We start from the raw sequence: 57203 nt of genomic DNA on the forward strand, positions 1-57203 counted from the left end.
TTCGGATCACGCTCGTCCGCGAGCTGCTCGCGGACGCGCTCAACTGAAAGATCGGGAATCTTGTTCCCGTCCTTGGACATACTCAAACGATGAGCTTCTGTGTCTCAAAACTTTCGACGTTAAGTATAGTACGCGTGTTCTTGATGCGCTTGAGGATACAGAGACACCGTTGACACGTGTCGTGAGTGTCCCTCGACCGCATGGGGCTGATGCCGGTGAACAATCGCTGGAACAGCATCTCGTGCAGCATCCAAAGGCGGTCGATTACGTGGTGTTGATGGATGCTCACGGCCGCCGTTCGATCCGTCGAAAGATTCAGAACCGCGACCTCGAGGCGCGTGTAGTGCCACCGACTTTTCTCTTCTACATTCTCTACGATAACGATCTCATCTCGCGAACAGCGTTTTGTGAAACGTGTGCTGAACTTCTCAAAAGCGAAGGGTGGACAGGCTATCACGCCGTCGATGCTGCGTGGGAGGGGATTCCAGTCGACTGCTCAGACGTCATTGACTCGGATCTCCTTCCACCTTCATGATTATAAGGCTCTGATGGGATGAAAGCCTGCTAAGTCCCCAGGGTGCGTAAATAGGTACTGGGGTGGTCAAAGGCCGATGATTCAACAGCGTCTCAGAACGCGTGGCTCTGATTGGCCTACGTGCCAAGGAAGCACCATCATGGGAGGCCGCCCGGATGCCGCCCCCGAAACTCGGTCGCAATCCATCGATACCGGCATCGTTCCATGCGTGTGCCCAGCGACTGCTGTTGGCTTGTGAAACCCCGACGCGTCTGGCTGCTTCTTCCAGTACATCGCCCGCGTAGAGGTTCTTCACGAAACACAGACGGCGGACGAGCCGAGCCTCGTCCGCCTTCTGGGCTTCGTTAATCGCTCTATCGAGGGCCTCCTCAGAGAGATGCTCCGTCACGTCGAACCGGCGAGTTCCTATCATACACTCTATAAGTTCTGTGAGTATCCATACTTTGCGCAGACCACTCCGACGCGAACCTCTTCGACGATCTTCCCAGCCTCATCCATTACTGCCACCTGTGCGTACCGTTTGTGGACGTCGATTCCGAGGTACATGGTTGGTTCACCCGGGACGCCAGTGCGTGAAGCAGAGATTCACCTATTCGGGCTTTCCCGGATGCCGCGGGTCGCGGCATCCGGGCTGTAACGCCCATGACTCGGCTTCTTTCGCACACGGACCAGTCAACAAAACGTACTCTGTGGCACGAAATCCAGGTCGGTCTCTTGCGCCCCATATCTTGTTTCACGCTCTGCTAGGGTAGCAGCGTTTCCATCGAGTCAACAGAGCCAACATTGTGTGATTTTACAGCTTGACACCAATAGTCTCAGATTGGGAGAGGGGAACGATATCCTCGCTTAGAGGTCGCTATTCAACACGGCAGTCGTTACTGTGATCCGATTGGCCAGCAGCATTCCATAGGTGAATCCTCTCAAAGACAGATATGAAACTACTTCGGTTCCTCATCTTTTTTTCCGCATATATTCCTCAAATCCGGGATCGTAGGGCACCGGATCATAGACTTCCTCAACGAACTCAATGCCGTCTTCCATCAAACGGCGAGTTCGTAGAAAGTCAGCATACACCTCGCCCATCTCGAACACATCCAGTAGGTACCGTACTCGCTCACCTCGTGTTGTCAATGCGTATCGAACTGCATTCCCGTGGTCAGACGGATGCGTAGTTTCTCTCAATACGTCCAAGTCTGTCGCTTCCTCAAGCCGATTTGAGAGTGTATTCCGGGTGACGTGGACTTGAGCAGCCAAGTCAGAAAACGTATTCCCGTGTTCTTCGTCGATTTTGACCAGAATTCCGATTCCACCTTCACGGCGTAGAAACTCACAGACGGCCTCGACCACGTCATCCATTATGTGGTGATGTCCCAGCAATGTCAGTATAGAACCCGTTTCGGTGCAAATTCTACCAAAATAGAGTCCTTGTCGAGTCACCCTCGCTGAAATCAGTGTAAACTCCATTTAAATTGAGTTTGCGTATACTCTGAAACCCGACTGAAATATCAGGTTAATCACCTTCGCGAGACAAGCGATGATCGGATATCAGAAATTTCCCCCACGATGTTGGGTTGAAATCAACTAATAATCCTGATAACACATGCTCGCAATCCATCCAACATCTACGGCGCTCACCAACACCGCCATCACACCTGGCGTTGCGTGGTGGATCTTGAACAGGTTGCTGTGGGGGTGGAGCCGATGACGGAGGAAACCGACTCTAATTTTGGTCCAATAACAAGTCTTGGAACCCAAGCAGACAATATTATTGACGAGAACACGGAGTGGGTGGATCTGGTTGAGAAGCTTGACATCTATCGGTTTGAACGACGGGATGAATACCCGGATTGGCACGATTCGATACCATTCCGCCGCATGTTTCTCGCATACGTGTGGGCGAAAGCGGAAGATATCTCTCTGACGACGATTCCAAGCCAGCTTGAAGCAAATCCAGAGTTGGCCACTGCGATCGGCTTTGACCTTGACGATCTCCCCTCAGAGAGTACGTGTAAGCCAACGCGATTAGAGGAGGGGCGATTCGAAGAACTTCAGCCAACTGTTGAGCGTGGGGTCACAGAAATTCGGAGGATTGCGGCTGAACGAGGATCGCCGATCGGGAATGACCTCCTCTCGTACTACAACGACGACAGTAGCGACGGGCGCTCAGAGCCGACAAAACGGACGAAAAATCGGCTCCTCAGAGGGAAGATGAATGAGGTGCTTGAAGAGATCAATACCGTCATTTTGCCCTCAATGTGGCTTCTACGCCCTGAAGAGCCAGTATACGAGGAGGATGAACTCTTGACTCACGAAGCGGTCGCCGCGATTGGACAGATGGCTGCGAATGGGGCTGGTGAGGTTATGGGGGATAAAAAGAACCCAGAGGGTAATCCGGATGATCCATTCGATGCTGACGGCCCAACAGGGGAAACGCTCCTTGAAGCAATCAAGGAGATGTCTGTCGATGAGACTACGACGATGATCAATTTCGCTCTGCGGAAATCCTACACGCGAGCGAAGCCAAAGCTCCGAGAGTTACACAATGCAAGTGACGAGCGAGGACGATTCGGGATCCACTCGATGGTCGCGATAGATATCACCTATGTCGTCTATCGTGGAGAGCGAGAGGGGCTTGAATGGCTCCAAGGCGCTCCTGACCACAAGGATTACCAGTGGTGTCACAAGTTCGCAACAGCAACAGTTGTCGGCGAGAACATCCATTTTGTCCTAGCAGTCTGCCCGCTGGGCAGTACAGACTACGCAGCGAACAAGGCGTATCCAGGTGACGACGATCAATCGTACTTCATCGGGGATGTCGCTCGCCGTTTGCTTTCGCAGGCGGACCAATACGTGAGTATCAAGCGGGTGTTCGCTGATCGAGAGTTCGCTGCCGCCGACGTAATCACCGCACTCGAGGAGCGAAACCTCCAATACGTGATGCCGATCTCGCGAAATGACCGTATCAAGCGCAAATGTAACCAGTTCGACCAGCTCAAACGAGGCTATACGGAGATAGAGGATGACCGAGAGTTGTACGTCGAGAAAGACTATCCACTCCGAGGGCAGGTAAAGAACTCAAGGTCGAATACGAGAGTAACGGCGAATTTGGTGATTCTTCCGCCCGACGAAGATGATCCGACTCGTGGCCATTCGCCACAGCCGTTCATCACTAACGAAGAGGCGAATGACGAGATTGCGCTGGATCGTCGACGGACGACAGAGCGTATCGAGCGGTACAATAACCGAGCGACGATCGAGAACAGCTACGCGTCGATTAAGGAGTGTGCGGCGTGGAGAACATCGAAGGAGTTCGAGGTCCGCTGGTTCCACTTTGCATTCGGGTGTGTCGTATACAACCTGTGGTTGTTGACTGATTTTCTTGTGAAGGACCGAATCGGCGTAATTGAGACAACCCTAGAGCCAGAGATCACACTGAAACGGTTTTTGAGTCGAGCTGACGATCTGCTCGTGAAGCTCATATAGCCTCTTCAGTTCTGTGTTTGCCTTGGGTGAGAGCTATCAGTAGCCGTTCTTTTTGATTTCACCCATCTATGCCAGAATATCTATTTATATCTGATTTTTTAGAATAAATTACCTTCTTATCAGCAGTATTTCGCCAATAGATCGCCAAAATCCTTCTTAATCCGTGAACCCATTTGGGGCCATTCGCAGCGACACACCTATAGATTCTATATATCGATATAAGATTTATCAGACAAGTAGTGAGGCTCGATCGTATGAAAATAAGCTTCAGAAGAGCTCATACGCTATTATAGCTAATACCCGCACCTACTTTGGATTAGTGTAGTAGTCACAAGTAGATTTTTGAGGATGCCCGCTGTCGGTGAAGCTAAATCGATGGTACAGCCAACTGACGGCCCTCAACCCGGGGACACGACTAGTGGAACACCACTCGACGAGCCCCTGACCGATTTTCTCGACGCCAAGGCGAAGACACTTGGCGAGTCCGAGGACGGAACGACGCAGCGATCCGGCAATTACGTTCAAGCGCTCGAACGCGTCGTCCCGGACTGGATCGAATGGATGAATGGCCAAGGCGTGGCTACCGTAGAAGCGGTCGACAGTCGTCACCTCGCCCGGTATGCCGGTCACCTCGCCCGACGGGTGAATGTCCGTCGAGCCAGCAATGACACGGACGGGATCACAGCAGCCACTGCGTGGAACTACTACTCGCTCGTCTCCGCATACCTCCGTTACTGCCAGCAGTGGGAGTACATCCCAGAGAACCCCGCGGATACCGACCGCGCAAAAGACGAAATGCCTGACCGGCCCGCAACCGACTCTAGCAAACAGCAGTTCTGGTCGACCCAGCAGCGCGAGACAATCGTCTCGTACGTCGACGAGCGAGCGTATGCGGCGATTGATGCGGATCCGCAGAGCCGAGAAGCACTCACAGCTGCCCGTGACCGGGCGCTCGTCTACGTCATCGGATTCTCTGGCGTCCGCGGTGCCGAGGTCCTCGCCTCTAGTCGCGATGACCGGCGGACGGGAATCACATGGGAGGATATCGATACTGACCAGGAGGTATTGACAGTTCTCGGCAAAAGCCAGCAAATCGAGAAGGCACCGCTGACAGATCGTCCCGTTAGTGCCCTCAACCGCTGGCAGACGCTCCTCGACCCGCCCACCGATGTGTGGCCCGTGTTCCCTTCGTTCCACCTCGCATCCCTGCGGGATGCTGCGCGAAGTCAACTTCAGGAGCGTGACGCCGATCCAGAGACTATTGATACGGTTACGAGTCTCGGCACCGCAGACCTCGTTGATGCCTTTCGTGAACGGGACCTCACCCCGCCGGCTCTAACTACGGAAGGCGGCCGATACACGCTCAAAAAGCACTCTCAGGCAGCCGCTGTGGACTGTTCAGACGACTCGAAAGCGTATCTCACCCTCCACGGCGCTCGCCGTGGCGTTGGTGAGGCGTACTACGATGCAGCGGGGTTCAGTGACGCGCAACGGGTCCTCCGACACGAGGATCCATCAACGACATCGAAGATGTATGCCCACAAGGAGGCGGGTGAACTCTCTGACGTGGGCAGCGACATTTTCTCAGCGGATGAGTAGCTATCGTCGGCCGGCTGTCCGTGAATGCTGACTGTCTAATAAACCATATACTGCGATATCATTCGAGCGCGTATCCCCACCCTTCGAGCACGTCGACAACATCATCCGTGTGTTGAAGTCCAACCAGCAGCGCTGCCTCACGGAGATCCGCTTTCCGCACGCTTTCTCCGAGTCGGCTCTCAATAATCGACTTCTGTGTCCGCTGGACGTTCAGCGTGTCTTCTTGGAGGTGGAGCTGGACCGTTTGTTCTCGCCCGTCTGTGATGCTGTTTCGGCGTAATATCCACGGAATGTCACTCCTTGCTGTGTCGCGTCCGCTATTGTCGGCGCTGCTGCTCGCTCCAGTCTCTATCTCCACCTCAGTTGTCTCTGCCTGGTCGCTTTTCGAGTCCATGTCGGACGAGGAAGCGGGTTCGACCTCCGGCTCATCGTCGTCCTCTTCCTCGTCCTCCCACCCATTCACAGTGCCCTCTTTGAATCCCCCCATCAGACGGTCACCTCCTCAGGATCGTCCAACGCGCCTGGCTCAGGCGGCGAAGGCGCCACAATGCCGCCCTGCGTCTCAAGCGAGCGAGCAATTCGATCGAACTTTGCCAGCGTCTCAACCTCGTAGTCGCGGCGTCGGCTCCGGTGCGTTCGCACAAATTCAAACGCACTACACTGGTGTCGCCAACAGCCCTCCATCATCGATGTTCGGTCGCCGATCACCTCCGGAACCTCGAAGGGCACGTCCTCGATGATCTCGTTTTGATCTCTCGTCCCCTTGAACTCGATTGGGACGGCTCCAAGCACCCCAACTTCGATATTCAATTCATCCGCGAAGTTCGTCGCAAGCTCCTCTAAGCCCTCAACGGACGCTTCTCCCTTTGCGGACGGCTCAAACGGAATGAGGAGGTTCCTCGTCGCATAGATCGCATTATAGAGATGATCTGACTCCGTTGCTGGAGGATCACAGATAAGAACATCATACCGGTCCGGCACATCGTTCTCAACGAGGACACGCCGGAGTTGCGCGTAGATGTTGTACGCATCGCCGAAGTCTTCGGCCCGACTTTTCTCTCGTGCTAAGTGGTCTGAGAGATCTGAAAGGGTGTTGTGTTCCGGAATAATATCAATACCCTCTGCCGTCCGAATCAGATCGTCGAAGTTGCCACCCGGGTTATCGACAAGGTGTCGCACGAGACTGTCTGCTGCTGAATCACTCCGGTCGTCGTCGACGTCGAACAGCCGACTCAGGTTCCCGTCCTGTGGATCGAGCGGAAGCACCAACACATCAAGCCCCGCTCGGGCGTGCGCACAGGCGATATTCGCGGTTAGCGACGTCTTCCCGACGCCGCCAGCCTCGCTGTAAACCGTGTACGAGAGCATACAGCATTATTAGAGACATACCACATAAATATACGTCAGACATTCATCTATGACTCTTATCTATCTTAGACCTCTAAGTAAGATCTCTAAATAAGACTACTGAGTAAGGTTTCATACTCAGATATGTAAGAAAGGCGTCTTTCCTAGATTTCTCAGATAGAGGGATAAGGCATCTAACACATATTTGTATGTGATATGCTCAAGGCCCAAACCCGATCTGTGATAGCTCCCCCACGACTACGGTAGTTGATCTTTTATTAGAAAAAATATAAATTTATACCGCCACCCTCAGCTGGGAATTGGCTTGGACTCAACATTTCGTTTACATGATCTTGGTAACATAACCTGTATTGTGTGGCGCAGTGACTGCCTCCCTCAGTATTGCTCTACTCAGTATTTTTGACGTCCTCCACTGACGTTCTAGGGGCCCAAGTTGATACGGGTCACTCTAATTGTGTATATTTATATAGACAGATATCGCCGCCAGAACTAACTATTTGACACACTTCGTAGCCAAATTAGCAAACAAACGGCTGGAATTTCATGCGAAAGATACTGTTGCCCAAGTCTTATTAGCAGGTGATGAGGTAGTGTGTCTGTTCACGATGACTGACAACCTCTACGTTGACCCGAATGCGCTTCCGCCACTTGACTCATTCTCACGACGATCCAGAGACGAATCAGTCTTATTTACTACTCCGACGCATTTCTCCGTCGACTACGAGATTAATCCGTACATGGTGTCCGGCGTGGACAGTTCCACTGCGAACCAACAGTGGCACGATCTCGTATCCAGATATGAGGATCTGGCCGACGTTTCGATCATGGATGTCGACGCGGTTTGGGACGATCTTAGCGAGGTCGAAGTTGCCCCGCCTGGGGAACTCCCAGATATTACCTTCTGCTCGAATCATGCCCTTTCGCTTCCAGATCGCGACGGGTTCCTGCTCGCGCAGATGGCAACTGAAGAACGACATGATGAGCCTGCTTACTTCAAGCAGTGGTGTACCAACCGGGATATTCCAACTGAGCAGCTTCGTACGGATGTTCCGTTCGAGGGGTGCGGCGATGCCCGCTGGCATCCGGGGCGTCGCCTCCTCTGGGGTGGTTACGGGCCACGAACTGACCTCGAGGCATACCGGGAAATAGCAGACCGCTACGATGTCGGCGTCGTTCCGCTTGAACTCACTGACGACTCATACTACCATCTCGATGTTTGCTTTTCAGCTATCGACGAACAGACGGCCGTTGTGTGTCCTGACGCATTTACTGACGCAGGCCGGAAAAAACTTGACACGTTATTTGAAACATTGATAGAAGTCTCACCAGAGGCAGCACAGGATCACTTCGCGTGTAACTGCCACTCGCTGTCAGGTGACGTCGTTGTCATCGAAGAGTCAAACCACCAAACTATCCACGCGCTCGAGTCACACGGGTATGAGACTCTCCATGTATCAACAGATGAATTTATGAAAGCAGGCGGCTCGGTGGCGTGTATGGCGTTTCCGTACTAAGCGGAAACGCGCCAGTATCGTCTGCGCTGTCGACAATAGCGATGAGTGACTCTGTTGAAATCCTTATCGAGTGATATATTTCGGCTCGGTCGAGGTCAATTCACAGATATTAAACAATGAAGAGAGAACGTTCAGATATGTATGAGACTCCGTTGTATTTGATGCTAATCGGGCTATCTCTCATACTCGTTTTTTCCGGGCCCTCAAATGGTGCCCTTCCAGCTGTCCTCCAAGCTACCGGTGGATTAATCGCCATCAGTAGCGGTGGAGTGCTTCTCAGAGATGTGTTCAGTCACTCGACAAATAACGGGTAAGCACCCTTCAGCGACCAGCTGTTTCAGACGATAATATATCTGAAGGACAGGATTTCAACAGAGCCCGATGAGTAAAAAAGAGCTCCCAGCAGCGTGGTATTTATGGAGAATCGAGGAGAGCGGCTCGCGCTTTAGCGCGGGGAGGGTGTCAAGACTGTGCGTCAGTATCGATATCGACGCCAGTGTACCGGCTCAGAGCCCCTAGCTCGCCAAACTCGGGCATGTCCACCCAGTCGTACGAGAACCGTTCTGCGGCCGGGTACGCGTAGTTGATCATCGCGCAATCTTCCCAGTTGGCCTCCTCCATCTGGATGAGCGCCTCCTCCCAGCGCTCCCTGGCGGCGTCGTCGCGGGTCGAGTTCTCTTGCATCGTGTTCCACGAGTCGCGAGCGGTCTGTGAGGCCTCGGTGTCGACCCAATTGAGCGCGACGAGCGGGTTTCCGCTGACCCCCTCGTTGTCCGTCGAGCGGGTGTTCGGCGGATACAGCAGCGCGAGGACGTTGAGCGGATCCGCCCACGACATCCCCCACTCGCCGAGCCCGGCCGGTCGGTTGCCAGCAAACTCGCGGTCAAGCAGCGTCGAGAACGGAGCCGTGCTGATGGAGACCTCGATGTGCGCAGCCGAGAGGCGGTCCCGGAGGTCATTGGAGATCTGCTCGTAGGTGGTGTCCTCGACGTTGAGAATCTCGAACTCGTACGGGTCGTCGTCGCTGTAGCCGGCCTCCTCCATGATCAGGCGGGCCTCCTCGATGTTCGACTCGTTGTATCCGTACGGGTAGTTCTCGCGGGCGTGTTCCTCCGCCGCTTCCGGGCCGCCCGGGAAGAGGGTCGCAGGCGTCATGTGATACCCCGGCTCGACTCGGCCCTTGTACGCGCTGTTGGCGATTTCTTCGTGATCCATCACCCACGCAACGGCCTTCCGAGCTGGCTCGATCACTTGGTCGTTGTTGAACAACATGAACTGCGTGCTCAACCCGGAAATCCGGAGGTAATCGACCATATCACCGTTCTGTACCGGCCCGTACTCACCAACTTGAAGGCCGTTGTCTTGCGTCTCGTTGACCGTCGCCAGCTCAGGATCATATTGGGCGGTCGGGATCGAGAACGCGTCGACGTTCCGGTTCATCGCGTAGTTGTACTGGGCGTTGGTGTCTTCGATCACCTGCCAGTGGACGCGGTCGACCATTGGCGCCTCGCCGTGGTACTCGTCGAAGGCAGTCACTGCCATCTCCTCGCCAGACGTCCACGTGTCAAACTCGAAGGGGCCGGTTCCAACCGGCGACGTAGTGAACTCGTCGTACTCCATTTCACCGTCATACCCCTCGATGTCACCGACGATTCCCTCTGGAAGGACGGCAAACGTCGCGTCTGACATGATATCGAGCGCCGCGTAGTATGGTGATGACAGCGTCACCTCGACCGTCCTGTCGTCAACAGCCTCCACGGCCATCGATCCGGGGACGTACTCTCCCTCTTCGTTTGTCTCGTGTTCGATCCCAAGGTCTGAGAGCAACAGGAACGCCGACGAGGAATCTGGAGACGCTGCGACGCGTTCCCAAGAGTATACAACGTCGGCAGCTCCGACCGAACTCCCGTTGTGAGCAACTACGTCTTCAGTGAGTGTGAAGGTGTACGTCAGCCCGTCATCGGAAATTTCGTACTCAGTCGCGAGCTGGTTAACAACGCCTGACTTTCCTTCCGGCTTCCCAACAAGCCCGTCGAAAACTTGGAAGATGACCTCATTGGCAGATGAAAGGACATTTGCTGGCGGGTCGAACGTGTTGATCGACGCGTTCAACAGGCGCAGCGTTTTCTCGCCATCGCTGGTTGTCTCAGCGCTCTCATCGTTGTCTTCACCATCAGTCGCGTTTCCACCGTCGTCCAACTCGTCTGGGACCTCTTCGTCGCTTCCTCCCGAACACCCAGCAACGGCCGTCATTGCTGCGAGCGCGCCAGTCGACTGTAAGAACCTTCTTCTTGTGCGGTCCGAATCGGAATTCGGCATGACTATGACAAATATGGTAGGAATTTAAATCCTGATGTGATTAGCCCTTTTTGGTGTAAGGACAAGTATTATTACATGATAAGATTATACGATGTCCTAGCAAATGGGACGATGGGAGTATTTTCTCAAGCGCGTGCTTTTGATGGTGCCGATTGTCTTTCTCGGCACGACTGTAACGTTTCTCATCCTTCGGGTGGGACCAATTGACCCCGCGGCCGCGATCATCGGGCCAAGCGGCGACACGGAGGCGTATGCCGCTATCAGGGATAGCCTTGGACTCGATCAACCGCTCTGGATTCAGTACGCGGAGTTCATGCGCGACCTCCTGACGCTCCAGCTGGGAGAATCGTGGGTCGTTGTCCGCGGCCAGTCAGTGTGGGAACTCGTCGGGGTTTATGGCCCTCGAACCCTGTGGCTTGGGTTCTGGTCTATCCTCATCCCGATATTTGTCGGGCTCCCGCTCGGGTTCTATGCTGGGCTCAACCCGAATACGCTCGCTGACTACATCGCCTCTTTTGGCGGGATAGTCTGGCGAGCAATGCCAAACTTCTGGTTAGCCGTGATATTCGTCAGTGTCCTCACGCAATCGGACGCGTTGTTCGGATTCAGTTGGGGGGACTGGCTTGTTGAAACACAGATCGTTACCCCGCCCGACCTTTCGGGGCTGTGGGAACCGACACAGTTTCTTGGTGCGTTGAAAGCGATCCTTCCAGCAGCCCTGGTCCTCGGCTCTGCGTCCATGGGCAATGAGATGCGAATCGGGCGTACGGCGGTGCTTGAAACAAAAAACGCAAATTATGTTGAGATGGCGAAAGCGAAGGGAGTGCCCGGGAGACTCGTCGTTTGGAAGCACATGTTCCGGAACGCACTCATCCCGCTCGTTCCTGTCATTACTGGAGAGGCGTTCCTCCTTCTCGGTGGATCCGTGCTCGTCGAAACTGTGTTCGCAATTAACGGGCTCGGCTACCTCTTTTTCCAAGCAACGATTAATGGAGATGTCCCGCTTGTCGGGTCGTTGATGTTTTTGTTCATTCTGCTCTCGGTCGGGATCAACATTCTCCAGGACTTCCTGTACACCGTGATTGACCCACGTGTTGGATACGACGGAGGCGCATAATGGGAGCTGACACTGACGTCGGGTCGGGCTCGACTCGCACTGGTGAGTTCCGAGAAGAGGTTAGTCGTCCTGAGGGCGATCGCGACCTACCGCTGTCTGAACGGATTACGCGAAATCCAGGTCCCGCAGCGACGTGGGCCGCCGTTGTTGCCGTCCTCATCGCAGTCGAGTTTGGTGCGATCGTCAGCGGGTTGCTGTCGGTGCCCCCGTGGGGGTGGGTCGGCGGGCTGGTCCCAGGAGTCGTCGAACCGGTTGCGGCACTCCTCGCCACAGTCGCCGAGCGGGGAGCCGAGCTGCCGACAATCACCTCTCGCTCTGTCATCGACAATACCGGATACCAAACGCCGAGTGGCTGGGAAGGCACAACGCTCGGCCTTTCACCAGCGGTAGCGTGGGCCCTCCGGGTGGCTGTAATTTACACGTACTCATTCACCTGGCTGCTCGTCGGGTGGTGGGGGTACACGCGGTACCGGCGTCATTACCGGATTCCTGACTGGACGCCGCGTGACGACGTTGTGAACCGATTCCGCCGACACTCGTGGGGGCTATTTGGTCTCACAATCGTGTTCGCGTTTGTCGTCATGGCGCTGTTTGCGCCGGTGCTGGGTCCGACAACTGTCGATCAGAACATCGAGAATCCATACGAGAACCGCATTGATTATTACAACGATGAGACGGGACAAGTCGAATCGATTTTCGTCGGCGAAGCCAACGGTGATACACAGTCTCGCGGACAGGGCGACAACAACGTTGGACCGCTTGAATACGATCAGTACGACCGGTTCCACCCGTTCGGAACACTCCCAGACGGCAAAGACTTGTTCACCTTCATGGCGTCGGGAGCTCGGGTGTCATTGCTTGTTGGGCTCACCAGCCTCGGCATTGCCGGTGGGTTTGCGATGGTATTTGCGATGCTGACGGCATACTACAAGGGACTTGTTGACCTTGGAGTTGTGATTGCTGGTGACTCAATCCAAGCGATGCCCCAACTGTTGTTTATCATTCTCGCGTCGTTCGTCCTTTCCGACACATGGATCGCAGAGGTGTATAACGGCGGGCTCGTCCTCGCGATACTGTTCGGTATCACCGGCTGGCCGGCGCTATGGCGAGCCGTCCGTGGCCCGGCACTCCAAGTGTCGGAGCGTGAGTGGATCGACGCTGCGAAATCGTACGGGCAGCGCCCGCGAGTGACGATGCAAAAGCACATGCTACCGTACGTCGTTGGCTACTTCCTCATTTACGCCTCCCTCTCACTCGGCGGCGTTATTATCGGCATTGCGGGGCTCTCATTCCTTGGCCTCGGAATCGAAGCACCGGTACCTGAGTGGGGCCGAGCGGTGAGCGCGGGACAGCCGTATGTCGCCACGCAGTCATGGCACATCTCGCTCATTCCGGGCATTCTCGTCGTGATCATCGTAACCGGATTCAACGCGCTTGGCGATGGGGTCCGAGATGCGATCGACCCAGAGAGTGACATCGGTGACGGTGGCAACGAGAACGTCGCTGCTGGGGGTGGTGCCTGATGAGCCGACACGCACGCGATGACAACGTGCCATTGAACGCTGATGCGACATCGAGCCGTGACCTAGCGCTCGAGGTGGAAAATCTACGTACCGTTTTCCACACTGAACACGAACAGATCCACGCAGTCGACGGTATTTCATTCAATATTCGACGCGGTGAAACCGTCGGACTCGTCGGCGAGTCTGGCAGTGGAAAATCCGTGACTGCGCGGTCAATACTCGGACTCATTGAATCGCCGGGTGAGATCGATCCAGCATCCGCAATTCGATTTGAGGGAGATAACATCACGGAGTACACTGAGTCAGAGTACGAGTCGATTCGCGGCGACGGGATCGCGATGGTGTTCCAAGACCCCCTTTCGACGCTGAATCCGGTATACACCGTTGGAAACCAAATTAAGGAGGCTCTGTCGCTTCATCAAGACCTTCGTGGTACTGCGGCGACAGAACGCGCAATCGAACTGCTCGAGGAGGTCGGGATTCCGGATGCGGCCCGCCGGGTCACTGAGTACCCGCACCAGTTCTCCGGAGGCATGCGCCAGCGAGCTGTGATCGCGATGGCGCTCGCCTGTGCGCCGGAGGTCTTGATTTGTGACGAGCCTACCACTGCGCTTGACGTCACGATTCAAGCACAGATTATTGACCTCCTCATGGACATCCAGGCAGAACGCGACCTCAGCATTTTGTTTATCACGCACGACATGGGTGTCATCGCCGAGGTAGCAGACCGTGTCAATGTCATGTACGCCGGAGAGATAGTCGAATCAGCGCCGGTTGAACCGCTATTTGCGGAGCCAAAGCATCCGTACACGCGAGGACTACTGCGAAGTATCCCCAGCACTCAAACTAGTGGCGACCGCCTCGAGACGATTAAAGGCGAGGTGCCAACACCGAATGAACCCGCAAGCAGCTGTCGGTTCGCTCCACGATGCCCAAAGTCATTCGAGGAGTGTTCGGAGGTCGCACCAATCCCGACCGCTGTGGGTGACGACCCGGATCATGACGCGGCGTGTCTGCTCTATCCCGAGTCAATGACGACCGACGAGGCAGTAGCTCATCACCGGCCAGCTGATGATGGGGGCGAGCAATGAGCGGCGAGAGTTCTGGAGGTAGCGAGACCAGCCCCGAGATGCGCAATATTTCAGACAGCAACAGCACAGCTAATGACGATGTACTGCTGTCGGTCCGTGATCTAAAGACACATTATGAGGAACGCTCGTTGTTCGGCGGCGACCCGGTCCGAGCCGTGGACGGTGTTAGTTTCGATGTGAGGCGGGGCGAGACGCTCGGTCTCGTTGGTGAGTCTGGCTGTGGAAAGACGACGCTCGGGCGGACGCTCGTCCGGCTTGAGGAAGCAACCGATGGCAACATCGTCATCGACGGTGACGACATCACTACGCTGTCGGGTGATGCCCTCCAACGCTGGAGACGCGACGCACAAATCGTATTCCAAGACCCAGAATCGAGTCTTAATGACCGCCTGACGGTAGGCGAAATCATTCGAGAACCCCTGAATGTCCACAACTGGAAGACGCCCGCCGAGCGCCGACAACGCGTCAGAAATCTCCTCGAGCGCGTCGGCCTCCGTGAGGAGCACTACTACCGGTATCCGCACCAGTTCTCCGGTGGCCAACGGCAGCGCGTCGGGATCGCTCGGGCACTCGCCGTCGAGCCTGATTTCGTCGTCCTCGACGAGCCGGTTAGTGCGCTCGACGTGAGCGTCCAAGCGCAGATTCTCAACCTCTTGATGGACCTCCAAGAGGAGCTTGATCTCACGTACTTGTTCATCGCCCACGATCTTTCCGTCGTCCGCCACATCTGTGATCGCGTCGCCGTCATGTACCTCGGAAAAATAATGGAGTTCGGACCGACAGAGCAGCTGTTCCAAAAGCCCGAGAACCCATATACCCGGTCACTACTATCGGCTGTTCCAACCCCAGACCCGACGGTCAAACGCGATCGGACGACCCTTCGCGGGACACCCCCGAGTCCCCGTGATCCGCCTAATGGGTGTGTGTTCTCGACCCGCTGCCCAGCGAAGATTCGACCCGACGGCTTCGAAGAGCTATCCGAACATGACTGGGATGCGATCGAAGTGTTCCGCGAGGTGCTCCGCGAGCGCTCACGAACAGATCCATCTCTCTCCGAACGAGCCCGTGAGCTACTGGGACTTGAGACCCGGCTCCCGGATGTCGAGGAAGCCGCTGGGGAACTGTTTGCCAGCCGGTCGTTCCCTTCTGATGTACAAGAGCCAATTCAACAGTCCATCGAGGCCGCCAACGACGGGAATGAGGAGCACGCGAGAGAGATCATTACAGCAGCACTCGGTAGTGTCTGCGATCGTGAAGCCCCCTCGCTGCTGGCGACTGGCCGGACTGACAGCGGCCGATCCAGTCGCTGCCATCGCCACAAAGAGGAGTACGCTGACCCAGACGCTAGCGGATCGGATAGTCCCCAGTCGTGAGCTCAGTAGATCGATCTGATGAATGGGTCTCGGAGTTGAGCTGGGCTGAGGTAATCGCCCGGCGGGTGCTTGACGCAACGGTGTACGCACTCGTCGTAACAGCCATAGCACTCGTTGTCGGTGGTGTGATTCAGACAATTACTGGAACAGTGGCGGACGTGGTGTTGTTTACTTTCATACTCGGGATCGTTGTTCTGGGGTACGCGACGTACTGTCTGCTTCCTGGAAGGCCGTGGCATGTTGAGCACACTGAATCGGGCATGGAGCTGACTCGGCATGATCGAACGCAAACTATCGGTAGCCGTGAGGTGACTCGCTTTCAAGCCGTCGTACAGTCAGTTCCGCCGCTCAGATGGTACATGCTCCCACCGGAAGAGCGGTATTCGCCGGCGCTAAAGCTGTTTGCCGCTGGAATCTGTATCCTGTTGACATCGATCGGAATTGAAGCGCTTTTTGTTTGGTAGCTGCTAGCGGACGCGGCCCCGATGTGGAACAGACTTTTGGAAGGTGCCCACGCCCGTAGGGACATGACACGTGACGAATCAGCAGGCGTTGATACGCAAGCCCGAGAGGCCTGGAAGCGGACACTTACAGATGCCGCCGACCTTGCCGAACGTCGCGAGACAGCAGGGTGGACTGTTCTGTATACGCAGTCGAGTGAGACGACGGTCGTGACTAACCCTGATGAAAAGGAGTACGCCTTCCGCCATCTCGTACCCGATGAGGATGCCGACCAGATTAGTGACTGGGTCGCAGACGGAGACTTTCCGCAGTACGATGTCCATAGGGCCACAAAAGTTGGAACCGTCTTTCTCGTCATCGAAATCTTGGACCCCGAACAGGAGCGGTGTCTCCTCATCGCCGCCGCATATCCACTTACTGCGATTGGTGGCGTTAGCGAAACAATTGGTGACCATCCCGTTCAGACACGGATCCGGCAGCTTGACGGCACCGTCGTCGCATCATTCGAACACACTGATAGCGAGAAGTTCCTTCCGTCCGACGCAGGGGGGTTGACTGGCCGTCAAAACTGAACATCACCGGGATCGAACCCAATCGCACTCGTTTGGCTGACCGTGATCGAAGAATCGATGTCCTGGCGTAGCCTAACAAGGACTATCGCCCGTTTTTGAGTGGGTCTCCTCAAGCACGCGGCCGCCTTCGCCGGTCGTGACAATTACTATATCACCGTTGTCCCTCCGGATAGGTGACCTCGGCCTCCAGTACAGTTCACTGTCAGTAGGGATGGAACTACTAATGTACTATGTCACCGTCATTCGTCTTTAGCTAAGCGAAGAACCGCGTGACAGCAGCGGCTTATCGAGGCTACTTTTTGAGAGGAATGAGGAGGCGGCAAGTGTGCACCAAGACGCCTCCTCATCAAGAATCATGCGTCGGCTTACTACACTGTTTCCCTCTGAGTTCCTCGAAGAGCACGCCGAGGAACTCGGCGTGGTCGAGCGTGAGGGCAAACTTCAGGTTCCCGTCCTCGTATGGGCGCTCGTGTTCGGCTTCGCCGCAGGCGAGAGCCGAACACTCGCTGGGTTCAGACGTAGCTACAACTCCACAGCCGATGAGACGATCTCTCCTGGTGGCTTCTATCACCGGTTGACGCCGTCACTTACAGAGTATCTCCGCGACCTCGTCGAGCGTGGTCTCGACGAGGTCGCTGTTCCCGACGCTATTGACGCTGATATCGACCGATTTAGGGACGTGATGATCGCTGATGGAACGGTGTTGCGGTTACACGAGTTCCTTTCCGATGAGTTCCAAGCTCGCCACGAGGAGCAGGCTGGAGCGAAGCTCCACCTGCTCCACAATGCCACCGATCAGACGATTGAACGGATTGACGTGACCGATGAAAAAGCGCACGACAGCACGTTGTTCAAGACGGGATCGTGGCTGCATGGACGGCTAGTTTTGTTCGACCTAGCGTACTTCAAGTACCGCCGCTTTGCGCTGATCGACGAGAACGACGGCTACTTTGTGAGCCGGTTGAAGCAGAACGCGAACCCGGTGATAACAGAGGAGTTACGGGAATGGCGCGGGCGCGCCATTCCCTTAGAAGGGGAGAAGATCCACGACGTGGTCGGTGATCTCTCGCGGGAGTACATTGACGTAGAGGTCGAAGCGGAGTTCAAGCGGGGTCAGTACGAGGGAACACGGTCGCTAGACACGAAGCGGTTCCGCGTCGTCGGCGTCCGAGACGAGGACGCCGACGACTACCATCTGTACATCACAAATCTACCGAGAGAAGAGTTTCTCCCGGCAGATCTAGGGACGCTGTATCGGTGTCGATGGGAGGTAGAAACGCTATTTCGTGAGTTGAAGACGCAATACGAACTAGATGAGTTCGACACGAGCAACCCTGTTGTGGTGGAGATTTTGCTGTATGCGGCGTTGCTGTCGCTGCTAGTGAGCCGTGAGTTGTTGGATCTGGTCTCCGAGCAGGCTGACGACGAGATCGTGTTTCCACCGGAACGCTGGGCGGCGACCTTCCGGTCGCACGCCCAGCTCATTCTTCACGAACTCGGTGAGTTCCTCGACTACTCACCACCGCCGCTGTTGGAGCGGCTGATCGAAGACGCACAGAAGATCCACCAGCAACGACCGATCTTACAAGAGACGCTCGCTACCGCTACTCAACCAAGGTGTGAGGCTTAGCTAAAGACGAATGCCTTCAGGGCCTACCGCTCTCTCCCGTGGACAACCCCTTTTTATCAAAGACAGTAGCGAGGGCGGAACCGTCATCAACCCTGATCGACGCCTCTCGATATGGCCGCAGCCACACAGAACGATCACCTCCAAGACGGAAATACAGAACCAAACAACGACTTCTGGCGGCACACCTTCGAGCAGTTCATCGCAGACCTTCCTGAAGCGGCGTTTGTCGTCGACGACGCCGGCGACATCACCCAGTGGAATACAGCAACAGCTGACCTCCTCGGCCTCCCCGCAAGCGAAGCCGTCGGGATGAACGCATACGACGTGTTCGGCACCGAGGGCGAAGATGAGACTCTCGCGGAAGAGGTCGTCCGCACGGGAACACCCATCCGCGAAGAGAAGTTCCGATCTGCCGAACGACCAGACGGCACGAAAGCACACGCCCGCGCGATCGGGACCCCGATCCAGACACCCACTGGCGAGGTCGTTGGGGCTGTCGAGCTGCTCTTCGATGTCACCACCGTCGTCGAACAGCGGGAGACGCTCACTGACCTCCAGGAAGAACTCTCGAACAACGTCGAGACCTCGATGGAACAGCTGGGCGAGTCAACCACCGAGGTCGCGAACCGCTCAAATGAGATCACCCAGCTCGTCGACGAGCAAGCAGCCAAACTCGAAAATACCCAAGGCGACGTTTCCGGATTCAGCGCCACCGTCGAGGAGATCGCTTCCAGCGCCGAGGAAGTGAGCAACCAGAGCGCCGAATCGAGAGCACTCGCCGAAGAGTCCGTCGACACCGCAGGCGAGGTCATCGACCAAGTGGACGACACAGCCGAGAAGTCAGCTACTGTCGCCGGCGACGTCGCGGACCTCAAAGACGAAATCGAAGAGGTCGAAGAACTCGTCGGCGTGATCAACGATATCGCCGAGCAGACGAATATGCTCGCGTTGAACGCCAACATCGAGGCGGCACGCAGCAACAGCGACGGCTTCGCGGTCGTCGCCGACGAGGTGAAGAACCTCGCGAACCGCTCCCAGAAGCAAGCTGATGAAATCGAAGATATCGTCGCGAGGATCAAGGAGAAGGCTTCCAAAACCACCGCCGAAGTGGACGCAGCCAACGACGAGATCCAGTCTGCGAGAGACGACATCCAAGGCGTCCTCGAAAACCAGAAGCAAATTCTCACCGCAGTTGAGCAGACCGAGAGTGGGATCAGCGAGATTGCCGCTGCGACAGACGAACAGGCGAGCGTGGCCGAAGAGATATCGAGTGCCGTCGACGACGTCTCCGAGCGGGCCACCGTCGTGAGCGAGGAAATCGCAGAGATCGCGGCAGAAAACGAGAGCCAGACAGAGATGGTCTCCCGACTGACCCGGCAGGTCGAACAGATTGACCGGGAGCTCGCAGAGGCAATGAGCACGTCTGTTTGAGAAGCTCCCACTCTACAGACGGACGAGTACACCCCACCCCAGGTTTCCGCTCCAAATCCCCAGAATATCGATAGTTCAAGCCATCTCCCGCAGTCGTCTCTTCAGAGTCCACACACAGGGACCCCTAGTTTGGAGTGAGTTCCCCAGAAGACAAGGGACGACCTAACCACGGTCAGAAGCCCGAGAGACTGGCGAGTCAAAGCACGATGTATATAAAGAAGCTATAACGCTAACTTCTTGTTAGGTCTAATAGACAATTACAGTAGCTTATTCTCTACTTTTGTTGTTTGTTTATTGCCTTTACCATTACTTATATATTATAGTATAGTAGTAGTAGTGTAGAATATCTCGAGACGAACCGGTGGTTAGATTCTAGATCCTTTTAGTCTGTCTCTCCGTGGAAAAGGCAGTTTGAGACAACCTAGACAAGGCAGGAAGCGGAAGGTAACCCCAAATCGAACCCACGCCACAGACTGCTTCGTCTGGAATTTCTCGGTTCCATTGCGCCACCAATCCTCTTGACACACTCACTCCAAACCGGGGGTCCCCCCCCCTGTGTCAATTTCTTGACACACTCACTCCAAACCAGGGGTCCCCTGTACCAGATCTCCAAGGGACTCACTCAAAACTGGGGGTGGGGTGAGACACTTCTCACTCAAAACTGGGGGTGTAGACCAAATTCTCATCCACGGCAAAACCCGAGCAGAAACCCATACACTCGACAAACTCACTCCAAATCAGGGGCAGCAGATTTATCATCCCCGCGCACAAGCCCAAACCATGGGCGACACAGGCGAAAGCGGGTTCTCGGTCGACCAGGTGATCGGGAACTCACCACGAATCTTCCAAAACAAGTCCCTCGTCTCGGTCGGTACTGTCCCCGACGAAGGCCGAATCGTCGGGCGGCAAGAGGAGATCACGAACGTCGCACTCAGCCTCGAGGATATCATCTATAACGACGTGCCAGACAATATCCAAATCTACGGGAAGACGGGCACCGGGAAGAGCCTCGTCTCACGGCACGTCTCCTCTAAAATCGCCGAACGCGCCGAAGAAAACGGCGTCCACGCGACCAACGTCTACGTCGACTGCAACGCGAACAACACGATCACCCGCGCTTCACGAACACTGTATTTCTCGGTTTTCGACGAGCTAGACGAAAAATACGGGATCAAAGCCCAACCTAGCATCTCTCCTCCACCGAAGCGTGGCGTAGGCTGGAAAACATACACCGAGGAACTCTGGGATATTGTCGACGACTACTACGACGGGCTCGTTATCATCCTCGACGAGATCGATCTGCTTGAAGACTTCAACAACCTGCTCCATGCTCTCTCGCGCGCCCGTGAAAACGACGAGATAGAGACCTACATCTCTATCGTGCTCATCAGCAACAAGACGACACAGTTCCGAAACAAGGTCAACCAGCGCGTCAAAAGCTCGATGGGCGGGTCTGAATTCGTGTTCTCGGCGTACAACGCTGACCAGCTGGAGGATATCCTCGAGAATCGTCGCGATGCCTTCGAGGAAGGCGTCCTCGGTGACAACACGATCGGAAGAGCAGCAGAGCTCGCAGCCGACGAACACGGCGACGCCCGAAAGGCGATCGAGTTGCTGAACAAGGCTGGGATGATGGCGCGGCGAAATATGGACGAGACCGTCACAGAAGACCACGTCACCGAGGCAAGAGACCTCGTTGAAGCGGATCTCCTCTCGAAAAGCATCAGCACACTCCCAGACCAGGCGAAACTCGTCTTGTATACGCTGACGAAGCGGCTTAACGGAAGAGGTGACACCGTCTCAACGTCGCAAGTTTATGACCGCTACCAGACTGTCGCGAAAGACGTCGAGTCGAACGTCCTCGGGTACCAGCGTGTCTCTGACCTCCTCGATGAATTGGAATTCCTCGGCGTAACAATGAGCGAACGAAAGGGCCGCGGCGACAGACGTGGAATCAAAAAGGATCACGAGCTGAACCATCGCCCCGCGATCGTGCTGGCGGCGACACTGGCAGAAGACCCACGGCTCCAAGATTTGGAAAGTGTCTCCTCCCCGGAAGACATCCTCCAGTGAGATTCTGAGACTCAACCGCGCAGGGTTCGAGAAATCACTGTAATTTTTGGATGATATATATACAAACATATATAAAATATAATACTATATTTGGGTGGACTGGTGTCGAGAACTGAGCTCATTAATACCCGGCTCTATTGGTAGATCGCGATGTGACCGGCTCGCTTCTCGGCAACCGCCGAAGCTAGAGAATTAGAGTTTTCTCGCTCAAAATTAACCAGCCAACATATGTGATTCTACGTCTAGGTAGTCAGATCGATAATATCAGCTGTCTCGAATCGCTCCTATAGTAGACGTTAGAAATAGTTGCTCACTTTTGGGATAGAGATTTGGTCAAGAGCACTGTCGATCGCTGTTGTCAGCTCGTCGAGTGAGTCGAAGAAACGGTTGCTGAGCGCTGCTTGAAGTTGTCTCCAGCATTCCTCAACTGGGTTCAGCTCCGGTGAATACGATGGGAGCGTCACAAACGCGAGGTCGTCACGGGCCGCGAGGTCCGTGACGGCCGATGCCTGAAAATACGGTGCGCCATCGAGGACAACAATTAGATCGTCTTCAAATTCTTCACATAGTGCTAAAATGAAATGTTTTGCGTGATCGGCGGTGATGTACTCTGTAAGTCGAGAGAAAAAGCGATCGCCGTCCTCGGTGATCGCGCCTAACAAGCACGTCCAGTCCCGTTGACCGGATAATTCGACCGAGGGCCGCGTGCCGCGCGGAAACCACGCGGCACGCGGCTCGACTTGGACGGATTTCTTGGTTTGATCGATACAGACTACTGTGGCGTCCATCTCTCGCCGCTTTTTTTGATCTCGTCGTGAAACGCTTCTTGCTCGTCTTCGTCGGATTCAGCGGCTGAACGGCGTGGTTTTTGATAACTCAATCCCGCTTCTTTCAACAACCGCCGACAGCTTGGGATTGAGTAGTCGACGCCGTACGTTTCTTCAAGATATTCTTGTGCGAGCGCCGGCGTCCACGCCGGCGCGTTAACGCCGATCTCTTCGGGTGATTCGTGGACTGTTTGTTCAAACTCTTGTTGCTGTGTTTCTGAGAGTTTTCGTCTTCGACCAGATCGGTGAGCATCTGTAACAGCTTGTTCAAGCGGTTCGTCGGTATCGAGTCGGTTGAGCCAGTTATAGATCGTTTTTCGCTCTGTGTCGTACCACTCGGCAAGTTCGGTTTGCGTGACGCCGTTTTTATACGCGATCGCAGCTAACAGCCGTTGAGTCGGCTTGTTTCCATCAACATTGTTAAGCGCCTCTTGGAGCTCTTCGACGGAGATCTTGTTGAGGTGATCCATTACAGACAATATATTTCTTTGAGTAAAAAGTTCTATCGACTACTATAGGAGACACCCAGTCGGCGGAGTAGCACGCGCCAGGAGATGTCTCGTGCCCGCTATTCACCCATTGAGTCGTGATTTCGAAGCGTCCACTCGTCGATCACATCATCAACTGTACGGGCTGTTGTGACCAATTTGCCTACTTCGCGCTCAATGGAGTCTTCAACTGTGTAGACGACAAAAAAGTAGAGATAGCTTGCTGTATCAGACCAGTTGTCAGCCCATCCGTCTTTAGTTAAGCGAGAAACCGCGTGATAGCGGCGGCTTATCAAGGCATCTTTCGGAAGGAATGAGGAAGTCCAGTCTGTGTACGACAAGGACTCCTCATCTCGGATCATGCGTCGGCTCACTACACCATTCGTCTTCAGTTAAGCCTGATAGTAATATACCCTCTCAGATTATGCTTGTTGGTATTAAATATAGGAGAACTCACGGATGAGACACCAGCACCATTGAGAACAATCGATAACCAATCACGCTCTTCAGTAGACTGGCGGAACCAGGAGCATTAGTGCCTCTGGCCCGGCAAAAGCGGGTATGCATGAAGACCGTCCTGCCTTCGGCCAGAGGCTATCGGAACTTGCGGAACTTGGGGTAATAGAATTTCGGGCCGAGCCGCTCGACGCCATCGTCGAGCGGCGTCTCAAGACGATCTGGGAAGAACGCTCCTGTCCACACTGCGGCGCAGACAACCTCCACGCTCTCAACGGCTCTGACCGTATCTGGTGTGGCCGCTGTGACTGGAAAACCACGTACACGCGAGGGACACCCTTCTACGATTCGGAACTCACCCCAGGTGAGTTCCTCATCGCCTTCATCCTCTACGCTGACACACTCCTCAGCATTACCCAAATCGCTGAACTCCTCTCACCGTGTTACACGACGCTTCACGACCAGCTCAGAGAGTTTGAAACCGCGTTCTGTCGGGGATTTCCGACTGTCTGGGAGCGTAATGACTGAGAAAAGGTTTGAAAGCTAATCGGCAAAAGAGGATTGAAGCTCTAAGAGATCCGTACACCAAGTGTACGGCAATCTAATCGTGTTTTCATATTCATCGTAGTTTCACTCGATTAATTTGGTGGGGTCCGAATTCATCGGTTACACACCTGAGAAAGACGGTTTTCGTGATGAGTATATAAACGACGGTTGGATGGTTTCACACTATCTGTAAAGTGAGGGTAGAAGCTGTCTATCGCTAGATCTCTGCGCTCGTTTACAGAGCTGATCTAACTCATTATATCTCCCAGACAGTCGATGGGCCAACACAGGTCGATGAAACACAGCAGGTGTGTTCGGGCTTCAAAAGCCAAGATCCGCCGCGGGAGGGACTCAACCGCGGCGGGTCGCCCGAGGGTGGACGTACCCGCTGGACAGGGAATCAGGGTGACGAACTGACGCTCGTCGCGGCGTGCCGCGACGTGCTTCGCGTGGTCTCAGCTCAGGAAGGAAGCGACTATGAAGATGATCTTGGGCCAGTTATCGAGGAAGCAGACGACCTCTCCCAGCCGCTGGGAGAGGTCTGGACCGATGGACTGCCAGCTTACCGAGGCATGGAGCACGATCACCAATACGTTGTCCACGACGAGAGGTACGTCTCCGACAAAGGCGTCCACACGAACCAGGTAGAGTGCCTCTGGTCACTGCTCCAACCGTGGTTGGCGAAGTTCCGCGGCCTGTCCAAGCAGGGCTTGGAACAGGCCGCTCGGACCTACGGCTTCCTCCGGTCACTGAACCTTACTGGGGCACCGATCCACAGTCTCGTGGACTGTATCGCTGTCAATGTATTCCGCTAGTTCCGCCAGTCTACCGAAGAGCGACAGACCCAGACCGCATCGACCGACGACCGCTCGCCGACCGACGGCCGCTCGCCCACCACGACGACCGGCGAGACCGTCGAGCAGACCCGCGACGAGTGGACCGACTACGAGTTCCGCGGCGACGCGAAGCTGGCCGTCGAGGACCTCGACGTTCACTACGGCGACGACCACGCGCTGAAGGGCGTCTCGATGGAGATCCCCGAGAAGAGCGTCACCGCCCTGATCGGCCCCTCGGGCTGCGGGAAGTCGACGTACCTCCGGTGTCTCAACCGGATGAACGATCGGGTCAGCTCCGCCCGGATCGACGGCTCGGTGAAGCTCGACGGGCAAGAGATCTACCGGGACGGGGTCAACCTCGTGGAGCTGCGTAAGCGGGTCGGAATGGTGTTCCAGTCGCCGAACCCCTTCCCCAAGACGATCCGCGAGAACATCGCCTACGGGCCAAAGAAGCACGGCGACCCCGACACGGGCCTCCTCGCCCGCCTGCTGAACCGGAGCGACGCCGACGAGCGCGACGCGCTCGTCGAGCGGTGCCTCCGCGACGCGGCGCTATGGGACGAGGTGAGCGACCGGCTCGACGACAACGCGCTCGGGCTCTCGGGCGGCCAGCAACAGCGGCTCTGTATCGCCCGCTGCCTCTCGGTCGACCCGGAGGTCATCCTGATGGACGAGCCGGCGTCCGCCTTGGACCCCATCGCCACGGCGAAGATAGAGGACCTGATCGACGACCTCGCGGAGGAGTACACCGTCGTCATCGTCACGCACAACATGCAGCAGGCGGCCCGGATATCGGACCAGACCGCCGTCTTCCTCACGGGCGGCGAACTCGTCGAGTACGGCGACACCGATCAGGTGTTCGAGGACCCACACAGCGAGCGCGTCGAGGACTACATCACCGGCAAGTTCGGGTGATCCCATGCCCCGAGAACAGTACCAGGACTCGCTCGACGAGCTCCGGGCGGACGTGCTCGCCATGGGGGATCAGGTGATAGGGCAGGTCGAACGGAGCCTCGACGCCGCGGCGCGCCGCGACGAGTCGCTGGCGCAGAAAGTGGTCGACGCCGACGCCGCGGTCAACGAGACGTACCTGCGCTTGGAGGACCGGTGCGTGGACCTGTTCGCGCTCCAGCAGCCGGTCGCGGGCGACCTCCGGTTCGTCACCGCCTCGTTCAAGATCATCACCGACCTCGAACGCATCGGCGACCTCGCGGTCAACCTGGCGGACTACCTCCGGACCGCGACGCGGACGCTCTCGCCGGAGGTTCAGCTCGACGCCATCGGCGAGGCGGCGCGCGACCTCCTCGAACGGAGCCTCGCCGCGTACGAAGCCGAGGACGCGGCCGCGTGCCGCGCGGTCGCGGCCGACGACGACGAGGTCGACGCGCTCTGCCAGCGGGCGAGCGAGAGCGTCACCCGCGATCTGATCGCCGGGACCGACGGGGACGGCTGGGAGGCCGAACGGCTGTTGGACGACGTATCGCGGGTGCTGTTGACGATCCGAGACCTCGAACGGATCGCGGATCACGCCGTGAACATCGCGGCGCGGACGCTGTACATGATCGAAAACGACCCGGAGCTGCTCTACTGAGATGGAGTCGAGAAAGGTCCAAACCGTGGGGAACGGGACGTACACGGTCTCGCTCCCGAAGGACTGGGCGGAGTCGCAGGGCGTCGCGTCCGGCGACACCGTGACGCTCCACGACCACATCGACGGCGTGTTGGCGGTCCAGACCGGGAACGGCGGCGACGGCGACCCGCCCGTCGCCCGGATCGAGTCGGCCGACCCGGAGGTAATCGAGCGGGCGCTGCGGGCGGCCTACGCCGCTGGCGCGCGCGAGGTCACGCTCGAACGGGACGAGCCGCTCACCCCGGACCAGCGGCGCGTCGTCGAGCGGGTCGCCCGCAACCGGATCGGGATGTCGGTGGCCGCGGAGTCGGAGACCGCGACGACGGTTCAGATCATGCTGGACTCGACGGAGGTCTCCGTGAGTCAGTCGCTCCGACAGCTGGCGTTCACGGTCCGCTCGATACACGGCGACGCGGTCGAGGCGCTGGCGACGCCGCCCGACTCGTCGCCGATCGGCTCCCGCGACAAACAGGTCGACCGCCTCGCGTCGATGATCGACCGGTCCGTCTCCCGCGGCATGGCCGACCTCGGGGAGGTCGACGCGCTCGGCACGACCCGCCCGGAGCTGTTCGAGTCGTGGACGGCGATGCGGGAGCTGTGCCGCTTCCGCGACGCGGCGGCGGACATCGGGAGCGCCGCGGCGGCCCTCGACGACCCGCCGTCGGCCGCGCGACTGGCGGCGTGTCGCGACTTCGGTCGCACGGTCCGAGAGGTCGTCTCCGACGGGGTGAGCGTCGCCCTCGGCGACGAGGGCGCCGACGTCGCTCGGAGCGCGGTCGGTGAGCTGCGCCGGGCTCGCGACGACATCGACGCGCTCGATCGGGAACTGGACGAGGCGGGCGCGGGGGCGGCGGAGCTCCGCCGCGTCGCGCGCGCGCTGCGGCGAACCGCGGAGTGCGGGGGCGACGTGGCGGAGATCGGGCTGCGTCGCGCGGTCCGCTGCCGCGAAACGATACGCGACCGCGACCCGGGACGGATGAACGAGTAGATGTCGGGTCCCGCCCAGACCCGCCAAGCGCAACGCCTGTAAGCGCGGGGGGAGAGGAGACTCGTATGACCGTTTGCGAAGCGCCGGGGAAGGTGTACCTCTTCGGCGAACACGCCGTCGTCTACGGCGAGCCGGCCGTGCCCGCGGCGATCGAGCGGCGCGCCACGGTGACCGCCGAGCCGCGCGAGGACGACCACGTGCGCGTCGAGGCCGAGGACCTCTCTCTGAACGGGTTCACCGTGGAGTACGCGGGTGGGACGAGCGACCGGCCCGACGTCGACGTGCCGACGCCGCTCGTCGAGGCCGCGATGGGGTACGTCGACGCGGCCGTCGAGCAGGCGCGCGAGGCGGCCGACGCGCCCGACGCCGGCTTCGACATCACCGTCGAGAGCGACATCCCCCTCGGCGCGGGGCTCGGGTCGTCGGCGGCCGTGGTCGTGGCCGGTATCGACGCCGCGACGCGCGCGCTCGGGGAGCCGCTCGACCGCCGAGAGCTGGCCGAGCGGGCGTATCGGGCCGAGTTCGAGGTCCAGGACGGGCAGGCCTCCAGAGCGGACACCTTCTGCTCGACGATGGGCGGCGCGGTGCGGGTCGAGGGCGACGACTGCGAGCCGATCGACGCGCCGAACCTTCCGTTCGTCGTCGGGTTCGACGGCGGCGCGGGCGATACCGGCGAGCTGGTCGCCGGTGTCCGCGAACTGCGGGCGGAACACGAGTTCGCCGCCGACACGGTCGAATCGATCGGCGACCTCGTCCGGACGGGCGAGGAACTGCTCGCGGATGCCGACCCCGAGAGCGACCCCGACCCGGCGCTGCTCGCGGAACTCGGCGAGCTGATGGACTTCAACCACGGACTGTTAGCGGCTCTCGGCGTCTCCGCCCGGTCGCTCGACGCCATGGTGTGGGCCGCGCGGGACGCGGGCGCGCACGGTGCGAAGCTCACCGGTGCGGGCGGCGGCGGCTGTATCGTCGCGCTCGACGAAAGCGACGCGACGGAGACCGCGCTCTCGTTCACGCAGGGCTGCGAGGAGGCGTTCCGCGCCGAGCTGGCGACCGAGGGCGTCCGGGTGGTGGAGCCGTGACGGGGGGCGAAGCCGTCAGTAACAACGACGCCGGCGGAGAGTCCGCTCCCCCCGTCGTCCTCAAGCTCGGCGGGAGTCTGATCACGGAGAAGAACGAGCCCGAAACCCTCGACGAGGCGGCGCTCCACGCGGCCTGCGACGCCGTCGCGGACGCCCTCGCGGCGGGTACGGCCGACCGGCTCGTCGTCGTCCACGGCGGCGGGAGCTTCGGCCACTACCACGCCAGCGAGCACGGCGTCTCGACGACCGACGGGACGCGGGACGCCGAGGCGGCGGCCGCGATTCACGGGGCGATGAAGCGGCTGAACGCGCACGTGTTGGAACGACTCCGCGAGCACGGGGTCCCGGCGGTGCCGGTTCACCCGCTGTCGCTCGCGGCGCGGGCCGGCGGCGCGGACGGCGGGCTCGACCTCCCGCTCGGGTCGACGGCGACGCTGCTCGGCGAGGGGTTCGTTCCGGTCCTCCATGGCGACGGCGTGGCGACGGCGGGCGACGGGGTGACGGTCGTCTCGGGTGACGAGCTGGTCGTCGAGCTCGCGTCCGGACTTGGCGCACGCCGCGTTGGGGTCTGCTCGACGGTGCCCGGCGTCCTCGACGTCGACGGCGACGTGATCCCAGCGATCGACGACTTCGGGTCGGTCGCGGACGCCCTCGGCGCGAGCGACGCGACGGACGTCTCCGGCGGGATGGCGGCGAAGGTGCGCGAGCTGCTCGCGCTGGACGCGCCGGCGTACGTGTTCGGCGCAGAGGGGCTGGTCCCGTTCCTGCGCGGCGAGGGCGCGGGGACCCGGATCGATTGAGCGGGTGACCGCGGGCGCGTCGCAAACGGTGGCGCGCCCCCGTACAGAACCCTTATTCGACCCACGGCCCTCCTCCCCGGCATGAACGAATCGGACGTACGGGAGCGGCTCGCGGAGGTGCGGGACCTCGACCTCGGCGGCGACATCGTCTCGCTCGGGCTGGTGAACGGCGTCGACGTCGACGAGGCGGACGGCACGGTCCACGTGTCGCTCGCGCTCGGCGCCCCCTTCTCGCCGACCGAGTCGGCCATCGCCGACGACGTGCGCGAGGCGCTCGCCGACACCGGGCTCGACGTCGAGCTGTCGGCGTCGATCCCGGACGACCTCTCGACCGAGGAGCAGGTCCTCCCCGGCGTACAGAACGTGATCGCGGTCGCCTCCGGGAAGGGCGGGGTCGGGAAGTCGACGATGGCGGTCAACATCGCGGCCGGGCTCTCCAAACTCGGCGCCCGCGTCGGCCTGTTCGACGCCGACGTGTACGGGCCCAACGTCCCGCGGATGGTGTCCGCGGAACAGCGCCCGGAAACCGACGGCGAGACGATCGTGCCACCGGAGCGGTTCGGCGTGAAGCTGATGAGCATGGACTTCCTCACCGGCGAGGACGACCCCGTCATCTGGCGCGGCCCGATGGTCCACAAGATCATCACCCAACTCGTCGAGGACGTGGAGTGGGGCGAGCTCGACTACCTCGTGATGGACCTCCCGCCGGGCACCGGCGACACACAGCTCACGATCCTCCAGACGCTCCCGCTGACGGGGGCCGTGATCGTCACCACGCCGCAGGACGTGGCGCTCGACGACGCGGTGAAGGGGCTCCGGATGTTCGGTAAACACGACACGAACGTCCTCGGTATCGCGGAGAACATGGCCGGCTTCCGCTGCCCGGACTGCGGCGGCTTCCACGAGATATTCGGCTCCGGCGGCGGGAAGGCGCTCGCCGCGGACCACGACCTGCCCTTCCTCGGCGGCGTCCCGCTCGACCCCGCGGTCCGGACGGGCGGCGACGACGGCGAGCCCGTCGTCTTGGAGGACGGCGAGACCGCAGACGCGTTCAAGCTGCTCGTCGAGAACGTCGCGAACAACGCCGGGGTCGTCCGCCGCCGCGGGGTGAGCGGCGAGCGATGACCGACGCGGACGACGGCGCGGGGGCCGGCGACGAAACCGGGGCGACCGGCGACGACCCGGAGGACCCCCTCGCGGCCGCGGGCGTCGACCCGGTGGTACCGGACGAGGCGTCGGGCGCGGAGATCCCGGCTGACGCGGAGGTGCGGGAGTTCCTCCGCGAGGTGGCGGCGGACGTACGCGCGGAGAGCTCGGAGAGCAAGCAGCTCTCGGCGATCCTCTACCGGGTGTCGGACTTATACGACGAGGAGGAGGAGACGTCGCCGGAGGAGATCTACCTCAACGTCCGGCACATCATGCGTATCAAGGCGGAGGGCGGGCTGCGTCGCTGAGGCCGCCGGAGCGGACGGCAGTCACGTCGCCGGGCGGGGTCAGTCGTCCGCGTCGGCCGCCGGGGCGGAGTCGATCGGGCTATCGTCCAGCGGCGTCGCGTCGTCGACGACGCGCGCGAGTCCGAGGCGCTCGGCCGTCTCCGGCGTCGGGAGCCCCCGTTCGCCCCACCCGCGTGCCGCGTAGTACCGGTCGAGCAGGCGCTCGAACGCGTCGACGTCGACGCCCGGCGTCCCGTCGGCCGCGTCGGTGCGGAGCGGCTCAGGGAGCGCGTCGTCCGCGCGGTCGAATCCCTCTCGGGCGTTGAACAGTCGGGTGAGCGTCCAGATGCGCTCGCCGGTCGTCGCGAGCGCGGCGGGGGAGGGATCCGGTCGGCCAGCGTCCCCTGCGTCCCCGCGTTCCGACTCGTCGCGGTGCGGGCCGCCGCAGTCGTCGACCGCCGGGTGCTCGATCGCCGCGAGCCACTCCGCGCCGAGGTCGGCACAGACCGCCTCGCCGACGAAGTCGTCGACGACGAGGCTCCACAGGACCGAGCGCGCGTTCTGCTCCCCGACCACGTCGCGCACCCGGTCGGCGAGGGAGCGGTCGGGACGTGCCAGCGGCTCGCGCTCCTGCGGTCGCGCGCGCCGGTGACACGCGCCGCGGTCGCTCGTCGCGTACGCGAGCGCGACGCCGACCGCCGCGCGCGGGTCGAAGCCGGGCAGCGCCATCGACTTCACCGTCGGCACAAGCGCGTCGCCGCCGAATTGGGCCACCGCGGCGTCGACCCCGTCGGCGAGGGCGTCCGGGAGGTCCGGGTCCACGTCGAGATCGGCCGGGGGGTCGCGGGCCGCGATCGCCTTCAGCAGGTGCTCTGCGCCAGCGGCGTCACCGAAGTCGACCGGGCAGTCGACGACCCCAGCCCGCCCGGCGCGGATCGCCCAGGCGACCGCGCTGCCCGCGCCGATCACGTCGAGGCCGAGACGGTCGCAGACCCCGCAGAGCTCCGCGACGCGGTCGAAGTCGTCGATCCCGAGGCCGGCGCCGAGCGTGATCGGGGCCGCGCCGCGCGGGATCACTTCGCCGTCGGGCGTGTCGATCCGGAATCCGCCGGGGACGCCCGCCGGTCCGCTCTCGGCGCCCTCTCGGCCGTCACCGTCACGGCCGGCACTGACGGCTTCGCGTCCGGCCGCGCGCTCCGCCGCGGCCTCGACGCCGATGTCGTCGACCCCGTCGAAGCCGGTCTCCGTCCATCCCTCGGCCGCGAGGATCCCGACCTCGTCCGCGTAGTCGACCGTCTCGATCGTCTCGCCGGCCGCCTGCCACTCGCCGGTCGGCCGCCGCCCGTACGTCTCGGCGTCGCGGTCGCGGCGGGCGGCGAGGTCGTCCGGGACCGCCGGCGGGGAGTCGCGGGCGACGACGGCCTTCAGCCGCTTCGCGCCCATCACCGCGCCGGCGCCGCCGCGCCCGGCGTGGTGGTCGCCGCCGTCGCTCGCGATCGTCGCGTACGCCGCCTCGCGCTCGCCGGCCGGGCCGACGCAGGCGACGCCGGCGTCCGGGAACCGCTCGGCGGTCTCGGCGGCGTCGTCGCCCCACGCGTCGGTCGGCTTGACCCGGGCGCGACCCCCCTCGACCTCGATCCGGACCGGTCTGTCGGCGGTCCCGGTCACGAGCAGGCCGATGCAGTCGTCGAGCGACCCCGCGAGCCGGACGGCGAAGTCGCCGCCGGCGTACGAGTCGAGGAACCCGCCGGTGAGCGGCGACTTCGTCACTGCGGCGTACCGGGTCTCTCCCGGTAGGAAGCCCGCGAGCGGCCCGACGAGGAACGCGAGGAGATTCTCCGGCCCCGTCGGGTCCGTTCCCGGCGAGAGTTCCTCGTAGAGGTAGCGCGCTCCGATCCCCTTCCCGCCAACGAAGTCGCGTCGCCAGTCCCGCGGGACCCGTTCGCTGGTAGTCTCGCGCGTCGAGAGGTCCACGCGAATGACTCGGGTGCGGTTTCGGCGCATCCGGTTGACCTGCGTGGCGGAGTCGTATCAATTTGTCCGCCGTCGCGACGCCGCCGGTCGGCCGCCCGTCCGACCGCCAGAGTGAGGTCCGATGCGACTGAACGCCCCGGCATGGACCTGACGACCGCGCTCGACGCCCGCGACGCGACCGTTTGCGTCGTCGGCGCGGGCGGCAAGAAGTCGACGCTGTTCGCGCTCGCCGACCGGCTCGACCGGCCGGTCGTGACCGCGAGCGTCCGAATACCGATCTTCGACGACCGGGTCGCCGCGGTGCGCGTGACCGCGGACCCGGTGGCCGCGCTCGGCGAGGCGGGACCCGACGAGTGGCCGCTCGGGCTGGTCCCCGAGCGCGACCGGTCGGACCGGTACCTCGGGTACGACACGGAGACCGTCGCCGAGATCGCCGACGCCGCGCCCGGCGCGACGCTCGTGAAGGCGGACGGGGCGCGCCTCCGCGAGTTCAAGGCGCCGGGCGACCGCGAGCCGCAGATCCCGTCGAACGCGGACATCGTCGCCCCGATCGCGAGCGCGCACGTCGTCGGCGAACCGCTCACGGAGGAGCACGTCCACCGCCCCGAGGAGGTCGCCGCGATCACGGGCCGCGAGATCGGCGACGAGATCCGCCCGGCCGACGTCGCGACGGTCCTCGCGAGTCCCGCGGGCGGGCTGAAGGGGGTCCCCGGCGACGCGACCGCGATCCCGGTCGTGAACAAGGTCGACGACGAGGCGGACGCCGCCGCGGCCCGGGCGCTCGCCGGGGAGATCCTCATGCGCGCGAACGTGCCGCGCGTCGTTCTCACGCGCCTGACCGCGGACGATCCGGTCGTCGAAGTCGTGGAGTAGCGGCGGCGGCGGTCTGGCCGTGCTCGGCCCGGTTCCGTCAGACCGGTTCCTCCAGTATCGTCTCATCCCCGTGCTGGACGACGGCGCGCTCCGGGACGGGAGTCTCCGTGAACGCGACGGCGACTGAGTGCGCGTGGGGCTCAGCGACGTCCGAGCAGCGGCCGACGTCCGAGTCGGGGTCGTCCTCGGAGACGATCCGGAGGCGGAGCGTCCCGTCGTCGAGCGCCGCCTCGAACAGCGTGACGCGTTCACAGCGGCGGGGGCCGTCGAGGAGCGCTCCCGCCACGACCAGCCGCGGCGTATCTTCGTCGAGGCGCCGGCGAACCTCGGCGACGTCGATTTCCGCCGGGTCATCGCTCCACGGCGGGGTGGGACACCCTGCGAGCGCGGCGGTCGAGACGGCGGCCGCGGACGCGAGGAGGGCTCTGCGTCGCATGCCCGGAGCGACGCGGAGGGCCGTGAAGTGTTTCCGTGGTCGGGGGTGGGGTCGAGCGGCTCGGGAGGAGTGGCCGCCGCCACCGCCGCATCCGAAACCACTATCCCCGATCCGGCGAACTTCCGGGTATGGACTGGCCACACGACCCCGACGGCGAGCAGGGGAGCGAGGGCATGCGGCAGTACGGCCACGCCGTGCTCGCGAAGAAGGTCAACGAGGATGAGGACTTTCCGCTGACCGCCGCGGAGTACGTCGAGCAGTACGGCGACCACCCGATCCGGATCGACTACGAGACGGTCGTCTCGGTCGAGGAGATATTCGAGAACGTCGAGCAGGAGGAGTTCGCGGACTTCGTCGAGTTCCACCAGGAGCTCGGCCGCGCGATGCGGGAGAACGGATACTGGTTCTACGAGGGCGCCGACCAGTTCGTGGACGGCAGCGCCTGACTGCTCGAACACTCGTTCCGGCGTCGTTCTCTTTCCCGAAGCCTCGGCTGTTCTGCGATACGTCGTCGCCACCGCGAGGAGCACTTCCGAAGCCCCAGCCGCAAGGCGGGCGCACGCTCGCTGTGCGCTTCGGTCGCTCGCGCTGCTCTCCCTCCAGTGCTCGCGCCACCTGCGCCCGCCTCGCGACTGCCCCTTCGAGTCCCGTCCTGCACCGCGACCGCACCTCACACCTTCCCAGCCTCGTCGACCGGCCGGAGCAACGCGGAGGGCGGTCGACTCCAGCGAGGGACCGAAGGTCCCTCTGGCAGCCGGCGCGTAGCGCCGGCGACCTCGCGCGTGCGACTCGCGCCCTTCGGGCGCTCGTCGGCACGCGCCACCGCGGTTCGTTCGTATCGCTTGGCCGGCCCTCGACTCTTTTAAGAACGCGGGGGGCGAGCGAGCCACCATGGACCACGAGCGGATCGCCGTCCTCGCCCACGAGAAGTTCCCCGACCGCGCGAAGACCGCGCTCGGCGTGCTGCGCTACGGCGACCAAGACGTCCGGGCCGTCCTCGACCGCGACCGCGCCGGCGACCGCGTGAGCGATCACGTCGCGGACGTGGGGGACGCGCCGATCGTCGCGTCGTTCGAGGAGGCGCACGCGGCGGCCGACGGCGACCTCGACGCCTTGTACATCGGAATCGCGCCGATCGGCGGCGGCTTCGACGAGTCGTGGCGGTCGGACGTCGAGGCCGCGATCGAGGCGGGCTGTGACGTGGTGAGCGGTCTCCACTACTTCCTGAACGAGGACGAGGGGCTGGCCGCGCTCGCGGACGACCACGGTGTCGACCTCGTCGACGTGCGCGAGCCGGACGACGACCTCACGGTCGCGACGGGCGCGTCCGGCGACGTGGACGCCGACGTGCTGCTCACTGTCGGGACCGACTGCTCGGTCGGGAAGATGACCGCCTCGCTGGAGATCGTCGCGGCCGCCCGCGAGCGCGGCATCGACGCCGCGTTCGTCCCGACCGGCCAGACCGGGATCATGATCGCCGGCTGGGGGAACCCGATCGACCGCGTCGTCTCCGACTTCGCCGCCGGCGCGGTCGAGGACATGCTCGCCGAGGTCGGCGACGACCACGACCTCCTCGTCGTCGAGGGGCAGGGGAGCATCGTCCACCCCGCCTACTCGGCGGTCACCTGCGGCATCCTCCACGGGTCGATGGCCGACGGGCTCGTCCTCTGTCACGCCGCGGGCCGCGAGGTCGTCCACGGTTACGAGGAGTTCGCCCTCCCGCCGCTCGTCGACTACGTCGACCTCTACCAGGACTTGGCGGCACCCGTCCACGAGGCGAGCGTCGTCGCGGGGGCGGTGAACACGAAGGACATCGACGAGGACGAGGCGGCCGCCGAGGCGGTCGCCGCGTTCGCCGACGAGACCGGGGTTCCCGCGATCGACCCGGTACGCCACGGCGCGGACGCCGTCGTCGACGCCGCCCTCGACGCCGGACTGGGCGCGGTCGACGCCGCGGACGCCGACTCGGAGGTCGACGGGGAGGAAGCGGCCGAATGAGCCTCGACACCGAGTTCGAGCGGGTGTCGCTGCCGCTCAAGAACGCGTTCACCATCTCGCGGGGGACGCAGACGGCGGCCGAGAACGTGGTCGTCCGCGTGACGGACGACGCGGGGATGACCGGGGTCGGCGGCGCGGCGCCGTCGACCCACTACGGCGAGACGGCCGACACGGTCGCGGCGGTCATGCCGGACCTCCTCGACGCCGTCGAGCGCGTCGGCGACCCCCACGCAGTCCGCGAGATCGAGACCGAGCTGCGGGCGGTCGTGAACGGGAACCCCGCCGCCCGCTGTGCCGTCTCGATCGCTGTCCACGACCTCGCCGCGAAGCGGCTCGGCGTCCCCCTCCACCGCCTGTGGGGGCTCGACCCGAGCGACGCGCCGAAGACGTCGTTCACCGTCGGACTCGACGAGACCGACCGCGTCCGCGAGAAGGCCGCCGACGCCGTCGCGGCGGGCCACGACGTGTTGAAGCTTAAGCTCGGGACCGACCGCGACCGCGAGCTGGTCGACGCCGTCCGCGAGGCGGCGCCCGACGCGCGGCTCCGGGTCGACGCGAACGAGGCGTGGACGCCGAAGGAGGCGGTCGCGAAGAGCGCGTGGCTCGCCGACCGCGACGTGGAGTTCGTCGAGCAGCCCGTCTCGGCCGACGACCCCGAGGGGCTCCGGTACGTCTACGAGCGGTCGGAACTCCCGATCGCCGCCGACGAGTCCTGCGTGACCGCGGCGGACGTGCCCGCGATCGCCGACCGCTGCGACATCGCGAACCTGAAGCTGATGAAGGCCGGGAGCCTGTCCGAGGCCCGGCGGGTGATCGCCGCCGCGCGAGCGCACGGGCTGGAGGTGATGTGCGGCTGTATGATCGAGTCGAACGCCTCCATCGCGGCCGCCGCGCAGCTCGCGCCCCTCCTCGATTACGCCGATATCGACGGGTCGCTGCTGCTCGACGACGACCCGTACGAGGGTATCGACCTCCCGGACGGTGAGATCCGGCTCGCCGATCAGGACCGCGCGGGGACCGGCGCGCGCCCGGCGTCGGAGTGAACCGAGTCTGAGGCGGGGACGAGAGGGACGGGGACCGCGGGGACCGAGCGCAGATCTGCTGGGGACCTCAGTTCCGCTTCTCGTCGGCTTGAGACTCCGACTCCTCTAGCTCAACGTCGAGCTCCTCGTCGAGGTCGGCGTTCGCATCACCGTCAAGATCGCTCTCTAAGTCGTCGGCGTCGATCTCCGACTCGATGTCCTCCAGTTCGGCGTCGACGTCCTCGTCGCTGACGGCGGCGTCGCCGTTCGACGACTCGCCCTTGCCGAGCTCGCCCTTCAGCGTCTCCAGCTCGGCGTCGACCTCGCTGTTCGTCGAGAGGCTCTCCAGCTCGCGGTCGATGCTGTCCTTGTCGGAGAGCGCGTCTTCGAACGCGCCGGAGTCCTCCAGCTCGTCCATCGCCTCCGAGCGCGCTTCCATCTCCTCGGTGCGCTCCTCGGCGCGCTCGATGGAGCGGCTCACGTCCTCCATCTCGTCGCCGACGCCCGTCATCGCCTCGGAGACGCGGGTGGACGCCTCGGCCGCCTCGTAGCGGGCCTTCATCGTCTCCTTCTTGGTGCGGAACTCCTCGATGCGGTTCTGGAGCTTGTTCTTCTTCTCGACGAGCTGCTCTTGGGTGTTGTTCAGGTCGGCGATCTGCCCTTCGAGCTCCTCGATCTGGGTCATCTTCGACTTCTTCTTCTCGAGGGCCTTGCGCGCGAGGTCGTCGCGGTCCTGCTGGACCGCCTCGCGAGCCTGTCGGTTGTGCTTCTCGACGTTCTCCTCGAGCTTGCGCTTCTGGATCTCCAGGCGCTTCTTCTGGGTCGTCAGGTCGGCGATCCCCTGTTTGACATCTTGGAGTTCGTCGCGCATCTGTTCGTACGAGTAGTCGAGCGATTCCGTCGGGTCCTCCGCCCGGTTGAGGAGGGCGTTCACCTTCGAGCGGACGACGTAGGAGGCGCGCGAGAGGATTCCCATACCACATCGTACGCGTTCCACCCGTTAAAACCTCATGCGGTTCGCGGCGCCAACGCGGGCAACGCGCCGGAGACACCGCCGTCGTCGTCGCCGACGCGCGTCGGCCGCGGCGGCCGAGCGCCCCCGCGGCGGCGCTTCCTGAACACTTATTCGTGACGTTCGTGTAGCCTCGGCCATGGACATCGGCGTGTTGACGGTTCCACTGGGCGGCGAACCGCTCGACGACGCGGCCGCGTACCTCGACGGCATCGGCGTCGACGCCGTCGAACTCGGTGTCGGCGGCTGGCCCGGCGAGGACCACGTCGACCGCGAAGCGCTCCTCGACGACCCGGCCGGGAGAGAGGAGCTGCTCTCGCTGCTCGACGACCGCGGGCTGCGGATCTCGGCGCTGGCGACGCACAACAACCCGCTCCACCCCAGCGAGGAGCGGGCCGCGGCGGCCGACCGCGAGCTGCGCGAGGCGATCGAGTTAGCCGACCTGCTCGGCGTCGACACGGTCACCTGTTTCTCCGGGCTCCCGGCGGGCGCGCCCGGCGACTCAACGCCGAACTGGGTCACGGCGCCGTGGCCGACCGAACACGCCGACGCGCTCGACTACCAGTGGGACGAGGTCGCGATCCCGTACTGGCGCGACGTGGCGGCCCACGCCGACCACCACGGGGTCGACGTGGCTATCGAGATGCACCCGAACATGCTGGTCTACGAGCCGACCGGACTGGTCGCGCTGCGGGAGGCGACGAACGACCGGATCGGCGCCAACTTCGATCCCTCGCACCTCTACTGGCAGGGGATCGACGTGACGGAGGCGATCCGGTTCCTCGGCGAGCGCGACGCGATCCACCACGTCCACGCGAAGGACACGAAGGTGTACGAGGCCGAGAGCCGCGTGAAGGGCGTGCTCGACACGACGAGCTACGCCGACACCGCAGACCGCTCGTGGCTGTTCCGTTCGATCGGCTACGGCCACGGCGAGGAACACTGGAAGGACGTGGTCTCGACGCTCCGGCTGGTCGACTACGAGGGCGCGCTCTCCATCGAACACGAGGACGCGCTCACCTCCTCGCGCGAGGGATTAGAGAAGGCGGTCGACGTGTTGGACCGGGCGGTGTTCGAGACGGAACCGGGCGACGCGTACTGGGCGGAGTGAGGCGGGGGAGGATCCGATGACACGAGAACCACTGAAGATCGGCGTACTGGGGTATCGCTTCATGGGCAGGGCGCACGCGAACGCCATGGCGCGGCTCCCGATGTTCTTTCCGGACGCGCCCGAAATCGAGCGGCACACGCTCGTCGGGCGCGACGAGGCGGCGCTCGCGGACGCGGCCGACCGGTTCGGCTTCGCGCACACCGCGACCGACTGGGAGGCTGCGATAGACGAGGTGGACGTCTTCTACAACCTCGGACCGAACCACGTCCACGCCGAGCCGTCGATCGCGGCCCTTGAGGCCGGGGTGCCGGTGCTCTGTGAGAAGCCGCTCGCGCCGACGCTGGAGGAGGCGGCAGCGATGCGCGACGCGGCGGCCGCGACCGACGTGACCAGCGGCACCGCGTTCAACTATCGGTTCGTCCCCGCGATCCGCCACGCGAAGCGGCTGATCGAGGACGGCGCGCTGGGCGAGATCCGGCAGGTCCGCGGGCGCTACCTCCAGGACTGGCTCGTCGACCCCGAGGCGCCGTGGGCGTGGCGGATGGACGCCGACATGGCGGGATCGGGCGCACTCGGCGACCTCGGCGCGCACACGCTCGACCTCGCGCGGTTTCTCGTCGGCGACCGCGTCGGCGAGTTCGAGCGCGTCGCTGGACAGTTGACGACGTTCGTCGACGAGCGCCCCGTCCACGACGAGGACGGCGGGGTCGCCGAGTACCGCGACGTGACCGTCGACGACGCGTACAGCGCGCAGGTCGAGTACGAGTCGGGCGCGACCGGAACCTTCGAGGCGAGCCAGGTCGCCGAGGGGCACAAGAACGACCACACAATCGCGGTCCACGGGACAAAGGGGAGCCTGAAGTTCTCCTTAGAGCGGCTCAACGAGTTGGAGGTGCTGCGCGAGGGGAACCGCGGCTACGAGACGGTGTTGGTCACCGAGGAGTCGGACCCGTACGTCGACCGTTGGTGGCCCCCCGGCCACGTGATCGGGTGGGAGCACACGTTCGTCCATGAGAACTACGAGTTCCTCTCGGCGGTCGCCGAGGGCGAGTCGTTCGAGCCGTCGTTCGCGGACGGCTACGAGGTCCAGCGCGTGCTCGCGGCGATCGAGCGGGCCGACGAGCGCGGCGAGCGTGTTCCGGTCGAGTGAGAGCTCCGCCTCCGCGTTGAGCGCGACCTCGACACCGAACCGACCTCAGACTCCGACGCCGCCGCCCGGCGTGCTGCCGCCGTTCTCCTCGCTCCACTCCTCTATCGCGGAGTCCTCGCCGTTGTACCTTCCGAGCGTCTCCCGGGTGTCGAACGCGACCGGCTCCCAGACGACCTCGAAGTTCTCGCTGCCGGTCGCGTTCGGGACTGGGACCCGATCGCCCGGCCGGACGACGCCGTCGCCGGGCCACGCGCCGAACTGGACGTTCCCGTCCGGGTCCTCGCCGCGGACGTACAGCTCCTCGGCCGGGACCGGCTCGGGCCCGAGCGCGACGACGACGAGCTCGCCGCCCTCCTGTCGCCCCTCGAACTCGGCGTCGGGCGGGGCGACGCCGTCGATGAGGCCGAACACCGCCGCGCCGACGATGGCGAGCAGCAGCACGACGACCCCGACGAGCAGTCCGGTCCCCGCCAGCGGGGTGAACCCTCGCTCGTCGTCTCGGAACGCCACCATTCGGCTGTCACTCCGACACCGCCGATATAAGGGTTTGCGCACCGCGTATCAGCCCTGATAAGAATGAGGCGGTGTGGGGCCCGGCTCGGGACGGACGCGTGGCTGAACCAGCCACCGACGCGGGGTCGAACTGCCCACCGACTCGGGATCGAACCGGAAACGGGTTATTCCGCGCGGCCGAACTCCGACCGTGACGACTCGGATGAGCGACTCGGCGGGCGGACGCCCCCGCGGTCCGCGAGGGATCGCGCGCACCTGGGTCGAGGTCCTCGTTCGCCCGCGGCGGGCGTTCGCGAACGGGATTACGCCCGGGGACCAGGCTCCGGCGCTGACGTTCGCAGTCGCGGTCGCCGCCGCGTTCACGCTCGGCCTGATCGCGACCGACTCCGGAGCGGTGCCCGTCGTCGTCCCCTCCTCGCGGCTCCTCTCGGACCTCGTCGTCTTCCTCGTCGCGGTCGCGCTGGCGGCGCCGGTCGGCCTCCACCTGACCGCCGCGGTCGCGACCGTCTCCGTCGTGGTCGCGAGCGTCGAGGTCGCCGACGGGAGCTTCTCGCTGCGCGACCGCGGCGGCGTGAGCGAGACGGTCCAGGTCGTCGCGTACGCGAGTTCGCCGATGGCGCTGGCCGGCCCGGCGATACCCGAACTCAGAGTCCTCTGCGGCGCGTACGCGGCGGTGCTGCTGTTCGTCGGGTTCCGCGCGGTTCACGGGCTGGGCGCGGTCCGGACGGTTGCGGCCGCGATCCCGCCCGCCGCGCTCGGGTACGGCGTCGGCTACCGCGTCGTGGCGGCGGGACGGACGCTGCTCGGCGCCTGACGCGTCGGGCCGTCGCGGCGGGACGACCGCGAACCCGCCGCGCTCCGATCGAGTCGCCGAGCCGGCTTTCGACAACCGTTTTAGGCCCGAGACTCTCGGTGTACTCAAATGGGATCCTGTATCATCTGTGGCACCGACGTCGGGGGCGGTCGCGTCTGCGACTCGCACCAAGAAGACGTCGCGTTCGACTTCCGCGGCGACTCTCCCGACGATCTGGTTCCGAGCCGCTTCTACCGGGGCGTCGTCGACGGATACGCCGAGTTCGGCGTGTTCGTCGACCTCGCGCCGGGCGTCACCGGACTGCTCCACCGCTCCGAGCTCGACCGTCGCCTCGACAGCCTCGACTGGGAGCCGGGCGACGACGTGTTCGTCCAAGTGAAAGGCGTCCGCGACAACGGGAACGTCGACCTCGGCTGGTCGATTCGACAGGCCGACCGCGAGTTCCGCGGCGTCCTCGTACAAGAGCCCTCCGGCGAGCACCTCCCCGACGAGGCGTCGGGCGACGACGTCGAAGAGTCCGAAGCCGACGACGACGCTGGCGCCGCGGAGTCCGCAGACGAGGACGAGACGGAAGCCGACGCGGAACCCGAGGCGCCGAGCGAGGAGGCCGAAGAGGCCGATGCGGAGCCGAGTGAGTCCCAATCGACGGACGCTCCTGAAGCGGATGCGGCCGCGGACGAGGGCGTCGGATCGGACGACGCGGACGCGTCGGAGGAGCCCGCGTCCGAGACGACCGCAGAAGACGAGGTGTCCGCGGAGACAGCCACGGACGAGTCTGACGTGGACGAACCGGAGCCCGAGCGCGTGTCGATCACGTCGCTCGGCGACGCGGTCGGAGACTCGGTCCGGATCGAGGGCGAGGTCGTCGGCGTCCGCCAGACCGGCGGCCCGACGGTGTTCGAGGTCAGCGACGCGACGGGCGCCGTCGACGTGGCCGCGTTCGTCGAGCCCGGCGTCCGGGCGCACCCGGACGTGGAGGTCGGCGACGCGGTGCGGGTCGACGGGGAGGTCGAGAGCCACCGCGGCGACGTTCAGGTCGAGTCCGAGGCGCTCGTCCTCCTCGACGGCGAGGACGCCGAAACGGTCCGCCGCCGCCTCGCCGAGGCCCTCACCGACGAGGCGCGCCCCGAGGGGCTCCAGCCGCTGGCCGGCGACGAGACCGTCGCCGAGCTCGCTGACGACCTGCTCGACGCCGCTGAGGCGGTCCGCCGCGCGGTCCTCGAATCGCGCCCGATCGTCGTGCGCCACCCGGCGACCGCCGACGGCTACGTCGCGGGCGCCGCGGTCGAGCGCGCCGTCCTCCCGCTGATCCGCGACGAGCACGCGAAGAGCGACGCGGAGTACCACTACTTCACCCGCCGCCCGCTCGACGAGCCGGTGTACGGGATGGACGCGGCCACCAACGACGCGACGCGGATGCTCCAAGACCGCGACCGCCACGACGAGAAGCTCCCGCTCTTCCTCCTCGTCGGCGCCGGATCGACGACCGAGTCCGCCGACGGCATCGACCTGCTGTCGGTGTACGGGGTCGACGCGGTCGTCGTCGACGCCGCGGTCGCCGACCCCGAGACGCGGGACGCGGTCGACACGCTCGTCTCGCCGGAGCTGGCCGACGCCGACGGCGACGAGACGCTCTCGACGGGTGCGCTCGTCGCCTCGCTCGCGTCGGCGATCAACGACGGGGTCCGCGCCGACCTGCGACACCTGCCGGCCGTGAGCTACTGGGCGGACGCCCCCGATCGGTACGTCGACCTCGCGCGCGACGCGGGCTACGACGCCGAGCGCGTCGCCGAGCTCCGCGAGGCGGTCGCGCTGGAGGCGTACTACCAGTCGTACCAGGACAAGCGCGAGCTGATCGCCGACCTCCTGTTCTCGGACGGCGGCGACCTCGCGGCGCACGTCTCCGAGCAGTTCCGGGAGAAGCTGGAGGCCGAGGTCGAGACCGCGGACGCGAACGTCGTGACCGAGGCGGTCGACGGCGTCGAGTTCGCCCTGCTCGACACCGACGGCTACACCCACCGGTACGACTTCCCGCCGACGCCCCTCCTCCTCGACGATCTCCACCGGCGCCGCGCCGACGGCGAGCCGTTCGCGACGGTCGGCGTCGGCACCGACGAGCTGTACGTGCGCACGACCGCGGACGTCTCCGTCCGCGACGTTGCCGACCGCGCGGCCGAGCTCGCGCCGGGCGCGGACATCGCTACCGCCGGCGTCCGCGAGGGGAAGATAGAGTTCCTCTCTGGCGAGCGCGACGCGGTCGAGGACGCCGTCGTCGCCGCCGTCTCCGAGTCGTTCTGAGGCGTCACGCGGTCAGCCTTTTCGGACGCGGCGGAGTCAGCGACGCGTGAACGGCCCGGGCGGGAGGATGAGGTCGTCGAGCTCGGGACGCTGTTTCACGTTGAACACGACCGACAGCTCGTCGGTCAGCGGGTAGCCGTTACAGGAGAGCCGGAACCCCCGCTCGGCGAGGTCGTCGGGCATGATGTGGTCGGTCGGCTGCGAGAGCTCCCCCTCGGCGAGGTACACCGCGCAGTTCGCGCAGGCGCCGCCGCGACAGGAGAAGGGCCACGCGAAGCCGCTGCGCTCGGCCGCCTCAAGCAGACTCTCGTCCGGGTGGACGAGCAGGCGACCGTGGGCGTCGGGGCCGAGGTCGGCGTGGGCGGCCTTCCGGAACAGCTCGTCGTCCTCGAGCGACCAGCCGTAGTCGACGACCGCCTCGTAGTCGAGGAACTCGACGCGGGTCGACCGCGGCTCGCGCGCGTCGTCGCCCTCGGTGAGGTCGACGTCAGCCGGGTCGGTCCCGTCGCCCGCGTCGCCGTTCCCGTCGCGTTCGGACAGCTCGCGGTAGGCTCGGCGGACGAGCTGGAACTCCTCGATCGAGCCGCCCTGGTCCGGGTGCGCACGCTTCACGCGCTCGCGGTAGGCCCGTTCGACCGCCTCGTCGTCGGCGTCCTCGTCGACCTCCAACACCTCGAACGGGGAAACCATTCAGACGCCTCGCCGTACGCGCGTGACGCACATAAACTGCCCAGAAGTCGGCAGGCGGATCGCGGCGGGAGCCGAAGCGACTGCGGGCCGCGAACCGCCGCCGGTCCCCCCGACCCGTCAGCGTTTAACAGCGACGCGCCCCACTGACGGGTAATGGGAAACGCCGACCTGCGCGACCTCGCGTCGATCCGCGACGCGCCCTTCGCGGAGATCGAGGGGGGCGTCGTCGCCGTCGACGCGCACAACTGGCTGTACCGGTACCTCACGACGACGGTGAAGTGGACGAGCGACGAGAAGTACACCACCGCCGACGGCGTCGAGGTCGCGAACCTGATCGGGGTCGTTCAGGGGCTTCCGAAGTTCTTCGAGCACGACCTGATCCCGGTGATGGTGTTCGACGGCGCGGTCACCGACCTGAAGGCCGACGAGGTAGCGGAGCGCCGCGAGAAGCGCGAGGCGGCCGAGGAACGCCGGGCAGCCGCCGAGGAGCGCGGGGACGCCGTCGAGGCCGCGCGCTTGGAGGCGCGCACGCAGCGGCTCACGGACACGATACAGGAGACGACCCGCGAGCTGCTGGGACTGCTCGACGTGCCCGTCGTCGAGGCGCCCGCGGAGGGGGAAGCGCAGTGCGCGCACATGGCCGCGACGGGGACGGTGGACCACGCCGGCAGCGAGGACTACGACACGCTGCTGTTCGGCGCGCCGACGACGCTCCGTCAGCTGACGAGCAAGGGCGACCCGGAGCTGATGGACCTGTCGGCGACCCTGGAGGACCTCGGCCTCGACCGGCAGGGGCTCGTCGACGTCGCGATGCTCTGTGGCACCGACTTCAACGAGGGGGTCCGCGGGATCGGGCCGAAGACGGCGGTGAAGGCGATCGCGGAACACGGCGATCTGTGGGGGGTCCTCGACGCCCGGGACGCCGAGATCCCGAACGCCGAGGCGATCCGGGAGCTGTTCATGGACCCGCCGGCCGAGGACGTCGCGGTCGACGCCGACGTGAACCCGGACGTCGAGGCCGCCCGCGAGTACGTCGTCGACGAGTGGGGCGTCGCCGCGGGCGAGGTCGAGCGGGGGTTCGAGCGCATCGCCGAGTCGCAGGTCCAGACCGGGCTCGATCGGTGGACCTGACGGGGCGCCGAGGCGGGTGACGGAGGAGCTCGGACGCCGGGGTCGAGGTGGTTCAGACGCCGGGACCGATCCGGCGCTCCGGGCCGCCGTTCCCCGGCTCGACCGCCGCGAACACACCTTTTATTTCCTCGTCGTCAGAAGGATGATTCACACGTGTCGCGGACCGGAACCCGATCGGACCGCGGCGACCCCGACAAATGAGCTTCGACGTTCCCGACGACAGACGGTACTTGGAATCGCACGAGTGGGCGACGACCGGCGGCGACACCGTTCGGATCGGCGTCTCCGACTTCGCGCAGGACGAGCTCGGCGACGTAGTGTTCGTCGAGCTCCCCGAGGTCGGCGACGAGGTCTCCGCCGGCGACTCGTTCGGCGTCGTCGAGTCGATCAAGGCGGTGTCGGACCTGTACGCGCCCGTCTCGGGCGAGGTCGTCGCGGTCAACGAAGCCCTGTTCGACCGCCCCGAACTCGTCAACGAGGACCCGTACGGCGAGGGGTGGATGCTCGAGGTCGACCCGGCCGAGGGCGGCGACGCCGATGGGACTCTCGACGCCGACGAGTACGACCAGCAGATCGCTTGACCGCGCCGACCCGGATCCGACGACGGACATTCGACACCGCACCCGATCATGACAACGCAACGTTTCGACCGACGAGCCGCGAACCGAGGAGCGAACGACGGCCGGGCGACGGCCCGGGGACGCGGGGGAGCGACCAGATGAGCCGGGCCAACGGCACCCCGTACGCACCGCACACGGACGAGGAGACCGCGGCGATGCTGGCGGCGATCGGCGTCGAGGACGAGGAGGCCCTGTTCGACATCCCCGACCCGGTCGCCTTCGACGGCGACTTCGGCATCGAGCCGCGGACGGAACGCGAGATCCGCGACGAGTGCGCGCGGATCTTCGCGCGCAACGACGACCTCACGGAGTTCCTCGGCCGGGGGCACTACGGCCACTACGTGCCGAGCGTCGTCGACCACCTCGCCGACCGCGCGGAGTTCCTCACGAGCTACACCCAGTACCAGCCGGAGGTGTCGCAGGGGTTCCTCCAGGCGCTCTTCGAGTACCAGTCGATGCTCGTCGAGCTGACCGGGCTCGACGTCGCGAACTGCTCGATGTACGACGCCGCGACCGCGCTCGGCGAGGCCGCGACGCTGGCGGACCGCGTCCGCTCGACATCGGGCGACGTGGTCCTCGTGCCCGAGCAGCTCCGCGAGGGGAAGCGGGCGGTACTGGAGAACTACTGCGACGGCGCCGACATGACCGTCGAGACGTACCCGATGGCGGACGGCACGGCCGCCGTCGACGCGCTCGCGGACCGCGCGGGCGACGACGTCGTGATGCTGTACGCCGAGAGCCCGACGGTGCGGGGCTGCCTCGAAGAGCGGCTCGCGGCGATCGGCGACCTCGCCGACGAGACCGGCGCGCTGTTCGCGCTCGGCTCCGACGTCGTCGCGCTGTCGGTGCTCGAATCGCCCGCGTCGGTCGGCGCCGACGTGGTCGTCGGCGAGGCCGGTTCGCTCGGCCTGCCGACCAGCTACGGGATGGGGCTCGGCATCTTCGCCTGCCGCGACGACTTCCTTCGGCAGGTCCCCGGTCGGCTCGTCGGGGCGAGCGAGGACGCGAACGGCGACCGCGCGTACACGCTGACGCTCCAGACGCGCGAGCAGCACATCCGCAAGGAGCGCGCCACATCGAACATCTGTACGAACCAGGCGTGGGTCGCGCTCCGGGCGGCGATCCACGCGGCGACGCTGGGGCCCGACGGCCTCGTCGACCTCGCGAACGACTGCGTCCGCGACGCCGAGGCGCTGGCGGCCCGGATCGAAGGCCTGTCGGGCGCGACCGCCCCCGTCCACGACCGTCACCACTTCCGCGAGTTCGTGGTCCACGTCGACCAGCCGGCCCCGGCGGTCGCCGAGGACCTGGAGGCCGAGGGGTTCGCGGTCCACGCGATCGACGACCACCTGCTTCAGGTGTGCGTCACTGACCTGAACGCGGAACGGACGGACGGGCTCGTCGCGGCCTTCGAGGAGGTGCTCTAATGATCCACGACCAAGCGAACTACGAGCGAGACGGCGAGGACGTCCGGGAGCCGCTGCTCTCGGAGAAGGGGCAAGCGACCGTCGACGTGCGCGAGGGCTCTCCGCTGCCGGACGACCTGACCCGCGAGGAGCTGACGCTGCCGAACCCCTCGGAGCCGGAGACGGCGCGCCACTACACCCGGCTCTCGCAGATGAACTGGGCCATCGACGCGGGGCCGTACCCGCTGGGGAGCTGTACGATGAAGTACAACCCCAAGTTCACCGAGGACGTGGCGGCCGACCCGAACGCCGCCGTCCACCCCGACCGCTCCGCGCGCTCCGCGCAGGGGAACCTCGAACTCCAGTACCGGCTCCAGGAGGCGCTCGCCGACGTCGGGGGGATGGACGCTGTCACGCTCCAGCCGCCCGCGGGCGCGGCGGGCGAACTGACGGGGATCCTCGTCACGAAGGCGTATCACGAGCACCACGGCAACGACCGCTCGGAGGTCGTGATCCCGGCGTCGGCCCACGGGACGAACTTCGCGACAGCGGCGACCGCCGGCTACGACGTGGTCGAACTGCCCTCCGGCGAGGACGGGCGCGTCGACCTCGAGGCCTTGGAGGCGGCCGTCGGCGACGACACCGCCGCGCTGATGCTCACGAACCCGAACACGGTGGGCCTCTTCGAGCGCGACATCACCGAGATCGCGGAGATCGTCCACGACGCCGGCGGCTTGCTCTACTACGACGGCGCGAACCTCAACGCGCTGCTCGGCCGCGGCCGGCCCGGCGACATGGGGTTCGACGTGATGCACTACAACGTCCACAAGACGTTCGCGACGCCGCACGGCGGCGGCGGTCCCGGCGCCGGCCCGGTCGGCGTCGTCGACGAACTGGCGCCGTTCCTCCCAACGCCGCGGGTCCGCGAGGCCGAGACGGGGTCGGGGTACGAGCGCTTCGAGCCGGACCGCACGATCGGCCGGGTCCACGGCTTCGCCGGCAACTGGCTCGTGCTGATCAAGGCGTACGCGTACGTCGCCCGCCTGGGCGACGAGGGGCTCGCCGACGCGGCGGCGAAGGCCGTCCTCAACGCGAACTACCTCGCCGAGCGGATCGACCTCGACGTTCCCTTCGGCCCGTTCCACCACGAGTTCGCGGCGACCGCGGGCGACCGCGACGCGGCCGACGTGGCGAAGCGAATGCTCGATTTCGGCGTCCACCCGCCGACGACGAAGTGGCCGGAGATGGTCCCCGAGGCGATGCTAACCGAGCCGACGGAGATCGAGGGGCAGTCCTCGCTCGACGACCTCGCCGAGGCGTTCAACCTCGCGTACGCGGACACCGACGAGGCGCTCGACGCGGCGCCGAACCGGACCGCCGCCGCGCGGATCGACCAGGTCGGCGCCGCGCGGGACCCGCGGCTCTCGTGGCAGGCGCTCGACGGGGAATAGCACGCTCGTACACACGCGAACCGACCGGCCGACCCGCGGCCCGGTCGCGCCGAGCCCGTCGACGCAGAACTAGTCGGCGTCGAGCTTGTCGGCGTCGGGCTCGTCGGCCTCAAGCGAGGCCGCCCCGGGGGGCGCGCGCTTCGCCGTTGGCCAGCCCTCGGCGTCCGACGGCGAGTCGAACGGCCCCTCGCCGTCGACGAACCGGCGCATCACCCGTCCCTCGGCGCGGTGGAGCGTCTCGCTGCACGTCGACTTCGCGATCCCGTTCGCCTCGGCCAGCTCCGTGAGCGTACACCGCCGCGGGGTGTCGTAGTAGCCCCTCTCGACCGCCGCGAAGACGAGGTCGCGCTGCGCTTCGGTGAGCGTCCGATCCGGCTCGTCGCCCCCGGTCGCGGCGACGCCGACCGTCACCCCGTCGTCCGCGAGCCGACGCCCGAACGCTTCGATCCGGTCCCGATCGCCGACGACCGTCACCGTGGCGCGGCCGTCGGCGACCTCGACCGTCGACTCGATGGGGAGGCCGACCGCCCGCGCCGCGGGGAGGTAGACGGGGGCGCGGCCGACCACGCGGAGCGTGCGAACGTCGCCGCGGCGCTCGACCGCCGTCACGCGCGCGACGCGCTCGTGGCCCCGGACCATGTTCTCCACGCGGTCCCTGTCGGTGCCGGCGACGCGAACGGTCGCCGCGGTCTCCGGAGCGTCGCCGTCGACGGCGATCGTCTCCGCGATCCGGAGCGTCGCCGCGGGGACGCCCCGCGACGCGTCGGCGAGCCACGACCCGGCCGGGAGGCCCAACCGGAGCACCGTCCGACTCATCGCTTCCACCTCGCTCCACCCCACGGACCCGCCGTCCGGGCGGTCGCTGGTACACGCATCTCCCGTGGGAGTACCGTCCCGACTCCCCTCCGCCTACCGCTTCATACGTTTCGGACCTAAGTACCCCGGGCAGAGGCGGGCGGACCGCGGGCCGCCTCGCTCGCCGAAACGTGACCGTCTCGGTCGCCGAAGCGAGGCCGCTCCGGTGGTCGGGCCGACACCGCCGCGACCGCAGCACCGAAGGCCCCGGCGCCCGAGCGCGCTGGCATGGAGACCACGGACGCGTTCGTCGGCCTGACCTGCGTCGACTGCGGGGAGACGTTCGACGCGGAGGCGGCGACCCACCGGTGTCCCGACTGCGACGGCATCCTCGACCCGACGTACGACTACGACCGCGTCGGGCTCACGCCGGAGACGCTCGACGCCCGCCCCGACGGGTCGATGTGGCGGTACGACGAGCTCCTCCCGTTCCCCGCTGAGACCGCGGTGTCGCTCGGCGAGGGGGCCACCCCGCTCGTGGAGTGTCCCGGGCTGGCGGACGCGATGGGCGTGGGGCGGGTCTTGTTGAAAGACGAGGGCGCGAACCCGACGGGGACGTTCAAAGACCGGGGGCAGGCGGCCGCGATGACGGCGGCGCGCGAGCACGGCGCAAGCGAGGTCGCCCTGAACAGCGCGGGCAACGCGGGGCAGGCGGCAGCGGCGTACGCGGCCCGCGCAGACCTCGACGCGCACGTGTTCCTCCCCTCGCGGGCGGGGTTCACCCAGAAGGCGATGACCGAGGTCCACGGCGCGGACCTGACCGTTACCGACCCGGTGGACGGCAGCTCCCAGATCGGCGACGCCGGAGCAGCGTACGCCGAGGCGATGGCTGATAACCCGGATTGGTACTCGACGAAGACGTTCGTCACGCCGTACCGCCACGAGGGAAAGAAGACGATGGCACTGGAGCTGCTGGCACAGCTCGACTGGGAAACCCCCGAAGCGGTCGTCTACCCGACCGGCGGCGGCGTCGGGCTGGTCGGGATGCACAAGGCCGCCCGGGAGGCGAGAGAGCTGGGGTGGACCGACGAACTGGTCCCGATGTACGCCGCGCAGGCCGCGGGCTGCGCCCCGGTCGTCCGCGCCTACGAGTCCGGGGCGGACCGCCACGAGCCGCTCGCGGACGACGAGGTCGACACTGCGTGCAACGGGATCGCGATCCCGGATCCGGGCGCGAGTCACCTCATCTTGGAGGCGGTCCGCGAGTCCGACGGCGGTGCGGTGGCAACGACCGACCGGGAGATCCTCGACGCCGCGGTCGACGTGGCTCGCACGGAGGGGCTCGAGGTGGGCGCGACCTGCGCGGCCGCCGTCTCGGGGGCGTTCGCGCTCGCGGAATCTGGCGAGTTCGGTCCCGACGACACCGTCGTCCTTTTGAACACCGGCGCGGGCAACAAGGACGTGGACGCGCTGCGCGCGCACCTCGGAGAGCGAGAGGCGGCGGCCGCCGAGCGCGACGGAGTCTGAACTCTCGGGCACCTGAGTTCCCAGTCGCCGGAGCGGCTACATCTCCCAGTAGTCGACCGCGTCGTCGATCTCGTGGTAGCCGGACAAGGAGCGCTCGTCGCGGCCGCCGGGCGGCGACCCGACGAAGACGCCGAACGTCTCCGAATCGGGGTACACCGTCACGTCCGGCTCGGTCATCGTCGACAGCGCGAGGTAGCGCACGGGGTCGTCGCCCTCGTTGACGACGCGGTGCGCGCCCGACTCGTCGGCGGCGAAGGCGACGTAGTCGCCGGCCGCGATCTCTTCCGTCTCTCCCCCGTGGCGGAGCGTGGCCTCGCCCGCGAGGACGTAGAGCGCCTCCTCGTTGGCGGTGTGGTAGTGGTACGGCCACGACTTCGCCCCGGCGGGGAGCTCGTAGAGGCTACAGCCGATCGCCTCCCCGTCGGCCGCTTCGGCCAGTTGCTTCCGGCGGAATCGGGTCCCGCCGCGGTCCGTCTCGCTCCAGTCGAGGTCGCCTTCGTTGACGCGTCCCATGACCCCGGCACTCCGCGGGAGCTGAAAACGGTTCGGGAGACCGCATTCCCGCTCGTCGACGACGGCAGCCCGAGGCCGAGATCGGCTACTGACCCGGGCCCGGGGTCGCCCGGCGAACCGGAACCACTAGGGCCGGGCCCCACCACCCCTCGCGCATGGAACTCGGGGTCATCGGACTCGGGCGGATGGGGCAGATCGTCGCGAACCGGTCGCTGTCGGCGGGCCACGACGTGGTCGCGTTCGACCTCTCGGCGGAGGCGACCGCGGAGGCGGCCGAGAACGGCGCGGAGCCCGCAGATTCGCTCGCGGACCTCTGCGACCGGCTGGACCGGTCCGGCGGCGACGAGGACGCCGGCAAGCGGATCTGGCTGATGGTGCCCGCGGGCGACGCGGTCGACGCCACGCTCGCGGACCTAGAACCGTACCTCGACGGCGACGACGTGGTCGTCGACGGCGGCAACTCCCACTTCGAGGCGTCCACGCGGCGCGCCGTGGATACCGACGCCGCATACCTCGACTGCGGCACCTCCGGCGGCCCCGCGAGCGCGGAGGCGGGCTTCTCGCTGATGGTCGGCGGTCCGGCGTGGGCCTACGAGGCGATGGTACCCGTGTTCGACGCGGTGGCGACCGGACCGGACGGCCACGACCGCATGGGCGAGTCCGGGTCGGGCCACTACGTGAAGATGGTCCACAACGGCGTCGAGTACGCCCTGATGCAGGCGTACGGCGAGGGGTTCGAGCTCCTCGCCGACGGGCGCTACGACCTCGACATGGAGTCGGTGGCGCGCACGTGGAACAACGGCGCGGTGATCCGGTCGTGGCTCTTGGAGCTCTGCGAGGAGGCGTTCCGCGAGGAGGGATCGGAGCTCGGCGACGTGGCGGACCACGTCGCGGGCGGCTCGACGGGGACGTGGACCGTCGAGGAGGCGCTCGAACAGGAGGTCCCGGTGCCGATCATCTACCAGGCGCTCGCGGAGCGGTTCGACTCGCGCAACGAGGGCCGCTTCTCGCGACGGCTCGCGAACCGACTCCGGTACGGGTTCGGTCGCCACGAGGTCGCGCGGCGGTCGGACGAGGAGTGAGGGCGAGCACCCCGCGGACCGCTCGGTCACGGCGCGCTTGAGGACGCTGACTGAGAACCGGGCGCGTTCCGTCCCCGATTATCAGGGCCGGTCACGGCCGAGAAACACTTATGTATGGTCGTGGTAGGTATTGACACGCATAGAATGTTCGAGCGATTCTCGAGCGGCTACTACCTGGGGGAACTGTACGTGGAACCCCATGACGGCGAGCGCGCCGTCATCCGGCGGGCGGACCACGAACACGTCAACGAGCAGCTGTACGCGGACGGGGACGGCGTCGAGCGACTCGACGCCCCGCTCGTCATGAAAGTCGACGGCGGCCACATCCCGGTCGGCGGCGACGACGACGTACCGAGCGGCACGCTCGCGATTCCGCAGGGACTCGCCGACGAGACGCTCCCGGACCGGCGGAACGTGCTGTTGGCGGACGCGGACCGCGCCGAGACGCTCCTCCGCTGGGAGGGGTGGGAGCCGTTCGTGAACGCGTAGGACGCCGCCGCGTGTCTGAGGGAGTCGCGAACGGCGAAGGCCGCGGCGGTAGCGCCCGGAGACCGATAGGGGCGGGCCCGCGCGTCGAGTCGAACTGCGCGTGGGACCGACCGGCATAGCGACCGCGTAGGCGGGAAATGGTTCGATGTCGGGCCGCGGACGCCGCCGGAGCCGCCCGATCGGGCACTCGTGTTATTATGCCGGTCCGGCTCGTGTCGAACGTATGGCGCTCGCGCTCTCGGCCGAGCTGGTTGCGACCGTCGCGGTCGTCGTCGCGGTCGCGGGCGCCGTCAACGGGGTCGCGGGGTTCGGCTTCGCGGTCGTGGGGACGACGGTGCTCGCGTCGACGCTCGACCCGGCGGCCGCCGTCGCGTTCATGATCGTCCCGATGTTCGCGGTGAACGTCGCCCTCGTCGGAGAGCTCACGCGCGAGGAACTGCGGACCTGCGGGGCCCGGTTCGCACCGCTGCTCGTGGCCGCGCTCGTCGGCACCCTCGCGGGGATGGCGCTGCTCGATCGCCTCCCGGCGGCTCCCCTGCGCGTCCTGCTCGGCGTCGTCTCGCTCGGGTTCGTGGCGACCGCGCAGCGCGCGGTCGCGCTCCCGTCGCTGCCGACTTCGGCCGACCGCGAGCGCGCCGAAGGCCCGCTCGTCATGGGGGTCGTGGGCGTCGTCTCCGGCGTCCTGTTCGGCGCGACGAACGTCGGCGTCCAGCTGGTCGCGTTCGTCCGGAGCTTCGACCTCTCGCACGGGGTGTTCGTCGGCGTCGTGGCGCTGGTGTTCGTCGGGATCAACGGCCTTCGCGTCGGGGCCGCGGGCGCGCTCGGACTCTACCCGGACGCCGCGTTCGCGCTCGCGTCGGCCGCCGCCGCGGTCCCTGCGGTCGCCGGCGTCGCCGTCGGGACTCGCCTCCGAGACCGCGTGAGCGAGCGGCTCCGGCGCGGCCTCGTCCTCGGCCTCCTCACGGTCATCGGGCTCCGGCTGATACTCGGCGGCGCGGGCGTCGCCTGACCGGTGTCGCCGTCGCTCCGCCGGAGTCGCCGCCGGTCAGTCGACTGCGGCCTCGATGTCGCGGACGACGGACAGCACCGCCCGCCACTGCTCGACCGTCCCGGGCGGCTCGCGGTCGACGGTCCCGGTCCGGTCGGTGATCGACCGTCGGACCGCCTGCGGGTCGTCGATCCGGCGGAGCTTGAGGTCCGGCCCGCCGGCGACTTCGATCGTGACCGTGCCGTACCCGAACGCGGAACCGGTCACCGATTGACTGTACGCCGTGTTCTGTACCTGTGCCAGCCCGACGCGGCGGACCTTTCGGCCGAGCACGCCGCGTTTCGACCAGATCGCTCGAGTCGTGACCACGTAGTCGGTCCGTGTGACGCGGAGCAGTTCCCAGCCGGCGATGCCGACGCCCAGCGGGCTCGCCGCGGCGATGCGCGGGTCGACCGCGGCCGCCGCGAGGAGCGCGACGGCGACGGTCGCGACGCCGACGACGCCCCCGCCGAGCGCCGCCGGCAGCCGCGGGCGACCCGTCCACACGACGGTCTCGTCGTCGTGCCGAAACCACCAGTCGCCGGTCATCGGTCCTCGCACGCCGTCTCCGACGCGGTCCGCTCGGCGCCGACGTCCTCGCCGGTCGCGGTCGGCGTCTCGGCGTCGCCGCCGGCACCGTCGTCGGTGACCGCGGAGCGGATCGCGCGAAGTTCGACGAGGATCTCGGCGAGCACGTCGTCGGCGTCGCCGTCGCCGTCGGCGCTGTCCCGCTTTCCGGCGTCGATCTCCCTGGCGATCAGCTCCTGGACCGACGCCGGGTCCGGAATGCTCCGGAACCGTAGCTCGACGCCGGAGCCGCCGGCGGTGCTGACCTCGACCGACCCGTACCCGAGCGACGAACCGATGGCCGACTGCGAGTAGGAGATGTTCTGTACCTTCTCGAACCCGATCTGTTTCACGTCCCGGGAGAGGATGCCCCGCTTGCTGTAGAGCCCCTTGTTCGTGACGACGTAGTTCGTGTTCTTGTACTGGAGGTAGCTCGCGGCGACGATCGGGATCCCGACGAGGACGAGCGACAGGGGAACGCCGACGAGAAGCGCCGGGACGACGCTGTACCTGTGCGGCGTGCTCGCCCAGCGGATCTCCTCGTCGTCGTCGAGCGACAGCCAGTCGAGGTCGAGGTCGGCGGTGACGCCGTTGCCGGTCTTCGGTTCCTCCTGGAGGGACGGAGACGACATATCCCCCGAAGCGTCGGGAGACGCTAAAACGGTGGCGGAGGCGCACCGATCGGGTCACGCGCGAAGCGGACGACGTGAACGCGGCGACGAACGGTCGCGCGGGAGACGGCGGCGGACGGTGGCGCGACGCGCGGACGGCCCGGAGAGCGGCGTCCGTCTCCGCCGCAGACGCACCTTTTACGTCGCGGCGGGTCGCGAATTCGGTATGATCGACAGGCTGCTCGGGCGCGCCGAGCTGAAGGAGCGCATCGAGGAGTTGGAGGAGGAGAAGCGTCACCTCGAACGCCGCGCCGAGGCCGAGGAGGAGCGGCGGTCCGACGCGGTCGCCGACCGGCAGCGCGCCGAGGAGCGCGTGAACGAGCTCGAACACCGGATCGAGTCGTTAGAGGAGCGGCTGGAGCGCGCCGAGGGGACGGAGGAGACGGTCGAGTTCCGCCGCGTGAGCGACCGCAGCGGCTCGCGGCTGACGGACGCGCTCGAGCGGTTCCGGGCCGTCGAGAGCGACGACCCGGAGGGGTTGCTCACGGCGTATGTGCCGGACGCAGACTCGGTCCCCGCGACCGTGTCGGACTGGCTCGGCGACCGGACGGCGCTCGTCCGGCGGGCCGCGCCCGCGGTCGTCCTCGCCGACGACACGGGCGCGGTGAGCGCCGCGCTGACGCCGCCGGTCGAACCCGAACCGTTCGACCGGTGGAGCGACCGGTTCCGGCTCGACGACGCGTGGTTCCGCCCGACCGGCCGGTTCGCGTTCGCCGTGGTCCGCTCGGACACCTTCGCGGTCGGCACCTACGAGGGCGACGAGCGGGTCGCATTCGAGGGGTTCACCACCGACGTGAAGGAGGCACACTCGAAGGGCGGCTTCTCGCAGGGGCGATTCGAGCGCCGCCGGGAGGGGC

51 protein-coding genes and 3 pseudogenes (1 of these 54 running past the window's edge) are annotated in these 57203 nt (G+C 64.5%); 39 read left to right on the forward strand and 15 right to left on the reverse strand.

The genetic code is table 11. The annotated features are described in order from the left end of the window. Positions 1 to 535, forward strand: a 535-nt coding sequence (locus B9G38_RS18470) for a hypothetical protein (RefSeq protein ID WP_233127139.1), incomplete at its 5' end; no start/stop codon positions are given. Positions 536 to 952: 417 nt separating this feature from the next. Here the strand turns inward: B9G38_RS18470 and B9G38_RS18680 are convergent. Together B9G38_RS18680 and B9G38_RS17700 are read right to left on the reverse strand one after the other, a co-directional pair. Next, positions 953 to 1081, reverse strand: coding sequence for a hypothetical protein (locus tag B9G38_RS18680; protein WP_255375954.1), 129 nt, complete (start codon positions 1079 to 1081; stop codon positions 953 to 955). A 405-nt stretch (positions 1082 to 1486) separates the two neighbouring features. Next, on the reverse strand, positions 1487 to 1891 hold the full coding sequence (locus B9G38_RS17700; RefSeq protein ID WP_143415327.1) for a hypothetical protein: 405 nt from the start codon (positions 1889 to 1891) through the stop codon (positions 1487 to 1489). Between the two features lie 309 nt (positions 1892 to 2200). Here B9G38_RS17700 and B9G38_RS00010 point away from each other — a divergent pair, with 309 nt between their 5' ends. Together B9G38_RS00010 and B9G38_RS00015 are read left to right on the forward strand one after the other, a co-directional pair. Then, a complete protein-coding gene (locus B9G38_RS00010) occupies positions 2201 to 4018 on the forward strand; it encodes a transposase (RefSeq protein WP_233127140.1) in 1818 nt (605 codons plus the stop codon). 375 nt (positions 4019 to 4393) lie between these two features. Next, positions 4394 to 5617, forward strand: coding sequence for a site-specific integrase (locus B9G38_RS00015; protein ID WP_086219071.1), 1224 nt, complete (start codon positions 4394 to 4396; stop codon positions 5615 to 5617). Between the two features lie 58 nt (positions 5618 to 5675). On the opposite strand, the gene B9G38_RS00020 is transcribed toward B9G38_RS00015, so the two are convergent. Continuing rightward, the gene (locus tag B9G38_RS00020; protein WP_086215357.1) at positions 5676 to 6104 is read right to left on the reverse strand and encodes a hypothetical protein; all 429 of its coding nucleotides are present in this window, start codon (positions 6102 to 6104) and stop codon (positions 5676 to 5678) included. After that, the gene (locus B9G38_RS00025) at positions 6104 to 6985 is read right to left on the reverse strand and encodes a ParA family protein (protein ID WP_086219072.1); all 882 of its coding nucleotides are present in this window, start codon (positions 6983 to 6985) and stop codon (positions 6104 to 6106) included. The genes B9G38_RS00020 and B9G38_RS00025 overlap by 1 nt, the downstream gene beginning before the upstream one ends. Before the next feature lie 605 nt (positions 6986 to 7590). Here B9G38_RS00025 and B9G38_RS00030 point away from each other — a divergent pair. After that, positions 7591 to 8499: a dimethylarginine dimethylaminohydrolase family protein gene (locus tag B9G38_RS00030; protein ID WP_086219073.1), complete on the forward strand. Its 909-nt coding sequence runs from the start codon at positions 7591 to 7593 to the stop codon at positions 8497 to 8499. Between the two features lie 462 nt (positions 8500 to 8961). On the opposite strand, the gene B9G38_RS00035 is transcribed toward B9G38_RS00030, so the two are convergent. Continuing rightward, positions 8962 to 10752, reverse strand: a complete 1791-nt coding sequence (locus tag B9G38_RS00035; protein ID WP_158093595.1) for an ABC transporter substrate-binding protein — start codon at positions 10750 to 10752, stop codon at positions 8962 to 8964. 169 nt (positions 10753 to 10921) lie between these two features. Here B9G38_RS00035 and B9G38_RS00040 point away from each other — a divergent pair, with 169 nt between their 5' ends. From B9G38_RS00040 to B9G38_RS00075, 9 genes are all read left to right on the forward strand, one after another. Then, positions 10922 to 11935: an ABC transporter permease gene (locus tag B9G38_RS00040; protein WP_049933236.1), complete on the forward strand. Its 1014-nt coding sequence runs from the start codon at positions 10922 to 10924 to the stop codon at positions 11933 to 11935. Continuing rightward, a complete protein-coding gene (locus B9G38_RS00045; RefSeq protein ID WP_086219074.1) occupies positions 11935 to 13458 on the forward strand; it encodes an ABC transporter permease in 1524 nt (507 codons plus the stop codon). The genes B9G38_RS00040 and B9G38_RS00045 overlap by 1 nt, the downstream gene beginning before the upstream one ends. Continuing rightward, complete coding sequence (locus B9G38_RS00050) at positions 13458 to 14549, forward strand: ABC transporter ATP-binding protein (RefSeq protein WP_080508691.1); 1092 nt, start codon at positions 13458 to 13460, stop codon at positions 14547 to 14549. The genes B9G38_RS00045 and B9G38_RS00050 overlap by 1 nt, the downstream gene beginning before the upstream one ends. Before the next feature lie 38 nt (positions 14550 to 14587). Then, a complete protein-coding gene (locus B9G38_RS00055; RefSeq protein WP_086215361.1) occupies positions 14588 to 15922 on the forward strand; it encodes an ABC transporter ATP-binding protein in 1335 nt (444 codons plus the stop codon). After that, entirely contained in the window at positions 15919 to 16386 is a 468-nt protein-coding gene (locus B9G38_RS00060; RefSeq protein WP_198943799.1) for a hypothetical protein, read from the forward strand. The genes B9G38_RS00055 and B9G38_RS00060 overlap by 4 nt, the downstream gene beginning before the upstream one ends. Before the next feature lie 63 nt (positions 16387 to 16449). Next, a complete protein-coding gene (locus tag B9G38_RS17705; protein WP_143414677.1) occupies positions 16450 to 16956 on the forward strand; it encodes a hypothetical protein in 507 nt (168 codons plus the stop codon). A 355-nt stretch (positions 16957 to 17311) separates the two neighbouring features. Next, complete coding sequence (locus tag B9G38_RS00065) at positions 17312 to 18586, forward strand: IS4 family transposase (protein ID WP_086219112.1); 1275 nt, start codon at positions 17312 to 17314, stop codon at positions 18584 to 18586. A gap of 111 nt (positions 18587 to 18697) precedes the next feature. Continuing rightward, positions 18698 to 20017 (forward strand): methyl-accepting chemotaxis protein, encoded by a 1320-nt coding sequence (locus B9G38_RS00070; protein WP_086219075.1) that lies wholly within the window; start codon positions 18698 to 18700, stop codon positions 20015 to 20017. 780 nt (positions 20018 to 20797) lie between these two features. Next, on the forward strand, positions 20798 to 22090 hold the full coding sequence (locus B9G38_RS00075) for a Cdc6/Cdc18 family protein (RefSeq protein WP_086219076.1): 1293 nt from the start codon (positions 20798 to 20800) through the stop codon (positions 22088 to 22090). A gap of 296 nt (positions 22091 to 22386) precedes the next feature. Here the strand turns inward: B9G38_RS00075 and B9G38_RS00080 are convergent. Next, a protein-coding gene (locus B9G38_RS00080; RefSeq protein ID WP_143415329.1) for an IS630 family transposase occupies positions 22387 to 23387 on the reverse strand; the annotation gives its coding sequence in 2 pieces (ribosomal slippage) (positions 22387 to 22895 and positions 22895 to 23387; 1002 coding nt in all). Positions 23388 to 23966: 579 nt separating this feature from the next. Between B9G38_RS00080 and B9G38_RS00085 the strand changes: the two are divergent. From B9G38_RS00085 to B9G38_RS00125, 9 genes and pseudogenes are all read left to right on the forward strand, one after another. Beyond that, positions 23967 to 24380 (forward strand): annotated as a pseudogene (locus B9G38_RS00085) (IS1595 family transposase); the annotation flags it as partial. 290 nt (positions 24381 to 24670) lie between these two features. After that, a pseudogene (locus B9G38_RS00090) lies at positions 24671 to 25222 on the forward strand (IS1595 family transposase); the annotation flags it as partial. Positions 25223 to 25255: 33 nt separating this feature from the next. Next, a pseudogene (pstB, locus tag B9G38_RS00095) lies at positions 25256 to 26158 on the forward strand (phosphate ABC transporter ATP-binding protein PstB); the annotation flags it as partial. 4 nt (positions 26159 to 26162) lie between these two features. Beyond that, positions 26163 to 26834, forward strand: a complete 672-nt coding sequence (gene phoU, locus B9G38_RS00100) for a phosphate signaling complex protein PhoU (RefSeq protein ID WP_086219077.1) — start codon at positions 26163 to 26165, stop codon at positions 26832 to 26834. 1 nt (position 26835) lies between these two features. Further along, positions 26836 to 27861, forward strand: coding sequence for an AbrB/MazE/SpoVT family DNA-binding domain-containing protein (locus tag B9G38_RS00105; protein WP_086219078.1), 1026 nt, complete (start codon positions 26836 to 26838; stop codon positions 27859 to 27861). Between the two features lie 65 nt (positions 27862 to 27926). Then, entirely contained in the window at positions 27927 to 28943 is a 1017-nt protein-coding gene (gene mvk / locus B9G38_RS00110; RefSeq protein WP_086219079.1) for a mevalonate kinase, read from the forward strand. Beyond that, positions 28940 to 29743, forward strand: a complete 804-nt coding sequence (locus tag B9G38_RS00115; protein WP_086219080.1) for an isopentenyl phosphate kinase — start codon at positions 28940 to 28942, stop codon at positions 29741 to 29743. Before mvk ends, B9G38_RS00115 begins: the two co-directional genes overlap by 4 nt. A gap of 81 nt (positions 29744 to 29824) precedes the next feature. Next, positions 29825 to 30868, forward strand: a complete 1044-nt coding sequence (locus tag B9G38_RS00120; RefSeq protein WP_086219081.1) for an Mrp/NBP35 family ATP-binding protein — start codon at positions 29825 to 29827, stop codon at positions 30866 to 30868. Further along, complete coding sequence (locus B9G38_RS00125) at positions 30865 to 31197, forward strand: hypothetical protein (protein WP_049930761.1); 333 nt, start codon at positions 30865 to 30867, stop codon at positions 31195 to 31197. The genes B9G38_RS00120 and B9G38_RS00125 overlap by 4 nt, the downstream gene beginning before the upstream one ends. A gap of 39 nt (positions 31198 to 31236) precedes the next feature. Here the strand turns inward: B9G38_RS00125 and B9G38_RS00130 are convergent, their stop codons facing one another. Then, positions 31237 to 33180, reverse strand: a complete 1944-nt coding sequence (locus B9G38_RS00130; RefSeq protein WP_086219082.1) for an aldehyde ferredoxin oxidoreductase family protein — start codon at positions 33178 to 33180, stop codon at positions 31237 to 31239. A 111-nt stretch (positions 33181 to 33291) separates the two neighbouring features. Between B9G38_RS00130 and yqeC the strand changes: the two genes are divergently transcribed. Further along, positions 33292 to 34023, forward strand: a complete 732-nt coding sequence (gene yqeC / locus B9G38_RS00135; RefSeq protein ID WP_049930764.1) for a selenium cofactor biosynthesis protein YqeC — start codon at positions 33292 to 33294, stop codon at positions 34021 to 34023. Positions 34024 to 34060: 37 nt separating this feature from the next. Here the strand turns inward: yqeC and B9G38_RS00140 are convergent, their stop codons facing one another. Continuing rightward, positions 34061 to 34459: a hypothetical protein gene (locus tag B9G38_RS00140; protein WP_086219083.1), complete on the reverse strand. Its 399-nt coding sequence runs from the start codon at positions 34457 to 34459 to the stop codon at positions 34061 to 34063. A 128-nt stretch (positions 34460 to 34587) separates the two neighbouring features. On the opposite strand from B9G38_RS00140, the gene B9G38_RS00145 reads away from it, so the two are divergent. The 3 genes from B9G38_RS00145 (at position 34588) to B9G38_RS00155 (ending at position 37500) form a co-directional block, all read left to right on the forward strand. Beyond that, the gene (locus B9G38_RS00145) at positions 34588 to 34905 is read left to right on the forward strand and encodes a DUF5785 family protein (RefSeq protein WP_049930768.1); all 318 of its coding nucleotides are present in this window, start codon (positions 34588 to 34590) and stop codon (positions 34903 to 34905) included. Positions 34906 to 35350: 445 nt separating this feature from the next. Beyond that, a complete protein-coding gene (locus B9G38_RS00150) occupies positions 35351 to 36457 on the forward strand; it encodes a DUF1611 domain-containing protein (RefSeq protein WP_086219084.1) in 1107 nt (368 codons plus the stop codon). Next, a complete protein-coding gene (locus tag B9G38_RS00155) occupies positions 36454 to 37500 on the forward strand; it encodes a dipeptide epimerase (protein WP_086219085.1) in 1047 nt (348 codons plus the stop codon). The genes B9G38_RS00150 and B9G38_RS00155 overlap by 4 nt, the downstream gene beginning before the upstream one ends. A 67-nt stretch (positions 37501 to 37567) precedes the next feature. Here B9G38_RS00155 and B9G38_RS00160 read toward each other — a convergent pair whose 3' ends face one another. Further along, entirely contained in the window at positions 37568 to 38455 is an 888-nt protein-coding gene (locus B9G38_RS00160) for a PspA/IM30 family protein (RefSeq protein ID WP_049930773.1), read from the reverse strand. Between the two features lie 175 nt (positions 38456 to 38630). Between B9G38_RS00160 and B9G38_RS00165 the strand changes: the two genes are divergently transcribed. Both B9G38_RS00165 and B9G38_RS00170 read left to right on the forward strand, forming a co-directional pair. After that, on the forward strand, positions 38631 to 39602 hold the full coding sequence (locus tag B9G38_RS00165; protein ID WP_049930774.1) for a sugar phosphate isomerase/epimerase: 972 nt from the start codon (positions 38631 to 38633) through the stop codon (positions 39600 to 39602). A gap of 16 nt (positions 39603 to 39618) precedes the next feature. Next, the gene (locus tag B9G38_RS00170; RefSeq protein WP_086219086.1) at positions 39619 to 40752 is read left to right on the forward strand and encodes a Gfo/Idh/MocA family protein; all 1134 of its coding nucleotides are present in this window, start codon (positions 39619 to 39621) and stop codon (positions 40750 to 40752) included. Between the two features lie 45 nt (positions 40753 to 40797). On the opposite strand, the gene B9G38_RS00175 is transcribed toward B9G38_RS00170, so the two are convergent. Further along, positions 40798 to 41265, reverse strand: a complete 468-nt coding sequence (locus B9G38_RS00175) for a type IV pilin (RefSeq protein ID WP_086219087.1) — start codon at positions 41263 to 41265, stop codon at positions 40798 to 40800. Between the two features lie 202 nt (positions 41266 to 41467). On the opposite strand from B9G38_RS00175, the gene B9G38_RS00180 reads away from it, so the two are divergent. Together B9G38_RS00180 and B9G38_RS00185 are read left to right on the forward strand one after the other, a co-directional pair. Continuing rightward, positions 41468 to 42079 carry a YIP1 family protein gene (locus B9G38_RS00180; RefSeq protein ID WP_049930781.1) on the forward strand — a complete coding sequence of 204 codons (612 nt, stop codon included), beginning with the start codon at positions 41468 to 41470 and terminating at the stop codon, positions 42077 to 42079. Between the two features lie 108 nt (positions 42080 to 42187). Then, positions 42188 to 44377, forward strand: coding sequence for a DHH family phosphoesterase (locus tag B9G38_RS00185; RefSeq protein WP_086219088.1), 2190 nt, complete (start codon positions 42188 to 42190; stop codon positions 44375 to 44377). A 36-nt stretch (positions 44378 to 44413) separates the two neighbouring features. Here B9G38_RS00185 and fer read toward each other — a convergent pair whose 3' ends face one another. Then, positions 44414 to 45067 carry a ferredoxin Fer gene (fer, locus tag B9G38_RS00190; RefSeq protein WP_086219089.1) on the reverse strand — a complete coding sequence of 218 codons (654 nt, stop codon included), beginning with the start codon at positions 45065 to 45067 and terminating at the stop codon, positions 44414 to 44416. A 153-nt stretch (positions 45068 to 45220) separates the two neighbouring features. On the opposite strand from fer, the gene fen reads away from it, so the two are divergent. The 4 genes from fen to gcvPB all read left to right on the forward strand — a co-directional run bounded on the left by fen (position 45221) and on the right by gcvPB (position 49675). Continuing rightward, entirely contained in the window at positions 45221 to 46198 is a 978-nt protein-coding gene (gene fen / locus B9G38_RS00195) for a flap endonuclease-1 (protein ID WP_086216440.1), read from the forward strand. A gap of 197 nt (positions 46199 to 46395) precedes the next feature. Then, positions 46396 to 46779, forward strand: coding sequence for a glycine cleavage system protein GcvH (gene gcvH, locus B9G38_RS00200; RefSeq protein WP_086219090.1), 384 nt, complete (start codon positions 46396 to 46398; stop codon positions 46777 to 46779). Positions 46780 to 46916: 137 nt separating this feature from the next. Continuing rightward, entirely contained in the window at positions 46917 to 48245 is a 1329-nt protein-coding gene (gene gcvPA, locus B9G38_RS00205; RefSeq protein ID WP_086219091.1) for an aminomethyl-transferring glycine dehydrogenase subunit GcvPA, read from the forward strand. Next, positions 48245 to 49675: an aminomethyl-transferring glycine dehydrogenase subunit GcvPB gene (gene gcvPB / locus B9G38_RS00210; protein ID WP_086219092.1), complete on the forward strand. Its 1431-nt coding sequence runs from the start codon at positions 48245 to 48247 to the stop codon at positions 49673 to 49675. The genes gcvPA and gcvPB overlap by 1 nt, the downstream gene beginning before the upstream one ends. A 69-nt stretch (positions 49676 to 49744) precedes the next feature. Here the strand turns inward: gcvPB and B9G38_RS00215 are convergent, their stop codons facing one another. Continuing rightward, positions 49745 to 50491 carry a helix-turn-helix domain-containing protein gene (locus B9G38_RS00215; protein ID WP_086219113.1) on the reverse strand — a complete coding sequence of 249 codons (747 nt, stop codon included), beginning with the start codon at positions 50489 to 50491 and terminating at the stop codon, positions 49745 to 49747. 267 nt (positions 50492 to 50758) lie between these two features. Between B9G38_RS00215 and B9G38_RS00220 the strand changes: the two genes are divergently transcribed. After that, the gene (locus B9G38_RS00220) at positions 50759 to 51997 is read left to right on the forward strand and encodes a threonine synthase (protein ID WP_086219093.1); all 1239 of its coding nucleotides are present in this window, start codon (positions 50759 to 50761) and stop codon (positions 51995 to 51997) included. 36 nt (positions 51998 to 52033) lie between these two features. On the opposite strand, the gene B9G38_RS00225 is transcribed toward B9G38_RS00220, so the two are convergent. Beyond that, positions 52034 to 52510 carry a cupin domain-containing protein gene (locus tag B9G38_RS00225; protein WP_049930793.1) on the reverse strand — a complete coding sequence of 159 codons (477 nt, stop codon included), beginning with the start codon at positions 52508 to 52510 and terminating at the stop codon, positions 52034 to 52036. Between the two features lie 155 nt (positions 52511 to 52665). On the opposite strand from B9G38_RS00225, the gene B9G38_RS00230 reads away from it, so the two are divergent. From B9G38_RS00230 to B9G38_RS00240, 3 genes are all read left to right on the forward strand, one after another. Continuing rightward, positions 52666 to 53592 (forward strand): NADP-dependent phosphogluconate dehydrogenase, encoded by a 927-nt coding sequence (locus B9G38_RS00230; protein WP_086219094.1) that lies wholly within the window; start codon positions 52666 to 52668, stop codon positions 53590 to 53592. Between the two features lie 144 nt (positions 53593 to 53736). Further along, positions 53737 to 54081, forward strand: coding sequence for a DUF5802 family protein (locus tag B9G38_RS00235; protein WP_049930796.1), 345 nt, complete (start codon positions 53737 to 53739; stop codon positions 54079 to 54081). Between the two features lie 223 nt (positions 54082 to 54304). Then, the gene (locus B9G38_RS00240) at positions 54305 to 55090 is read left to right on the forward strand and encodes a TSUP family transporter (protein ID WP_049930798.1); all 786 of its coding nucleotides are present in this window, start codon (positions 54305 to 54307) and stop codon (positions 55088 to 55090) included. Between the two features lie 36 nt (positions 55091 to 55126). Here the strand turns inward: B9G38_RS00240 and B9G38_RS00245 are convergent, their stop codons facing one another. Beyond that, the gene (locus B9G38_RS00245) at positions 55127 to 55657 is read right to left on the reverse strand and encodes a PH domain-containing protein (protein WP_086219114.1); all 531 of its coding nucleotides are present in this window, start codon (positions 55655 to 55657) and stop codon (positions 55127 to 55129) included. Then, the gene (locus tag B9G38_RS00250) at positions 55654 to 56307 is read right to left on the reverse strand and encodes a PH domain-containing protein (protein ID WP_086219095.1); all 654 of its coding nucleotides are present in this window, start codon (positions 56305 to 56307) and stop codon (positions 55654 to 55656) included. The genes B9G38_RS00245 and B9G38_RS00250 overlap by 4 nt, the downstream gene beginning before the upstream one ends. Before the next feature lie 205 nt (positions 56308 to 56512). Between B9G38_RS00250 and B9G38_RS00255 the strand changes: the two genes are divergently transcribed. Continuing rightward, positions 56513 to 57203 carry the 5' portion of a Vms1/Ankzf1 family peptidyl-tRNA hydrolase gene (locus B9G38_RS00255; RefSeq protein ID WP_086219096.1) on the forward strand. Its footprint extends 218 nt past the window's final position, so only the first 691 of its 909 coding nucleotides appear in the window; its start codon is at positions 56513 to 56515; the stop codon falls past the right edge of the window.

The sequence above is a fragment of the Halorubrum sp. SD612 genome (assembly GCF_002135005.1).

Bases quoted from the DNA above. Each gene is read 5' to 3' on its own strand.
- B9G38_RS18680 (WP_255375954.1), bottom strand. From the start codon at position 1,081: ATGTACCTCGGAATCGACGTCCACAAACGGTACGCACAGGTGGCAGTA.
- B9G38_RS17700 (WP_143415327.1), bottom strand. From the start codon at position 1,891: ATGGATGACGTGGTCGAGGCCGTCTGTGAGTTTCTACGCCGTGAAGGT.
- B9G38_RS00015 (WP_086219071.1), top strand. From the start codon at position 4,394: ATGGTACAGCCAACTGACGGCCCTCAACCCGGGGACACGACTAGTGGA.
- B9G38_RS00020 (WP_086215357.1), bottom strand. From the start codon at position 6,104: ATGGGGGGATTCAAAGAGGGCACTGTGAATGGGTGGGAGGACGAGGAA.
- B9G38_RS00025 (WP_086219072.1), bottom strand. From the start codon at position 6,985: ATGCTCTCGTACACGGTTTACAGCGAGGCTGGCGGCGTCGGGAAGACG.
- B9G38_RS00030 (WP_086219073.1), top strand. From the start codon at position 7,591: ATGACTGACAACCTCTACGTTGACCCGAATGCGCTTCCGCCACTTGAC.
- B9G38_RS00035 (WP_158093595.1), bottom strand. From the start codon at position 10,752: ATGACGGCCGTTGCTGGGTGTTCGGGAGGAAGCGACGAAGAGGTCCCA.
- B9G38_RS00040 (WP_049933236.1), top strand. From the start codon at position 10,922: ATGGGACGATGGGAGTATTTTCTCAAGCGCGTGCTTTTGATGGTGCCG.
- B9G38_RS00045 (WP_086219074.1), top strand. From the start codon at position 11,935: ATGGGAGCTGACACTGACGTCGGGTCGGGCTCGACTCGCACTGGTGAG.
- B9G38_RS00050 (WP_080508691.1), top strand. From the start codon at position 13,458: ATGAGCCGACACGCACGCGATGACAACGTGCCATTGAACGCTGATGCG.
- B9G38_RS00055 (WP_086215361.1), top strand. From the start codon at position 14,588: ATGCGCAATATTTCAGACAGCAACAGCACAGCTAATGACGATGTACTG.
- B9G38_RS17705 (WP_143414677.1), top strand. From the start codon at position 16,450: ATGACACGTGACGAATCAGCAGGCGTTGATACGCAAGCCCGAGAGGCC.
- B9G38_RS00065 (WP_086219112.1), top strand. From the start codon at position 17,312: ATGCGTCGGCTTACTACACTGTTTCCCTCTGAGTTCCTCGAAGAGCAC.
- B9G38_RS00070 (WP_086219075.1), top strand. From the start codon at position 18,698: ATGGCCGCAGCCACACAGAACGATCACCTCCAAGACGGAAATACAGAA.
- B9G38_RS00075 (WP_086219076.1), top strand. From the start codon at position 20,798: ATGGGCGACACAGGCGAAAGCGGGTTCTCGGTCGACCAGGTGATCGGG.
- phoU (WP_086219077.1), top strand. From the start codon at position 26,163: ATGCCCCGAGAACAGTACCAGGACTCGCTCGACGAGCTCCGGGCGGAC.
- B9G38_RS00105 (WP_086219078.1), top strand. From the start codon at position 26,836: ATGGAGTCGAGAAAGGTCCAAACCGTGGGGAACGGGACGTACACGGTC.
- mvk (WP_086219079.1), top strand. From the start codon at position 27,927: ATGACCGTTTGCGAAGCGCCGGGGAAGGTGTACCTCTTCGGCGAACAC.
- B9G38_RS00120 (WP_086219081.1), top strand. From the start codon at position 29,825: ATGAACGAATCGGACGTACGGGAGCGGCTCGCGGAGGTGCGGGACCTC.
- B9G38_RS00125 (WP_049930761.1), top strand. From the start codon at position 30,865: ATGACCGACGCGGACGACGGCGCGGGGGCCGGCGACGAAACCGGGGCG.
- B9G38_RS00130 (WP_086219082.1), bottom strand. From the start codon at position 33,180: ATGCGCCGAAACCGCACCCGAGTCATTCGCGTGGACCTCTCGACGCGC.
- yqeC (WP_049930764.1), top strand. From the start codon at position 33,292: ATGGACCTGACGACCGCGCTCGACGCCCGCGACGCGACCGTTTGCGTC.
- B9G38_RS00140 (WP_086219083.1), bottom strand. From the start codon at position 34,459: ATGCGACGCAGAGCCCTCCTCGCGTCCGCGGCCGCCGTCTCGACCGCC.
- B9G38_RS00145 (WP_049930768.1), top strand. From the start codon at position 34,588: ATGGACTGGCCACACGACCCCGACGGCGAGCAGGGGAGCGAGGGCATG.
- B9G38_RS00150 (WP_086219084.1), top strand. From the start codon at position 35,351: ATGGACCACGAGCGGATCGCCGTCCTCGCCCACGAGAAGTTCCCCGAC.
- B9G38_RS00155 (WP_086219085.1), top strand. From the start codon at position 36,454: ATGAGCCTCGACACCGAGTTCGAGCGGGTGTCGCTGCCGCTCAAGAAC.
- B9G38_RS00160 (WP_049930773.1), bottom strand. From the start codon at position 38,455: ATGGGAATCCTCTCGCGCGCCTCCTACGTCGTCCGCTCGAAGGTGAAC.
- B9G38_RS00165 (WP_049930774.1), top strand. From the start codon at position 38,631: ATGGACATCGGCGTGTTGACGGTTCCACTGGGCGGCGAACCGCTCGAC.
- B9G38_RS00170 (WP_086219086.1), top strand. From the start codon at position 39,619: ATGACACGAGAACCACTGAAGATCGGCGTACTGGGGTATCGCTTCATG.
- B9G38_RS00175 (WP_086219087.1), bottom strand. From the start codon at position 41,265: ATGGTGGCGTTCCGAGACGACGAGCGAGGGTTCACCCCGCTGGCGGGG.
- B9G38_RS00180 (WP_049930781.1), top strand. From the start codon at position 41,468: ATGAGCGACTCGGCGGGCGGACGCCCCCGCGGTCCGCGAGGGATCGCG.
- B9G38_RS00185 (WP_086219088.1), top strand. From the start codon at position 42,188: ATGGGATCCTGTATCATCTGTGGCACCGACGTCGGGGGCGGTCGCGTC.
- fer (WP_086219089.1), bottom strand. From the start codon at position 45,067: ATGGTTTCCCCGTTCGAGGTGTTGGAGGTCGACGAGGACGCCGACGAC.
- fen (WP_086216440.1), top strand. From the start codon at position 45,221: ATGGGAAACGCCGACCTGCGCGACCTCGCGTCGATCCGCGACGCGCCC.
- gcvH (WP_086219090.1), top strand. From the start codon at position 46,396: ATGAGCTTCGACGTTCCCGACGACAGACGGTACTTGGAATCGCACGAG.
- gcvPA (WP_086219091.1), top strand. From the start codon at position 46,917: ATGAGCCGGGCCAACGGCACCCCGTACGCACCGCACACGGACGAGGAG.
- gcvPB (WP_086219092.1), top strand. From the start codon at position 48,245: ATGATCCACGACCAAGCGAACTACGAGCGAGACGGCGAGGACGTCCGG.
- B9G38_RS00215 (WP_086219113.1), bottom strand. From the start codon at position 50,491: ATGAGTCGGACGGTGCTCCGGTTGGGCCTCCCGGCCGGGTCGTGGCTC.
- B9G38_RS00220 (WP_086219093.1), top strand. From the start codon at position 50,759: ATGGAGACCACGGACGCGTTCGTCGGCCTGACCTGCGTCGACTGCGGG.
- B9G38_RS00225 (WP_049930793.1), bottom strand. From the start codon at position 52,510: ATGGGACGCGTCAACGAAGGCGACCTCGACTGGAGCGAGACGGACCGC.
- B9G38_RS00230 (WP_086219094.1), top strand. From the start codon at position 52,666: ATGGAACTCGGGGTCATCGGACTCGGGCGGATGGGGCAGATCGTCGCG.
- B9G38_RS00235 (WP_049930796.1), top strand. From the start codon at position 53,737: ATGTTCGAGCGATTCTCGAGCGGCTACTACCTGGGGGAACTGTACGTG.
- B9G38_RS00240 (WP_049930798.1), top strand. From the start codon at position 54,305: ATGGCGCTCGCGCTCTCGGCCGAGCTGGTTGCGACCGTCGCGGTCGTC.
- B9G38_RS00245 (WP_086219114.1), bottom strand. From the start codon at position 55,657: ATGACCGGCGACTGGTGGTTTCGGCACGACGACGAGACCGTCGTGTGG.
- B9G38_RS00250 (WP_086219095.1), bottom strand. From the start codon at position 56,307: ATGTCGTCTCCGTCCCTCCAGGAGGAACCGAAGACCGGCAACGGCGTC.